The 46,354-nt window shown below is 52.4% G+C and carries 43 protein-coding genes (1 of these 43 running past the window's edge); 11 read left to right on the forward strand and 32 right to left on the reverse strand.

Features of this window, described 5'->3' with window-relative positions:
- From gltP to nrfA, 8 genes are all read right to left on the reverse strand, one after another.
- On the reverse strand, positions 1-460 hold the 5' portion of the coding sequence (gene gltP / locus HEN21_RS13520) for a glutamate/aspartate:proton symporter GltP (protein WP_000789605.1). It extends 854 nt beyond the left edge of the window; the window shows 460 of its 1,314 coding nt (coding positions 1-460); its start codon is at positions 458-460; the stop codon falls past the left edge of the window.
- A gap of 340 nt (positions 461-800) precedes the next feature.
- Positions 801-1,397, reverse strand: a complete 597-nt coding sequence (nrfG, locus tag HEN21_RS13525) for a heme lyase NrfEFG subunit NrfG (protein ID WP_105286308.1) — start codon at positions 1,395-1,397, stop codon at positions 801-803.
- Positions 1,394-1,777, reverse strand: a complete 384-nt coding sequence (nrfF, locus tag HEN21_RS13530; protein WP_176252226.1) for a heme lyase NrfEFG subunit NrfF — start codon at positions 1,775-1,777, stop codon at positions 1,394-1,396. The genes nrfG and nrfF overlap by 4 nt, the downstream gene beginning before the upstream one ends.
- Positions 1,770-3,488: a heme lyase CcmF/NrfE family subunit gene (locus HEN21_RS13535; RefSeq protein WP_176252242.1), complete on the reverse strand. Its 1,719-nt coding sequence runs from the start codon at positions 3,486-3,488 to the stop codon at positions 1,770-1,772. The genes nrfF and HEN21_RS13535 overlap by 8 nt, the downstream gene beginning before the upstream one ends.
- A gap of 19 nt (positions 3,489-3,507) precedes the next feature.
- Positions 3,508-4,464, reverse strand: coding sequence for a cytochrome c nitrite reductase subunit NrfD (nrfD, locus tag HEN21_RS13540; RefSeq protein ID WP_107164314.1), 957 nt, complete (start codon positions 4,462-4,464; stop codon positions 3,508-3,510).
- Entirely contained in the window at positions 4,461-5,132 is a 672-nt protein-coding gene (nrfC, locus tag HEN21_RS13545) for a cytochrome c nitrite reductase Fe-S protein (protein ID WP_176252225.1), read from the reverse strand. The genes nrfD and nrfC overlap by 4 nt, the downstream gene beginning before the upstream one ends.
- The gene (nrfB, locus tag HEN21_RS13550) at positions 5,129-5,695 is read right to left on the reverse strand and encodes a cytochrome c nitrite reductase pentaheme subunit (RefSeq protein ID WP_010354304.1); all 567 of its coding nucleotides are present in this window, start codon (positions 5,693-5,695) and stop codon (positions 5,129-5,131) included. The genes nrfC and nrfB overlap by 4 nt, the downstream gene beginning before the upstream one ends.
- A 45-nt stretch (positions 5,696-5,740) precedes the next feature.
- A complete protein-coding gene (gene nrfA / locus HEN21_RS13555; RefSeq protein WP_176252224.1) occupies positions 5,741-7,177 on the reverse strand; it encodes an ammonia-forming nitrite reductase cytochrome c552 subunit in 1,437 nt (478 codons plus the stop codon).
- A gap of 393 nt (positions 7,178-7,570) precedes the next feature.
- Between nrfA and acs the strand changes: the two genes are divergently transcribed.
- The 3 genes from acs to actP all read left to right on the forward strand — a co-directional run bounded on the left by acs (position 7,571) and on the right by actP (position 11,665).
- Positions 7,571-9,529, forward strand: coding sequence for an acetate--CoA ligase (acs, locus tag HEN21_RS13560; protein ID WP_105285618.1), 1,959 nt, complete (start codon positions 7,571-7,573; stop codon positions 9,527-9,529).
- A 175-nt stretch (positions 9,530-9,704) separates the two neighbouring features.
- Positions 9,705-10,019: a DUF485 domain-containing protein gene (locus tag HEN21_RS13565; protein WP_001296646.1), complete on the forward strand. Its 315-nt coding sequence runs from the start codon at positions 9,705-9,707 to the stop codon at positions 10,017-10,019.
- Entirely contained in the window at positions 10,016-11,665 is a 1,650-nt protein-coding gene (gene actP / locus HEN21_RS13570; RefSeq protein WP_000832546.1) for a cation/acetate symporter ActP, read from the forward strand. Before HEN21_RS13565 ends, actP begins: the two co-directional genes overlap by 4 nt.
- Before the next feature lie 38 nt (positions 11,666-11,703).
- On the opposite strand, the gene HEN21_RS13575 is transcribed toward actP, so the two are convergent.
- Together HEN21_RS13575 and HEN21_RS13580 are read right to left on the reverse strand one after the other, a co-directional pair.
- The gene (locus tag HEN21_RS13575) at positions 11,704-12,393 is read right to left on the reverse strand and encodes an LrgB family protein (protein ID WP_000181101.1); all 690 of its coding nucleotides are present in this window, start codon (positions 12,391-12,393) and stop codon (positions 11,704-11,706) included.
- On the reverse strand, positions 12,386-12,796 hold the full coding sequence (locus HEN21_RS13580; protein ID WP_000109438.1) for a CidA/LrgA family protein: 411 nt from the start codon (positions 12,794-12,796) through the stop codon (positions 12,386-12,388). Before HEN21_RS13580 ends, HEN21_RS13575 begins: the two co-directional genes overlap by 8 nt.
- Before the next feature lie 103 nt (positions 12,797-12,899).
- On the opposite strand from HEN21_RS13580, the gene HEN21_RS13585 reads away from it, so the two are divergent.
- Positions 12,900-13,784, forward strand: coding sequence for a LysR family transcriptional regulator (locus HEN21_RS13585; protein WP_000354951.1), 885 nt, complete (start codon positions 12,900-12,902; stop codon positions 13,782-13,784).
- Positions 13,785-13,819: 35 nt separating this feature from the next.
- On the opposite strand, the gene HEN21_RS13590 is transcribed toward HEN21_RS13585, so the two are convergent.
- The 3 genes from HEN21_RS13590 to soxR form a co-directional block, all read right to left on the reverse strand.
- On the reverse strand, positions 13,820-15,469 hold the full coding sequence (locus HEN21_RS13590; RefSeq protein WP_000402211.1) for a Na+/H+ antiporter: 1,650 nt from the start codon (positions 15,467-15,469) through the stop codon (positions 13,820-13,822).
- Between the two features lie 150 nt (positions 15,470-15,619).
- Positions 15,620-16,969 (reverse strand): guanine/hypoxanthine transporter GhxP, encoded by a 1,350-nt coding sequence (ghxP, locus tag HEN21_RS13595; RefSeq protein WP_000106865.1) that lies wholly within the window; start codon positions 16,967-16,969, stop codon positions 15,620-15,622.
- Positions 16,970-17,515: 546 nt separating this feature from the next.
- Positions 17,516-17,980, reverse strand: a complete 465-nt coding sequence (soxR, locus tag HEN21_RS13600; protein ID WP_000412428.1) for a redox-sensitive transcriptional activator SoxR — start codon at positions 17,978-17,980, stop codon at positions 17,516-17,518.
- A gap of 85 nt (positions 17,981-18,065) precedes the next feature.
- On the opposite strand from soxR, the gene soxS reads away from it, so the two are divergent.
- The gene (gene soxS, locus HEN21_RS13605; RefSeq protein WP_000019358.1) at positions 18,066-18,389 is read left to right on the forward strand and encodes a superoxide response transcriptional regulator SoxS; all 324 of its coding nucleotides are present in this window, start codon (positions 18,066-18,068) and stop codon (positions 18,387-18,389) included.
- 2 nt (positions 18,390-18,391) lie between these two features.
- Here soxS and HEN21_RS13610 read toward each other — a convergent pair whose 3' ends face one another.
- Positions 18,392-19,978 carry an EAL domain-containing protein gene (locus HEN21_RS13610; protein WP_000019885.1) on the reverse strand — a complete coding sequence of 529 codons (1,587 nt, stop codon included), beginning with the start codon at positions 19,976-19,978 and terminating at the stop codon, positions 18,392-18,394.
- Between the two features lie 449 nt (positions 19,979-20,427).
- Between HEN21_RS13610 and HEN21_RS13615 the strand changes: the two genes are divergently transcribed.
- Positions 20,428-20,709 (forward strand): YjcB family protein, encoded by a 282-nt coding sequence (locus HEN21_RS13615; RefSeq protein WP_176252223.1) that lies wholly within the window; start codon positions 20,428-20,430, stop codon positions 20,707-20,709.
- 98 nt (positions 20,710-20,807) lie between these two features.
- On the opposite strand, the gene ssb1 is transcribed toward HEN21_RS13615, so the two are convergent.
- Entirely contained in the window at positions 20,808-21,344 is a 537-nt protein-coding gene (gene ssb1, locus HEN21_RS13620; RefSeq protein ID WP_000168309.1) for a single-stranded DNA-binding protein SSB1, read from the reverse strand.
- Positions 21,345-21,594: 250 nt separating this feature from the next.
- On the opposite strand from ssb1, the gene uvrA reads away from it, so the two are divergent.
- Positions 21,595-24,417: an excinuclease ABC subunit UvrA gene (uvrA, locus tag HEN21_RS13625; RefSeq protein WP_016159880.1), complete on the forward strand. Its 2,823-nt coding sequence runs from the start codon at positions 21,595-21,597 to the stop codon at positions 24,415-24,417.
- Positions 24,418-24,652: 235 nt separating this feature from the next.
- Here the strand turns inward: uvrA and HEN21_RS13630 are convergent, their stop codons facing one another.
- From HEN21_RS13630 to dnaB, 6 genes are all read right to left on the reverse strand, one after another.
- Positions 24,653-25,009, reverse strand: a complete 357-nt coding sequence (locus tag HEN21_RS13630; protein WP_176252222.1) for an MmcQ/YjbR family DNA-binding protein — start codon at positions 25,007-25,009, stop codon at positions 24,653-24,655.
- A gap of 3 nt (positions 25,010-25,012) precedes the next feature.
- On the reverse strand, positions 25,013-25,429 hold the full coding sequence (locus HEN21_RS13635) for a secondary thiamine-phosphate synthase enzyme YjbQ (protein ID WP_000270381.1): 417 nt from the start codon (positions 25,427-25,429) through the stop codon (positions 25,013-25,015).
- Positions 25,430-25,539: 110 nt separating this feature from the next.
- Positions 25,540-26,253: an acid phosphatase AphA gene (gene aphA / locus HEN21_RS13640; protein ID WP_010344812.1), complete on the reverse strand. Its 714-nt coding sequence runs from the start codon at positions 26,251-26,253 to the stop codon at positions 25,540-25,542.
- 336 nt (positions 26,254-26,589) lie between these two features.
- Positions 26,590-27,783, reverse strand: a complete 1,194-nt coding sequence (gene tyrB, locus HEN21_RS13645) for an aromatic amino acid transaminase (RefSeq protein WP_176252221.1) — start codon at positions 27,781-27,783, stop codon at positions 26,590-26,592.
- A gap of 242 nt (positions 27,784-28,025) precedes the next feature.
- A complete protein-coding gene (alr, locus tag HEN21_RS13650) occupies positions 28,026-29,105 on the reverse strand; it encodes an alanine racemase (RefSeq protein ID WP_001147290.1) in 1,080 nt (359 codons plus the stop codon).
- A 52-nt stretch (positions 29,106-29,157) separates the two neighbouring features.
- Complete coding sequence (gene dnaB / locus HEN21_RS13655) at positions 29,158-30,573, reverse strand: replicative DNA helicase (protein ID WP_000918355.1); 1,416 nt, start codon at positions 30,571-30,573, stop codon at positions 29,158-29,160.
- Positions 30,574-30,655: 82 nt separating this feature from the next.
- Between dnaB and HEN21_RS13660 the strand changes: the two genes are divergently transcribed.
- Entirely contained in the window at positions 30,656-31,639 is a 984-nt protein-coding gene (locus tag HEN21_RS13660) for a quinone oxidoreductase (protein ID WP_105285612.1), read from the forward strand.
- A 163-nt stretch (positions 31,640-31,802) separates the two neighbouring features.
- Here the strand turns inward: HEN21_RS13660 and pspG are convergent, their stop codons facing one another.
- Together pspG and dusA are read right to left on the reverse strand one after the other, a co-directional pair.
- Positions 31,803-32,045, reverse strand: coding sequence for an envelope stress response protein PspG (pspG, locus tag HEN21_RS13665; protein WP_000891404.1), 243 nt, complete (start codon positions 32,043-32,045; stop codon positions 31,803-31,805).
- Between the two features lie 135 nt (positions 32,046-32,180).
- Complete coding sequence (dusA, locus tag HEN21_RS13670; RefSeq protein ID WP_176252220.1) at positions 32,181-33,176, reverse strand: tRNA dihydrouridine(20/20a) synthase DusA; 996 nt, start codon at positions 33,174-33,176, stop codon at positions 32,181-32,183.
- Positions 33,177-33,330: 154 nt separating this feature from the next.
- Between dusA and zur the strand changes: the two genes are divergently transcribed.
- Entirely contained in the window at positions 33,331-33,846 is a 516-nt protein-coding gene (gene zur / locus HEN21_RS13675) for a zinc uptake transcriptional repressor Zur (protein ID WP_000416266.1), read from the forward strand.
- Positions 33,847-33,887: 41 nt separating this feature from the next.
- Here zur and HEN21_RS13680 read toward each other — a convergent pair whose 3' ends face one another.
- The 4 genes from HEN21_RS13680 to dgkA form a co-directional block, all read right to left on the reverse strand.
- Positions 33,888-34,097, reverse strand: a complete 210-nt coding sequence (locus HEN21_RS13680) for a CsbD family protein (RefSeq protein WP_001030603.1) — start codon at positions 34,095-34,097, stop codon at positions 33,888-33,890.
- Positions 34,098-34,212: 115 nt separating this feature from the next.
- On the reverse strand, positions 34,213-35,538 hold the full coding sequence (gene dinF, locus HEN21_RS13685; protein ID WP_176252219.1) for an MATE family efflux transporter DinF: 1,326 nt from the start codon (positions 35,536-35,538) through the stop codon (positions 34,213-34,215).
- Positions 35,539-35,610: 72 nt separating this feature from the next.
- Complete coding sequence (gene lexA / locus HEN21_RS13690; protein ID WP_000646078.1) at positions 35,611-36,219, reverse strand: transcriptional repressor LexA; 609 nt, start codon at positions 36,217-36,219, stop codon at positions 35,611-35,613.
- Between the two features lie 109 nt (positions 36,220-36,328).
- A complete protein-coding gene (dgkA, locus tag HEN21_RS13695) occupies positions 36,329-36,697 on the reverse strand; it encodes a diacylglycerol kinase (RefSeq protein WP_000002906.1) in 369 nt (122 codons plus the stop codon).
- Positions 36,698-36,866: 169 nt separating this feature from the next.
- Here dgkA and plsB point away from each other — a divergent pair, with 169 nt between their 5' ends.
- Positions 36,867-39,290, forward strand: a complete 2,424-nt coding sequence (gene plsB / locus HEN21_RS13700) for a glycerol-3-phosphate 1-O-acyltransferase PlsB (RefSeq protein ID WP_016159874.1) — start codon at positions 36,867-36,869, stop codon at positions 39,288-39,290.
- Positions 39,291-39,441: 151 nt separating this feature from the next.
- Here plsB and ubiA read toward each other — a convergent pair whose 3' ends face one another.
- From ubiA to malK, 5 genes are all read right to left on the reverse strand, one after another.
- A complete protein-coding gene (gene ubiA / locus HEN21_RS13705; RefSeq protein ID WP_105285609.1) occupies positions 39,442-40,314 on the reverse strand; it encodes a 4-hydroxybenzoate octaprenyltransferase in 873 nt (290 codons plus the stop codon).
- Between the two features lie 12 nt (positions 40,315-40,326).
- Positions 40,327-40,824 carry a chorismate lyase gene (gene ubiC / locus HEN21_RS13710; RefSeq protein WP_000019214.1) on the reverse strand — a complete coding sequence of 166 codons (498 nt, stop codon included), beginning with the start codon at positions 40,822-40,824 and terminating at the stop codon, positions 40,327-40,329.
- A 179-nt stretch (positions 40,825-41,003) separates the two neighbouring features.
- A complete protein-coding gene (malM, locus tag HEN21_RS13715) occupies positions 41,004-41,924 on the reverse strand; it encodes a maltose operon protein MalM (RefSeq protein ID WP_105282698.1) in 921 nt (306 codons plus the stop codon).
- A 150-nt stretch (positions 41,925-42,074) separates the two neighbouring features.
- The gene (lamB, locus tag HEN21_RS13720) at positions 42,075-43,415 is read right to left on the reverse strand and encodes a maltoporin LamB (RefSeq protein WP_000973648.1); all 1,341 of its coding nucleotides are present in this window, start codon (positions 43,413-43,415) and stop codon (positions 42,075-42,077) included.
- A gap of 72 nt (positions 43,416-43,487) precedes the next feature.
- Positions 43,488-44,603 carry a maltose/maltodextrin ABC transporter ATP-binding protein MalK gene (gene malK, locus HEN21_RS13725; protein ID WP_000179159.1) on the reverse strand — a complete coding sequence of 372 codons (1,116 nt, stop codon included), beginning with the start codon at positions 44,601-44,603 and terminating at the stop codon, positions 43,488-43,490.
- A 364-nt stretch (positions 44,604-44,967) separates the two neighbouring features.
- On the opposite strand from malK, the gene malE reads away from it, so the two are divergent.
- The gene (gene malE / locus HEN21_RS13730; RefSeq protein ID WP_000695404.1) at positions 44,968-46,158 is read left to right on the forward strand and encodes a maltose/maltodextrin ABC transporter substrate-binding protein MalE; all 1,191 of its coding nucleotides are present in this window, start codon (positions 44,968-44,970) and stop codon (positions 46,156-46,158) included.
- Positions 46,159-46,354: the final 196 nt, after the last annotated feature.

A 46,354-nucleotide genomic window follows, 5' to 3' on the forward strand; every position in this document is an offset into this window, starting at 1 on the left:
ACGCCACAATGTTCGTCGGCACCAGCGACAAAATCGTGCCCATAATGCCGTGGGAACTGCTTTGTACCGCTTCCGTAGTGCTCTGATATTTCGAGATATCAACGGTCGCCAGCTGCGACATATCCACCCCGGCACCGGGCTGGAAGACGTTTGCCAGAGTGATCCCCAGAATGATGGCGACGGTGGTGATCACTTCAAAGTAGATAATGGTTTTCGCGCCGATACGCCCGAGCTGTTTAGCATCACCAACACCTGCAATCCCAACCACCAACGTGGAGATAACAATCGGCACAACAATCATTTTGATCAGGTGGATGAAGATATCACCCGCCGGAGAGAGCAAATTGACGACCAGCCATTCTCGACTGTCGCTATGGTAGTGCAGGTAACTTCCCAGGAGAATGCCCAGCACCATAGCAAACAGAATCTGCCAGGCCAGGCTGAATTTTATATTTTTCATATGAATGACTTCCTCAATGGAGCGCCGTTCCCGCTCAGAAACGCGAGAACGTGACATACTGCCAGGGCATGAATTGTGTTGCGTTGGTTTGTAGATTTTTTTAACGCTTATGATCAGTATCATTTGCGCGGTATGTTGCGCAACCCTTTAACAACAGAGCTTTTCGCTGCATTAATGCATAATAACGCGAGTTTATGACAGGTTATATGAATAACCATTTGTTATGGAAAGATTTTTATTTGTTTAATCTGCAATAATACTGATTGGTGATTATTTTTGTCATGTGTTCATTCGATTATTTTTTACGCAGCTCAATAACATAATCTGCAATACCGAATGATTAGTCCGATCGCCGTTGAAGGAGTTTTGCCATATTAATCGACTCAACCAACTGTGTCCGGTTGACCCTGGGTGAATTGAGATCCATCACTTTTTGCCATAGTTCGATGGCTCGCGCGTAATTCGCCTGCATAAACGCATCGGAAGCCAGCAGCATCAGGGCGGTGATTTCGTTTTCGTCCAGCGCGAGAGCTTTGTCGATCATCGCGCGAGTCTGGGCGGTCATATGCTGGCTGGCCTGGTAATAAAGCACCGTCGCCAGCGCCGCGTACAGTTCTGCATTTTCACCACGCAGCCGTAGCGCCTGACGGTACGCCAGCAGCGAATTACTGTAATCGTTTTGCCACAGGTAATACTCGCCCAGCAACGCCCATTGTTCGCTGTTTTGCGGGTTGGCGCGGATTTTATCCTGCAATGCCAGAAGCTGTGTCTCTGGTGTTTGCTGGCTGGCAAACTGATGCAACGGATCGCGCTGACGCTGATACTCCGCATGTACCGCCTGCCATTTTGGGGTTAACAGATAACTGCCAATACAGACAAATACCATCAAAATCGTGAGTGTTACCAGCATTTTTACCGGCATTTTAGGCTTTTTCATCGCTTCACCCTCACCCGCCAGAGGATCAGCACCATCAGTACTAACAGCACCACTGGCAGCACCCAAAGGAGCAGCGTCTGACCGGTCAGCGGTGGGTTATAGCGAACAAAATCACCGTAGCGTTCGGTCATCCAGCCAATGATTTCAGCTTCGCTTTTCCCCTCCGCCACCATGCTGTAAACCTGATGACGCATACTGACTGCCACCGGCGCATTAGATTCCAGTAAGTTCTGATTCTGGCACTGCGGACAGCGTAACTGACTGGCAATACTTAACGCCTGTTCCTGTTGTTGCGGATTGGCGAATTGCCAGGTGTCTACGACCTGAGCGTGCACAAAACAGGCGAACAGCAGCAGCAAAGTGAGAAGCCCTTTATTCATCGCGCTTCCTCCCCCGCCATCCGCTTAATAACGCGCCCGCAATCATCAACAATCCTCCCCCCCAAATCCAGCGCACACCGCTTTGTACATACAAACGAAATGCATAGCGATCCGACCCGGTTTTTTCTCCCATGACCGCATACCAGTCATGGATGCCGTTCCAGCGAATTGACGGCTCCATCATTTGCTGGCGACGAGCTTCATAAAAACGCCGCTCCGGCGTTAATTCACCAATACGTTGCTGATGGTCAAACAGCGCCACTATCGCTTTTTCGCTGGTGTAATTGCCTTTGGCTTGTAGATCGAGGCGTTCAAAACGGAAGGTGTATCCTGCCAGCGTCACCTGCTGACCCGGCTGTAAATTCAGGCTGATCTCCTGACGGCTAACGCTGGAAACCACAATCCCGGCGGCAAATAACAGCACGCCCGCATGTGCCAGCTGCGCCGGAAGCTGCGCACGTTTGCCAGAGACAAGCGTCGCCAGCACAATCACCACCAGCATCAACAGGCCAAATGGTAACGTCGCGCGGTTAAAATACGGCGCGCCAACGGAGAGGCGTCCCCAGCCCAGCAGGCCGTAAATCATCGGATAAAGCGTTCCCACCAGCACGATCAGTAGCACCGCGCAAAACAGCAGCAGCGTTGCGAGGATTAACATTTCTCGCGATAACCCCGAAAAACGCCCCGCCGGCTCACCGTCCCGCGCTCGCCAGCCATATAGCGCCAGAGACGCAAGGCTAATCAGCGCAAACAGGCTAAACAGCGGCACAGCGCGGACATTATCCAGCGCGAACGCATGAACCGAAACCAGAATGCCAGAACGGACAATCAACGTGCCCAGCAAGGACAACATCAGGGTAACTATCGCCAGCAGCAGCGACCAGTGGCGGAAAATCCCCCGCTGGCGTGTCAGGGACAAACTGTGCAGCAGCGCAGTGGCAGAAAGCCAGGGTAATAAAGAGGCGTTTTCCACCGGATCCCAGAACCACCAGCCGCCCCAGCCCAGTTCGCAATAGGCCCACCAGGAACCGAGGATGATCCCCGCCGTTAATGCGCTCCAGCCAGGTAGTGCCCAGCGCCAGCAAATTCGGGCGCTGGCCGCATCAAACTCGCCGCGCAGTAAACTCGCCAGCGCCACGCTCGCCGCCACCATCAAACCGCCATAGCCGAGATAAAGCAGCGGTGGATGAAAGATAAGGCCGGGATGTTGCAGCATCGGATTGAGATCGCGACCTTCAATTGCTGGCGGAAATATCCGTACAAAGGGATCGGACCACAGCACCACAAACAGCAACAGTGCGGCGAGCATGAGAGATAAAACGGCTAACGTCAGCGGAAATAACGGATCGGTTTGCTGCCGATAATGCCAGGCAAACAGCGCGCTCCAGGCGGAAAGTAACAACATCCAAAGTAGCAACGAACCTTCATGACCGCCCCACACCGCCGCCAGTTTGAGTTCCCACGACAGCAGGCTGTAGCTATGTTGGGCGACATAAATGACCGAGAAATCGCTGATGAGAAAACAATATGTCAGCACGCCAAAGGCGAGCAGCAGGAGCACGAACTGCGCCAGAATGCCGATGCAAGTGAGTCGCATCATGGCAGGCCAGCGCAACCGCACTCCCGCGAAGGTCGTCAACGGGGTCAACACATTGACCCCAAGACTTAACAACAACGCCAGAAAACCGACTTCAGGAAGGAATACGTCCAGAAACCACCTCTTTTCTGGTTTACGCCACCGTCAACTGTCCGGCGTAGAGAATGAAAAAGCGCAGCATCAATACACCGACCAGGCTGGCTCCACACGCCGCCAGCACGGCAGGAATGCCGGTACTGCGATTCACCCACGGTTTGAGCAGCATTGGCACAATCAGCCCCAGCCCGGCAACACCAAGCCAGAACCACCACGTCCAGAAACCGCCGCCCAACGCCGCCACCAGCGCACGCACTTTACCGTCATCGCCCAGCGCCAGACCGACGAAAAACGCCACCAGCAGGAAGATTTCACCCCATACCACGGGAATTTCCATACGGTGAACAAAGTGCGCTTCCGTAGAATGCGGATTACTGCGCTGGCGTATCGCCATGGCGATCAGCGCCACCGCCGCACCGGACGAGATACCGGAGAACAGGAACAGCACCGGCAGGATCGGGTTATTGAGGAACGGATACGATTTCAGCGCCGACAGCAGAAAGCCGGTATAAGCCCCCAACAACACCGCCAGCACCAGCATCAGCGTTTCCAGTCCGCGATGAACGGGCGTCAGCAGGTTCAGAACCTTTTGCACGATCCCCAGCTTCGGCAACCAGCGTTGTTGCAGGGCAAGCAAATCGTGTTCAAAGATTTTCGCCAGCCACAGCACCAGCACCACCATGTAGAGCTGAAACAGCATTACCCCCATCGACATCACCGAGGTAAAACTGTAGTGGAACATCAGCTTCCAGAAGGTCCACGGCCTCGTCAGGTGGAAGACGAGGATCAACAGACCGAGGATCACCGCGCCAGGCCCGACAATCAGCGTGGTTCGCAGCAACGTACTGTCTGCGCCGCCCGCCTGCGGGTAGAAGCGACGCAGCAACACCGCCAGCGTCACCAGCCCGGCAGAAATCCCCACCAAAAACAGATAGATGGCAATCGGCCAGTCCCACACCAGCGATTCAAAATGAAATGCGGAAGCCTGCGTCATTGGCTCACCTCCCCGTATTTAAACGGTACGCGGTACAGCTTCGGTTTGGTTCCCAGCGCCAGCTTGTAGCGGTAAGTGGGCTTCTGGCGCAGCAGTTGCGAAATCTCACTGTTGGGATCGTCCAGATTGCCAAACGTTAGCGCCTTCGTCGGACAAGCCTCGACGCACGCGGGCAGCTTACCGGCCTGCAAATTGGTCTTACGGCAGAAATCACATTTGTCCGCCGTCTTCGTGACCGGATGGATAAAGCGCACGCGGTACGGACAGGCGGCGATGCAGTACTGACAACCGACGCAGAGATCCGGGTTAACATCGACAATCCCGCTGGCAGCATCGCGAAAAGACGCACCTGTCGGGCAGACGTCAACGCACGGCGCATGGTCGCAGTGCTGGCAAGACTTACGGAAGAAGCGATATTTCACATCAGGAAATTCGCCCTGTGGCTCGCTACGAATAATCGTCAGGCGCGAGACACCTTCCGGCACCTTGTTCACTTCCCGACAAGCATCCATACAGGCGGTACAGCCGATGCATAACGACTCGTCATGCACCATGCCGTAACGCACGCCATTAATATTCAACGTTTTCGCCACCACGTGCCCTGCGGTGCCGCTGACGGCTGCCAGCACGCCGACGCTGGTGAGAAACTGGCGACGTGACCAGGTCATGGCTGCTCCTTAAGCAACGGAACAGACGCCGGGTTAAAGTTCGGATTGGTGCGCTGATCGCTGTGGCAATCGACGCAAATCTTAATCCGTCCTTTGTCACTTAACGTCTGCATCGTATCTTGCTGTGGATGCAGGGAATGGCAGCTGGCGCACGCCACTTTGGTTACGTGGACATCGTGCGGCCAGAACGCTTTTTGCAACTGTTCCGGCAGATGGCAGGACATACAGACACTGTTCTGCTCACCAACGTTGTACATCGGCTCGTTAAAGCGCATCACATCTTTCACCCCTTCACGGTGTTGCGGTGACGGCTGGCCGTGACAGTTGGTGCAGGTGACCGGCAGTTTATTATTTGGGTTGATAACGGAAGCATGTTTGCCATGCATACCTTCGGTGTCTGGCTTATGACAGTCCAGACAGGCGGCATCCGGGTTACGCTGCTGGGTAACTTCGTAGCGATCTTCAGATGCCTGCGCCGCAGGGGTAGCGGTAATTCCGTTCAGGCTCCACAACAGGCCCGACGCCAGCACCCCGGCAGTTAATAACGAACGTAATACGCTCATATTCACTCCATTGTGTTTTCCGCCCCTTGCGAGGCGGAACGGGGGTTATTGGCTTAACAGACCGTTTTTACGTGCCTGCTCTTCCCACTGCGGGATCACCGTTTTGATGAAGTCCTGCTTCTCGGCCTTGATTTGCTCCATGTTCAGGCCAATTGCCTGCTGGGCTTTCTCTTTGGTCGAGATATCCGGGATCTGGATTTCATGGGTGATGCCTTTGGTCGCCAGCAAACGCGCCAGTTTGGTACGCGCATCCGCCGCTTTATCCATCGCCGTGCCAAGCATCCGCAGACCTTCTTCCGGCGCGTGCATATGAATGCCGTGGGAAGCGATCGCCAGATCCCAACGCCACTGAGCATGACGGATATCGTCCTGAATCGGCTTCATTTCGGCTTCCGTCGCGCCTGCATCCAGCGCCGCTTTCGCTTCGAAGTGGGCGTGAACCAGTTGATCTTCGACCTTGATTTTCAGGTCGTTAATCGACTGTTTACGCTCCGCGACCACTTTTTGCAGCGTGGCTTTGTCCTGGGTATGGCAGTTCGCACAGGTCTGGGCAAAGTTATCAAACGGATTGCCAATTTTATGGTCGGTGTAAAGTTTGCCTTCGGCGTTCTGCACTTTCGGCATGTGACAGTCGATACAGGTCACGTTATTTTTGCCGTGAATGCCCGCACTCCAGGTTTCATATTCCGGGTGCTGCGCTTTCAGCATTGGCGTTTTGGACAGGTAGTTAGTCCAGTCAGAGAAGGCAATTTTGTCGTAATACTGCTCCATGTTTTCGACTTTCATGCCGTTATCCCACGGGAATTTAACGGCCTTATCTTTACCGTCAAAGTAATACTCCACGTGGCATTGACCGCAGACCATTGACTGCTGGTCGAAGCGTCCGCCTTTCTCAAAAGGTTTACCAATCGCTTCCATCGCACGAGCCGCATACGGACGTGAAAGGGTTAACTCCGGTTTGCCTTTGGCGAACTCTGGCGAAGCAGTGTTATGGCAGTCAGCACAACCCAAGTTGTTGACGATTTCCGGGCCGCCGCGCGCCCATTTACCGTGGAAGTAGCCATCTTCGCCGTCTTTCTGGATCAGACGCGCCACATCCGGGCTTTTACAACTCCAGCAGGCCATTGGCATCGTGCCATCTTCGGCATTTTTCGGCGCACCGGTACGCAAAGTTTCACGCACATCGGTCACAGCAAAGGCATGTCCGCGCGGCTTGTTGTAATCGCGTGAGAAGGGATATCCCGCCCACAGGATCACCAGACGTGGATCTTCCGCCAGTGCGTCAACACGCTCTGATTGTTCCGAGGTGGCTTTCCAGGAGAGATATTGATCGGGGTGCTGCGGGGCAAAGGTTTCATTCTTCGCTTCCACAGTTACAGGTTTCGCGGGAGCGGCCGTTTGTTCAGCGTGAACAGAAGTGAAAAAGAAAAAAGGAATCAATAAGCTGAAGATACGGCGTGCGTTTATTTTTATCCTTGTCATAGGGGCTTCATCCAAATTTTGCCATTGAGGAAATGGCAGTTTTTATTGTTTTTTCATAACAGTAACCGCACATACACTGTTATGACATTGCTCGCCCCTATGTGTAACAAATAACCACACTCAGAATGTTGTCTTTAATCAATTGTAAGTGCATGTAAAATACCACTTTAGAGTTAGCCGGTATCTTCCTCGTTTTCAACAGCATGCATAACTGCATGTTCCTCAAAGAATTAATCAACTTTTGTTGGTGACCTTCAAAAATTACCCTGCCGTTTATTTGCACAATTCTACTTTTGCGTGATCTGTCGCCCAAATACTAAACAAAACTGCCAATACCCCTACATTTAACGCTTATGCCACATATTATTAACATCCTACAAGGAGAACAAAAGCATGAGTCAAATTCACAAACACACCATTCCTGCCAACATCGCAGACCATTGCCTGATAAACCCTCAGCAGTACGAGGCGATGTATCAACAATCTATTAACGCACCAGATACCTTCTGGGGCGAACAGGGAAAAATTCTCGACTGGATCAAACCCTACCAGAAGGTGAAAAACACCTCCTTTGCCCCCGGTAATGTGTCAATTAAATGGTACGAGGACGGCACGCTGAATCTGGCGGCAAACTGCCTCGACCGCCATCTACAAGAAAACGGCGATCGTACCGCCATCATCTGGGAAGGCGATGATGCCAGCCAGAGCAAACATATCAGCTATAAAGAGCTGCACCGCGACGTCTGCCGCTTCGCCAATACCCTGCTCGAGCTGGGCATTAAAAAAGGTGATGTAGTGGCGATTTATATGCCGATGGTGCCAGAAGCCGCAGTCGCGATGCTGGCCTGCGCCCGCATTGGTGCGGTGCATTCGGTGATATTCGGCGGCTTCTCGCCGGAAGCCGTTGCCGGACGCATTATTGATTCTAACTCACGGTTGGTGATCACTTCCGACGAAGGTGTACGCGCCGGGCGCAGCATTCCGCTGAAGAAAAACGTCGATGACGCGCTGAAAAATCCGAACGTCACCAGCATTGAACATGTGGTTGTACTGAAGCGTACTGGCGGGAAAATTGACTGGCAGGAAGGGCGCGACCTGTGGTGGCACGACCTGGTTGAGCAAGCCAGCGATCAGCACCAGCCGGAAGAAGTAAACGCCGAAGATCCGTTGTTTATTCTCTACACCTCCGGTTCTACCGGTAAGCCGAAAGGCGTGCTGCACACTACCGGCGGTTATCTGGTGTACGCGGCGCTGACCTTTAAATATGTTTTTGATTATCATCCGGGCGATATCTACTGGTGCACCGCCGATGTGGGCTGGGTGACCGGACACAGTTACTTGCTGTACGGCCCGCTGGCCTGTGGGGCGACCACGCTGATGTTTGAAGGCGTACCGAACTGGCCGACGCCTGCCCGTATGGCGCAGGTGGTAGATAAGCATCAGGTCAATATTCTCTATACCGCGCCAACAGCCATTCGCGCACTGATGGCGGAAGGCGATAAAGCGATTGAAGGCACCGACCGTTCGTCGCTGCGTATTCTCGGCTCCGTGGGCGAGCCAATCAACCCGGAAGCGTGGGAGTGGTACTGGAAGAAGATAGGCAACGAGAAATGCCCGGTGGTTGATACCTGGTGGCAGACCGAAACCGGCGGTTTCATGATTACCCCACTGCCAGGCGCTACCGAGCTGAAAGCTGGTTCTGCTACGCGTCCGTTCTTCGGCGTGCAACCGGCGCTGGTCGATAACGAAGGTAACCCGCTGGAAGGCGCTACCGAAGGCAGCCTGGTGATCACCGACTCCTGGCCGGGTCAGGCGCGCACGCTGTTTGGCGATCACGAGCGTTTTGAGCAGACCTACTTCTCCACCTTCAAAAATATGTATTTCAGCGGCGACGGCGCGCGTCGTGATGAAGATGGCTATTACTGGATCACCGGGCGCGTGGACGACGTGCTGAACGTTTCCGGTCACCGCCTGGGGACAGCGGAGATTGAGTCGGCGCTGGTGGCGCATCCGAAGATAGCCGAAGCCGCTGTCGTCGGTATTCCGCACAATATTAAAGGTCAGGCGATTTACGCCTACGTCACGCTTAATCACGGGGAGGAACCGTCACCAGAACTGTACGCAGAAGTCCGCAATTGGGTGCGTAAAGAGATTGGCCCGCTGGCAACGCCAGACGTGCTGCACTGGACCGACTCCCTGCCTAAAACCCGCTCCGGCAAAATTATGCGCCGTATTCTGCGCAAAATTGCGGCGGGCGATACCAGCAACCTGGGCGATACCTCGACGCTTGCCGATCCTGGCGTAGTTGAGAAGCTGCTTGAAGAGAAGCAGGCTATCGCGATGCCATCGTAACCCACAATTGCCGGATGCGGCGTAAACGCCTTATCCAGCCTACATTCGGCAACGGCTGTAGGCCTGATAAGACGCGACAGCGGCGCATCAGGCGATGGGTTACCTGAGCGTTAACCTTCTCCCATAAGGGAGCAGGAATTAAAACAATCCCTACATTACCTCTGGAGAATCTGTGATGAATGGCACTATTTATCAGCGGATAGAAGACAATGCGCATTTCAGGGAGTTAGTCGAAAAACGGCAACGGTTTGCCACCATCCTGTCGATTATTATGCTGGCAGTTTATATCGGCTTTATTTTACTGATCGCCTTCGCGCCCGGCTGGCTGGGCACTCCGCTGAACCCGAACACCAGCGTCACACGCGGGATTCCAGTCGGTGTTGGAGTGATTGTGATCTCCTTTGTTCTCACTGGTATCTACATCTGGCGGGCGAACGGCGAATTTGACCGTCTTAATAATGAAGTCCTGCATGAGGTACAAGCATCATGAAAAGAGTTCTGACGGCGCTTGCCGCCACACTCCCTTTCGCAGCTAACGCGGCGGATGCTATTAGCGGGGCCGTAGAGCGCCAGCCAACGAACTGGCAAGCGATTATTATGTTCCTGATTTTCGTCGTGTTTACGCTCGGTATTACCTACTGGGCGTCAAAACGCGTACGTTCTCGTAATGACTACTACACCGCCGGCGGCAATATCACCGGTTTCCAGAACGGGCTGGCGATTGCGGGTGACTATATGTCTGCCGCCTCATTTTTGGGGATATCCGCGCTGGTGTTTACCTCCGGCTATGACGGCTTAATTTACTCGCTGGGCTTCCTGGTGGGCTGGCCGATCATTCTGTTCCTGATTGCCGAACGTCTGCGTAATCTCGGTCGCTATACCTTTGCCGATGTGGCCTCGTACCGTCTGAAGCAGGGACCAATTCGTATTCTTTCGGCCTGTGGTTCTCTGGTGGTCGTGGCACTTTACCTTATCGCCCAGATGGTAGGCGCAGGTAAACTGATCGAACTGCTGTTTGGCCTTAACTATCACATTGCGGTGGTTCTGGTCGGCGTACTGATGATGATGTACGTCCTGTTCGGCGGAATGCTGGCGACCACCTGGGTACAGATTATCAAAGCCGTACTGTTGCTGTTCGGTGCCAGCTTTATGGCCTTTATGGTGATGAAACACGTCGGCTTTAGCTTCAACAATCTGTTCAGCGAAGCGATGGCGGTACACCCGAAAGGTGTCGACATCATGAAGCCGGGCGGGCTGGTGAAAGATCCGATCTCCGCGCTGTCGCTGGGGCTGGGACTGATGTTTGGTACGGCTGGCTTGCCGCATATTCTGATGCGTTTCTTTACGGTCAGCGATGCCCGTGAAGCGCGTAAGAGCGTGTTCTACGCCACCGGATTTATGGGTTACTTCTATATCCTGACCTTTATTATCGGTTTTGGCGCGATCATGCTGGTCGGTGCGAATCCGGCCTATAAAGACGCGGCAGGGGCGCTGATTGGCGGTAACAACATGGCGGCGGTTCACCTGGCCAATGCGGTAGGCGGCAACCTGTTCCTCGGCTTTATTTCAGCGGTTGCTTTCGCCACCATCCTCGCGGTGGTTGCGGGTCTGACGCTGGCAGGTGCATCGGCGGTTTCGCATGACCTGTACGCCAACGTCTTCAAAAAAGGCGCGACCGAACGTGAAGAGCTGCGGGTATCGAAAATCACCGTGCTAATTTTGGGCGTGATTGCCATTATCCTCGGCGTCCTGTTTGAGAATCAGAACATCGCCTTCATGGTGGGTCTGGCGTTTGCCATCGCGGCGAGCTGTAACTTCCCAATCATTCTGCTTTCTATGTACTGGTCGAAACTGACCACGCGTGGTGCGATGCTGGGCGGCTGGTTAGGATTGATTACTGCGGTGGTACTGATGATCCTCGGCCCGACTATTTGGGTACAGATCCTCGGTCACGAAAAAGCCATCTTCCCGTATGAATACCCGGCGCTGTTCTCGATCACCGTGGCATTCCTCGGCATCTGGTTCTTCTCGGCAACCGATAACTCAGCGGAAGGGGCGCGTGAGCGTGAACTGTTCCGTGCGCAATTTATCCGTTCCCAGACCGGCTTTGGCGTTGAGCAAGGCCGCGCGCATTAATCTCTACCCTTCCCCGGTCGCCTGATCGGGGAATTCCTTCAGAACATCATCCAGGCCACCAGCGGCGACACCAGTACCATCAATACGCCAGAAAGCATCATGACCAGACTGGCAACCACTCCCTCTTGTTGACCCAGTTCATACGATCGCGCAGTCCCGGCGCCATGAGACGCCGCGCCAAATCCAGCACCTTTCGCCATCCCTTCGCGAATAGATAGACGTAAAAACAGCACGTCGCCAATCGCCATACCAAACACGCCGGTGACCACCACAAACAGCGCCACCAGATCGGGCTGTCCGCCGAGCGACTGGCTCGCTGCCAGAGCAAATGGCGTAGTGACCGAACGCACCGCCAGGCTCCGCTGGATCTCATCCGGCAGGGTAAATAATCGCGCCAGCCACACCGAGCTGGTCACTGCCACCACCGTTGCCGTCAGTACGCCCGCCGTCAGCGACATCCAGTGACGTTTAATGATCGCCCGATTGTCATATACCGGCACCGCAAAGGCGATGGTTGCCGGGCCTAATAGCCATAGTAGCCAGTGCGCTTCGCCAATATAGTTTTGCCAGGAAATATTGCCAAAAACCAGCAGCATAACCAGTAGCGCAGGCGTCAGCACCAGAGGCATCAACGGCAGTTTACGAAAGCGGCGATAAAGGCGTTTGTTAAGAAAATAGATAACCAGCGTAATCGCCAGGCAGAGCATACTTAGCTGAAAATTAGTCACGGTTTAACCTGCGCATTTCATAGCGATAGACTTTTTCCACTACCCAGGCGGTCGTGCCCAGAACCATCACCGTGCTCAACGCGATCACCGCAAAAATACGCCAGCCATCCACCAGTAATAGTTGTGCATAGTTCACCACCGCCACTACGGCAGGGACAAAAAACAGCAGCATTTCGGCCAGTAACCAGCGCGCCCCGGCACGTACCCATTGCAGAGGAATAATGCGGCAAACAATCAGCGCCAGCATCAGGATCATCCCCACCAGATTGGCGGGTAGCGGCAAATGCAGCCAGGAGACGAGATATTGCGCAAAAATAAATAAACCTGCATACAGCACAACCTGCACAAATACCTGCATAGATTGCACAACGGCAGGGGTAATGCGGCGAAGCGCTACGGACATGAGGGGATATCCTGAAAATAAAACAGAACGCTAAGTATAGAGAGCCTCATGCCGCTACTGAAATGAATTAAAATCATTGCAGGTATAGTCAAAGGGAATAGTTATGGATATCAGAACGCTGCGTTATTTTGTCGAAGTCGTGCGCCAGCAGAGCTTCACCCGCGCAGCGGAGAAGCTGTTTGTGACCCAGCCCACCATCAGCAAAATGCTGAAGAATCTCGAAGATGAGCTGAACTGTATATTGTTGATCCGCGATGGCCGTCGGCTGCTTCTCACTGATACTGGTCGCGTCGTGTTTGAGCGTGCACTGGCAATTCTTGCTGAGTTTCGGCAACTAGAGGCCGAGCTGGATGATATAAACCAACTCAATAAAGGCATATTGCGGCTGGGAATTCCGCCAATGGTTGGCATGTTAATGGCTGGACCTGTGGGGCTGTTCCGCCAGCGTTACCCCGGCGTGGAACTGAAGATTTCGGAGTTTGGTGGTCTGACGGTACAACAAGCGGTAATGAACGGCGAACTGGATATGGCACTGACCGCCCTGCCAGTAGAAGAAAGTGGCCTGACAACGTTATCGCTGTTTAGTCATCCGCTTTGTGTGCTGGCGCCACGTTCAGGTAAATGGCTTGAGCGTGATGCCGTCTCACCAGAGACACTGGCGGAACATCCTCTACTTATCTATAACGAAGATTTTGCCTTAAGTAAGCAATTGATGGCGTTATTCGATGAACATGGCGTTAAGCCGAGGATTGCGGTTCGCAGCGGGCAATGGGATTTTCTCGCCGCGATGGTTCAGGCCGGTGTCGGAATAGCCATTTTGCCGGAACCCATTTGCCAGCGATTAGATAAAAACACCTTAAAATGGCTGCCGCTGGAAAGCGAACTACGCTGGAAATTAGGCATGATTTGGCGTGAGGGCGTTTACCTTTCCCACTGTGCCCAGGCGTGGCTGACCTGTTGTGAAGGATACTGGTTAACCCCAGAGTAAGACAGGTTGGCGGACTCGCCCGACAACCATGCAGATTATTGATTTTCCTCAATCAACAACGCTTCCAGCAAATCGAGATCGTGCAGTAATTTTTGCAGCGTTTCGTTGCTGATCTCCCGCGTGGCGCGCAGGTGGTAGAGTTCAGCGCGTTCAGAACGCAGCGCCGCCAGACGGAAGCGACGCTCCAGGTTCTCTTCCTGAACTGAACTTTCGACGTCGTTGCGACCATCGGCGCGACGGCGCAGATTACCAATGACGCGAGAGCTGACTTCAGTGAGCAACTGGTTGTCGATATTCTCTTCGGTGTCCGCCGCCAGACGCTCCTCCATTTTCTGGATCGCCACAATCGCCACTTCAGCGGTTGCCGCACGCGCGATTCGCTCCTCTTTCAACTGTTGAGAGTGGTCCGCGACTTCAATGTGTTGCAGCAGAACAGGCAGCATCACTACGCCGACAAACAGCGAAAAGAGAATGACGCCAGCCGCCAGGAACACCAGCTCATAACGCGCCGGGAAGACATTTCCATCCGGCAACAGCAGAGGGATAGAGAGCACACCAGCAAGAGTGATTGCCCCGCGCACCCCAGCGAAAGACGCGATCAGAATTTCTCGTGTAGTCCACGAACCAAACTCCATCGGCTTCTTCTTCAGGAAACGGTTGCTGAACTTTTTCATCGTCCACAGCCAGCCAAAACGTACCAGCATTAGCGCCGCATAAATCAAGATGATGTCGGTAAACAGCATCCAGATTTCGACGTTAGGGTCAATTTCCGCCGCAACCAGCGACGTTTCCAGAATCCCTGGCAGTTGCAGGCCCAGCAGCAAGAACACCATGCCGTTAAAGACAAATTCCAGCATCGCCCAGGTGCTGTTCGCGCGCAATCGCATCGCCAGCGGCGCACGGCGCATCACGCCGGAACGGGTGATGGTCATCCCGGCGGCAACTGCTGCGAGGATGCCGGAAACGCCAATATGTTCGGCAATCAGATAAGAGGCAAACGGCAGCAGGAACAGCAATACGATCTGCGTCGCGGGTTCATCGCCGCCCCAGCGACTGAGGAAACGCAACGAGCGACCATACAGCCAGCTCACCACGAAGCCCGCCAGAATGCCGCCAATGGCCACTTTCATAAATTCGACCGTCGCACCGCCGACGGTGAAGATCATAGTCCCCATCGCAACTGCTACAGCAAACTTCAGCGACACCAGGCCGGAGGCGTCATTCATCAACGCTTCGCCCTGCAAAATGCCCATGATTTTTTTCGGAATGCGCCCTTCGCCAACAATCCCGGAGAGCGCCACGGCATCGGTCGGAGAGAGCACCGCCGCCAGCGCAAAGGCGGGTATCAGCGGGATACCCGGCACCACCCAGTAAATAAGGAAGCCAATGCCGACCACGGTGACCACCACCAGCGCCAGCGCGAGGCCGAATATTTCCCGACCATGTTCGAGAAATTCGCGGGTTGGTGTTTTCCAGCCATCAGCAAACAGCAACGGCGGGATAAACAAGACTAAAAAGAGTTCAGGATCAAACTCCACATGCAAACCAAACGTCGGCCACGCCAGTAGCGCACCGATGGCGATTTGCATAAGCGGAAGCGGGATCTGAAAGGGCATGACACGAGTGACCACCCCGGACAGCGAGACCACGAGGGTCATTATCAGTATGGTGAAGAAGATTTCCATGCGTTCCCTGTTTGCAATGTTTTTTATGATTTGAGAAAGGCGTTATGCCCGGACTCTCAGTTTTTCAGAATATCGCAAAAGCTCACACAATGTACGGAGAAAAATAAAAACGGGCAGCTATTGCCACCCGTTTTCAGAATCTTATTAAGCTTAGATGGCCCAGCCTCCGGCATAGAAGGTGACCAGCGCCACGGCGATAACGACCGTACCGATGTTCAGCTTACGCCATTCGCCAGAAACCAGACGACCAATCACCAGGGTCGCGAAGCCGATCATGATGCCAGTTACGATATTACAGGTCAGCACGATGAATACTGCCGTTACCAGACCCGCCATTGCATCGACGAAATCAGCAAAGTCGATTTTCGCCACGTTGCTCAACATCAACAGGCCAACGTACATCAGCGCCGGAGCTGTTGCGTAACCCGGAACGAGGTAAGAGAGCGGAGAGAGGAACAGAATCAGCAGGAACAGCACGCCAACCGTGATTGCCGTCAGACCGGTTTTACCGCCCGCCGCTGTACCCGCCGCAGACTCAATGTATACCGCAGCCGGAGCCGCACCGACCAGGCCAGAAAAAACACTGCTCAGGGAGTCGGTGGTCAGAGCTTTGCCGCCGTCGATAATCTGCCCGTCTTTATCCAGCAGGTTCGCCTGACCGGCTACCGCACGGATGGTTCCGGTGGCATCGAAAACAGCAGTCATCACCAACGCCAGTACGCTCGGCAGTACCACAGGGTTCAGCGCCCCCATAATATCCAGGCTACCAATTAGCGAATTACCGTTCTCATCGCTCAATGAAGGCATGGCGAAAACGCCAGAGAAGTGGACGTTAGGATCAAAAAGCAGACCCACAATCGAGATGCCGATAATGGTTAACAGGATACCGCCTGGTACTTTCAGTTTTTCCAGGCCGATAATCACCGCCAGACCTACCAGCGACATAATCACCGGGAAGGTCGCGAAATCACCCAGCGCCACTGGCAGACCATCGAGCGGGTTTTTAATCACCAGACCGACACCATTAGCGGCAATCAGCAGCAGGAACAGACCGATACCAATCCCCGTGCCGTGCGCCACGCCGTGCGGTAAGTTGCGCAAAATCCAGCTACGGATACCCGTGGCAGATATTACCGTAAACAGCACCCCCATCAGGAACACGGCACCCAGCGCGACAGGTACGCTAATATGTTGCCCCAGCACCAGGCTGAATGCGGTAAACGCCGTCAGAGAGATGGCACAGCCGATAGCCAACGGCAGATTGGCCCATAACCCCATCGCGATAGAGCCAATCCCGGCAACCAGACAAGTCGCAACAAAAACTGCCGCTGGCGGGAAGCCCGCTTTACCCAACATACCTGGAACGACGATAACCGAGTAAACCATCGCCAGAAACGTTGTTAACCCGGCAACCACTTCCTGACGGACGGTGCTTCCGCGTTGTGAAATTTTAAACCAGGCGTCGAGTGAACCGCCGGTACGCGCTGATGGCGTAGACATAAGAAAACATCCCCTGAGAGTTTATTTTTCGTCAAGATGCGTGGCGGACAATCCCCTGCCAGCGAAACGTTATCTTCCTGCTTCAGGTTTGCGACAATCTGGGGCGTCGCAAAAAAGCAAACGTTTAGCTCCGCGCATACAAAACGGGTGGTAAAAAAAAGCAAACGATTATCCGGCGATCATAGCGGCTTTTTCAACCGAAGTTTGCTGCTTTTTTCCCTTTTCTTGTGTTGACGATGAAAAACCAGGCAATTGATGCGCAAACGTTATCGTTGATGCGCAAAATTACGGCATTTGTAGGCAACTTGTGGCGAAGGTTCGCGGTAAAAAATCACGCAAGATGACAAAAATATTGCGGCTAAAAAGGATCGCTTTGCACTGGCGAAGAAACAGCGGTGACATACAATTAAAGTATCAACACTAACCGGAACCTCCACCACGTGCTCGAATGAGGTGTGTTGACGTCGGGGGAAACCCTCCCGTGTACCAGCGGGATAGAGTGAAAGACAAAGACCGGAAAACAAACTAAAGCGCCCTTGTGGCGCTTTAGTTTTGTTCATCTTCCAGCAAGCGTGCGCCGGTACCTTCTTCCCCTAAGCGGTCGCCAGGGTTACGCAACGGGCAGTCGCTACGCGAAAGGCAGCCGCAGCCAATACAACCGTCCAGTTCATCACGCAGCGCGACTAAGGTATGAATGCGCCGATCCAATTCTTCTCGCCATTGCGAAGATAGCTGTTTCCACTCTTTCGCACTTAACGTATGCCCTTCGGGCAACACACCAAACGCTTCACCAATGGTCGCCAGCGGAATGCCAATGCGTTGAGCAATTTTGATAATTGCGACATATCGCAACACATCACGCTTATATCGCCGCTGATTACCGCTATTGCGGATACTGGTAATCAATCCTTTGCTTTCATAGAAGTGCAGCGCCGATACCGCCACGCCGCTACGTTTCGCCACTTCGCCTGGAGTAAGCAAGGCTTTAATGCGGGGTAATTTCTTTTCCATAAATCGCTTTACCTCAAGTTAACTTGAGGAATTATACTCCCCAACAGATGAATTAACGAACTGAACACTGAAAAGAGGCAGATTTATGTCCCATCAGAAAATTATTCAGGATCTTATCGCATGGATTGACGAGCATATCGACCAGCCGCTGAACATTGATGTGGTGGCGAAAAAATCAGGTTATTCAAAGTGGTATTTACAGCGGATGTTCCGCACAGTGACGCATCAGACGCTTGGCGATTACATTCGTCAACGCCGCCTGCTACTGGCTGCCGTTGAACTGCGCACCACCGAGCGCCCTATTTTTGATATCGCGATGGATCTGGGTTACGTCTCACAGCAGACCTTTTCCCGCGTTTTCCGTCGGCAATTTGATCGCACTCCCAGCGATTACCGCCACCGGCTCTAGGGTTACTGCCCGCGCATGGCGTCATGCGCGGGTAATTGCTCTGCCCATGCCATAAAAACCTGCGGCGGCATCGCCTTTGCAAAGTACCAGCCCTGACAATAGCGCACGCCGCGTTTGCGCAGCCAGTTGACCTGATCCTCAGTTTCCACCCCTTCTGCAATCGTTTTTAGACCCAGACTGTGTGCCAGTTCGATGATGTGTTCCGCTATCAAATGGCTGGTTTTATGCGTGGTCAACGTCTCAACAAACGATTTATCGATTTTCAGGATATCAATATTCAATGAGTTAAGGTTATGCAGGTTGGAGTAGCCAATACCAAAGTCATCGATCGCCACTTCGTAACCAGCCTGACGGAAAGCCAGAATAATCGGCGTCATTTTGGCAACATCAAGAAATGCATGTTCAGTGACTTCAAATTTAATTTGCTGCGGACGCACCGTGAATTGCTCTATTTTTTGATTAGTTAAGGCAATCACCCTTGAAGTATGAAAATCGGAGGCAGACAAATTAATTGAAGTAGATAATTCAGGGTGTTTTTCCAGCCAGGAACCGAGATCGTCAAACACCATATTAATGACATAATCTGTCACCTGCGCAATTAGCCCCTCTTGTTCCGCCAGCGGAATAAACTCTGCTGGCGTCATTACCTGTCCCTGATTCCCCGGCCAGCGTAGCAATGCCTCAGCGCCAATACATTTATTCGTTTTAATATCAATAATCGGTTGGTAATAGAGACAAAGCTGCCGTTTTTCGAGGGCACGTTGCAATTTACGCTTAGGTGACTGGTACTTCTGGTTTATACGCAGCCAGAGTAAAAGTAGCACCAGGCTGCCCATAATGCCTGCCGGTAAGGCAAATACAAGGTGATTATAAAAATGTGACAAAATGCGCTGAGTTGAGGTTGCAACGATAGCAGCAATGGGACGTTTTGTTGAATGGACTATCGCATATAAATAACCGTTATGCTGTACGGTTATTTCCCTTTGATGAATCAATGGTGAAAATTTTTCTGCTGAGGCTTGTTTGCTTAAAGAGAAAAAGGTTTTCGTCACCGTATCATATACCCCCCATTGCAGCGTTGGATCGTCAGACATCACCTCGCTCCAGAATAAAGGGTTAATTACCGCGACATAGTTTCCTCGCTGCATATAAGTCATTTTATAACCGGCAAAAAAAGGAGTGTCGCGATAATAATAGATTGAGACATTAGGTTCACGCTTATAGTTCGCTGGCGGCATCGTATAGCCGTTAACGGGAGCCATTAATGTTGAGCATAAAAAAAGGTTATCGTGGGCATAGATCAATTCGTTGATATAAAGATAACCACGGATAATATTCAGCATTTGTTGTTGATGAGAGGGAGTACAAATTTGTCCCTGATAGCGTTCCGCATCGTCGCTTGCTAAATCTGCCTGGCGAATGACCAGCTCGGATTTCTCCAGTGCCAACAGAGCAAAAGCACGAAGTTGATTATTCGCTTCCGCTTTAGCCCAAAGAAAGGCAATCCATAGCGACAGAATGATGGGAAGGAGGACTACAAAGATAATACCCGGCAACGCCAGCAATTTGTGTCGCACACTATGGCTCATTTCTATCAATTCCCTGCCTGGTTATACCTGGTCATTGCAAGGTGAAAACCCTGACTACCGACGACGTTAGATAAATCTTACGGTATAAATAGCACTTTTGCCTGATTTGAAATTGATACCTTTATAATTGTTGTTTAAATGAAAATAACTCGCTGATATCAAAAGGGCTTTGTTGAAAAAACGCAGGTCAGGCAGGAAGTTACAATATTTCTTTATTGTGCATTGTCTCGATTTCACTAAAAAACCACATAATTAGTGCAGCAATAAAAGTAGCTGCATAATCTGGCTAACAAACGAGCAATTGTGATATAGTTCACAAAAATTTATGAAACAAACTAAGTGTTTCATTTTATGTTCTGAAAGTCCCGCGATAGCCAGAGTGTACCACGCCCCCCCCGTGAGTAATGCCGCGCTATCCAGGGCTTGGTAATTTTCAGAGGAAATGTTTGATGGCTACCCTCACCACTGGCGTGGTTCTTCTTCGCTGGCAGCTGCTTAGCGCCGTATTGATGTTTCTGGCCAGCACGCTCAACATCCGTTTTCGGCGCTCTGATTATGTCGGGCTGGCAGTGATCAGTAGCGGTCTGGGCGTGGTTTCCGCCTGTTGGTTCGCAATGGGGTTGCTTGGCATCACAATGACCGATATTACCACCATCTGGCACAACATTGAGTCGGTGATGGTGGAAGGGATGAGTCAAACTCCACCACAGTGGCCGATGATTTTGACCTGATATGTAGAAGCCTCCATAACGGAGGCTTCTTTTTTATGGCTGGCGGATGCTTTAATCATCCACCTTAAAACAATATAACCTATTGTTTTAATGACAAATCAGAACGGAATGTCGTCATCGAAATCCATCGGCGGCTCGTTAGACGGCGCTGCCGGTGCGGACTGCTGCGGGCGAGACTGAGCACCGCCGCTGAACTGATTGCCACCCTGCGGCTGCTGAGGCTGACCCCAACCGCCCTGCGGCTGGCCGCCGCCGACGTTACCGCCTGCCGGTGCGCCGCCGCCCTGGCGACCACCCAGCATCTGCATGGTGCCGCCAACGTTCACCACCACTTCTGTGGTGTAGCGATCCTGACCGGATTGGTCAGTCCATTTGCGGGTACGCAGCTGACCTTCGATATAAACCTGAGAACCTTTACGCAGATATTCGCTGGCAACTTCCGCCAGTTTGCCGAACAGCACAACACGGTGCCATTCAGTCTGCTCTTTCATCTCGCCGGTCGCTTTATCACGCCAGGATTCGGAAGTAGCCAGCGTAATGTTGGCAACTGCGCCACCATTTGGCATATAGCGTACTTCCGGGTCCTGGCCCAGATTACCAACGAGAATAACCTTATTTACGCCTCTGCTGGCCATGTCGTGTCTCCTGAAAAAAACGTTCTAATAAGTGTAAACGCGCGATTGTAGCATTACCAATAGCGGTTTTACCACGATGTGACCTCGGTTCCGGTAAACAAACATGGCCCGACATTGTTACACAGCACTCCGGGTTTTGCATTCCAATACTGTATATTCATTCAGGTCGATTTGTGTCATAATTAACCGTTTGTGATCGCCGGTAGCGCCATGCCGCCGGGCAAAAAAGTGTTTAATCCGGGAAAGGTGAATGGATAAGATCGAAGTTCGGGGCGCCCGCACCCATAATCTCAAGAATATCAACCTCGTTATCCCCCGCGACAAGTTAATTGTCGTTACCGGGCTTTCGGGTTCTGGCAAATCCTCGCTCGCTTTCGACACCTTATATGCCGAAGGGCAGCGTCGTTACGTTGAATCCCTTTCCGCGTACGCGCGGCAGTTTCTGTCACTGATGGAAAAACCAGATGTCGATCATATTGAGGGGCTTTCTCCCGCCATCTCAATTGAACAGAAATCGACGTCGCATAACCCGCGCTCCACAGTGGGGACCATCACTGAAATCCACGACTATTTGCGTCTGCTGTACGCTCGCGTCGGCGAGCCGCGCTGCCCGGATCACGACGTTCCGCTGGCGGCGCAAACCGTCAGCCAGATGGTGGATAACGTGCTTTCGCAGCCTGAAGGTAAACGTCTGATGCTACTCGCGCCCATCATCAAAGAGCGCAAAGGCGAACACACTAAAACGCTGGAGAATCTGGCGAGTCAGGGTTACATCCGCGCGCGCATTGATGGCGAAGTCTGCGATCTTTCCGATCCGCCGAAACTGGAACTGCAAAAGAAACACACCATTGAAGTGGTTATCGATCGCTTCAAGGTGCGTGACGATCTGACCCAGCGTCTGGCGGAATCGTTTGAAACCGCACTGGAGCTTTCCGGCGGTACAGCGGTTGTTGCGGATATGGACAATCCCAAAGCGGAAGAACTGCTGTTCTCCGCGAACTTCGCCTGCCCGATTTGCGGCTACAGTATGCGCGAACTGGAACCACGCCTGTTCTCGTTTAACAACCCGGCGGGTGCCTGCCCGACCTGTGACGGCCTCGGCGTACAGCAATATTTCGATCCCGATCGCGTGATCCAGAATCCGGAACTGTCGCTGGCTGGCGGTGCGATCCGTGGCTGGGATCGTCGCAATTTCTATTATTTCCAGATGCTGAAATCACTGGCAGATCACTATAAGTTCGACGTCGAAGCGCCGTGGGGCAGCCTGAGCGCAAATGTGCATAAAGTGGTGCTGTACGGTTCTGGCAAAGAAAATATCGAATTTAAATACATGAACGATCGCGGCGATACCTCTATTCGTCGTCATCCGTTCGAAGGCGTGCTGCACAATATGGAGCGCCGTTATAAAGAGACGGAATCCAGCGCGGTACGTGAAGAGTTAGCCAAATTTATCAGCAATCGCCCGTGCGCCAGTTGTGAAGGGACGCGTCTGCGCCGTGAAGCGCGCCATGTTTATGTCGAGAATACGCCGCTGCCTGCAATCTCCGACATGAGCATCGGTCATGCGATGGAGTTCTTCAACAATCTTAAACTCGCCGGACAACGGGCGAAGATTGCAGAAAAAATCCTCAAAGAGATTGGCGACCGCCTGAAATTCCTCGTTAACGTTGGGCTGAATTATCTGACACTTTCCCGCTCGGCAGAGACACTTTCCGGCGGCGAAGCCCAGCGTATCCGTCTGGCGAGCCAGATTGGCGCAGGCCTGGTTGGCGTTATGTATGTGCTGGATGAGCCGTCTATCGGCCTGCACCAGCGCGATAACGAGCGCCTGCTGGGTACGCTTATCCATCTGCGCGATCTTGGTAATACCGTGATTGTAGTGGAGCACGACGAAGATGCGATTCGCGCCGCTGACCACGTTATCGACATCGGTCCGGGCGCAGGTGTTCACGGTGGCGAAGTGGTCGCGGAAGGGCCGCTAGAAGCGATTATGGCAGTGCCAGAGTCGTTGACCGGGCAGTACATGAGTGGTAAACGCAAGATTGAAGTACCGAAGAAACGCGTTCCGGCAAATCCGGAAAAAGTGCTGAAACTGACGGGCGCACGCGGCAACAACCTGAAAGATGTGACGCTAACGCTGCCGGTGGGTCTGTTTACCTGCATTACAGGGGTTTCAGGTTCCGGTAAATCGACGCTGATTAACGACACACTGTTCCCGATTGCCCAACGCCAGTTGAACGGCGCGACTATCGCCGAACCGGCACCCTATCGCGATATTCAGGGGCTGGAGCATTTCGATAAAGTTATTGATATCGACCAAAGCCCAATTGGTCGTACTCCGCGTTCCAACCCGGCGACCTATACCGGCGTGTTTACGCCTGTGCGCGAACTGTTTGCGGGCGTACCGGAATCCCGCGCGCGCGGTTATACGCCAGGACGATTCAGCTTTAACGTCCGTGGCGGGCGCTGCGAGGCCTGTCAGGGCGATGGCGTGATCAAAGTTGAAATGCACTTCCTGCCGGATATTTACGTACCGTGCGACCAGTGCAAAGGTAAACGCTATAACCGCGAAACGCTGGAGATAAAGTACAAAGGCAAAACCATCCACGAAGTGCTGGATATGACCATCGAAGAGGCGCGTGAATTCTTTGATGCCGTACCGGCGCTGGCGCGTAAACTGCAAACGCTGATGGATGTTGGCCTGACGTACATCCGCCTCGGGCAGTCCGCCACCACGCTTTCCGGTGGTGAAGCCCAGCGCGTGAAGCTGGCGCGTGAGCTGTCAAAACGCGGCACCGGGCAGACGCTGTATATTCTCGATGAGCCGACCACCGGTCTGCACTTTGCCGATATTCAGCAACTGCTCGACGTGTTGCATAAACTGCGCGATCAGGGCAATACCATTGTGGTGATTGAGCACAATCTCGACGTGATTAAAACCGCCGACTGGATTGTCGATCTTGGCCCGGAAGGCGGTAGCGGTGGCGGCGAAATCCTCGTCTCCGGTACGCCAGAAACCGTCGCAGAGTGCGAAGCTTCGCATACAGCGCGCTTCCTCAAGCCAATGCTGTAATCACAAAGGCCGCTTTCTGAGCGGCCTCAGACTGATGACAAAGCTCGGACAGTCCCCTCGCCCCTCCGGGGAGAGGGTTAGGGTTAGGGTGAGGGGAACAGACCAGCACTGGCGTGATTATTTACCCTCACCCCGGCCCTTTCCCTAAAAGGGCGAGGGGGAAAACCGTGCCGCTTTTGACTTTTAAGCCAGTTTTTCAGCAATATCAGGCCGCTTTCTGAACGGTCTTTTCCTTTCAGGGTTGCACCAGCAATTTACGTTTTTCTTCCGGCAGCAAATTCACTGCCTGCTGATACGACGCATCGACCAGATAATAGATTTGTGAATCCGGCAACGATCCGTCGAGATATACGGTACTCCAGTGCGCTTTATTCAGATGTCGGCTGGGACGTACATCGCTGTGCTGCTGACGCAGAAGATCCGCCAGTTCCGGGCTGGTTTTCAGCGAAACTGCCGGGCGATTTTCCACTTCTTTCACCATCGCAAACAGCACATCTTCCACTTTGATTTGCGTCGCTTTCCAGTCGCTGTGAACGCTCTGTTCAGCGCCAGGTTTTGCCATGCAATATTGTAGCAACTCCGATATGGTCATTTTTTACTCCCCTTGTAGTGTCGCGATGATGCGACGCGATCCGCCGTGGACACGATGTTCCCCCAGCCAGATACCCTGCCAGGTGCCGGTCTGAATACGTCCTTTATGCACTGGCAAAACAAGCGATACTCCCAGCATGGAAGATTTGATATGTGAAGGCATATCGTCTGCCCCTTCATAATCATGCTCATAGTTTCCGTTATCGGGAACAGTGCGGAGGAAAAAACGCTCCATGTCCTGGCGTACCGTGGGGTCGCAATTCTCATTAAGTGTCAGAGAGGCGGAAGTGTGTTGCAGCAACAGGTGCAGTAAACCGACATTAACACGCGGCATATCAGCCAGTTGATTCAGAATTTCATCCGTTACCAGATGAAACCCACGAGATTTGGCGCTAAGCGTGAGCGTCTTTTGATACCACATGTGCTGCTCCTTGATAAAACTCTCTTATTCAGTTTGCAGCAAGACAGCGAAAGGATAAAGGTGTGATTAAAAAAACAGCATTTGGGAGAGTGACACACTCTCCCGCACTATCAGTATTCTGAATTAACGATCACCTCTTCACCAAAAGCACCCGCTTGTGGCAAGGGTTTGTAGGTAGAGTTGGAGGCACGCAGAATACGGATACCACGAATGCCGACATCACGCGCGGCAGTCATATCATTATCGGAATCGCCATAAAACATTCGGATATTTTTATCCTGCAACCACTGCGTTTTCGTGTTTTGTCCCGGTTTATCACCCGCAAAAATTACCGGATTCATACTGCTTGCCGGAATGTGGAAATCATCGGCTAATGTTTTCGAAACCGTTTCTGTTTTCGTTGGGCTACGGCCAGTCACAAAAAAGATGGTATCGCCACGGCGGACATGTATATCAATTAGCTGACGTGCGACCTCTTTTGGAATGCTGAATTCATCCCAACCGTTGTTCATCTTTTCCCAGAATGCTGGGTTCTTCAGATAATCTTCGCTTTCTGGTGAGAATATTTTCTTGCCGCGCCAGAATCCGGGGCTGGAAAACAAAACGGTATCATCGATATCAAATCCAACCGCCATCGGTGGGCGACCGGCAAGGCTATTTTCAATTTGTGCGACTGATACCCAATGGACAGGTGCCTGTTCAGCGAGTCTGGCAACATTAGTGCCGGGATTAAGCGGTGAAGGTGAAGAGGCCAACGCAACAGCAGAACTGTTTAGAGCGAACAATAAGCAAACGGCACTCAATGCCTGTGTGATCTTGCGCATATTTTTCCCTAAATAGTCAGTAAGTTGAAACTTTTTATTATGAAGTTTGTTGAAAAAGCCATTTGACCATAACGCCAGCAGCAAGGGAAAGGAAGGATTATCTGCGGCTTTTGTGAAGAAAGGGAGAAGGATCACATGAGACCAGCCCGTGTGTTGTGACTATTTAATAACTTAATATATTTCCAGAGTATAAAAATGTTCGGAAATAAAACGCCTATTTTATTCACTTTTATAAGAAATAAGTCTTCATCTCCTTCGTACTATTTGCCTGGATAATACATAGCCCCCCTTATTTATAATAGAGCAGGCAGCTTTTCAACCGCCTGCTGGTTAACCTTACATCACGGCAGCAAACGCCTTTGCAACGCGCTGCACGTTCGCAGAGTTAAGCCCGGCAACACACATACGACCGCTGGCGATCAGGTAAACGCCAAACTCCTCGCGCAGGCGATCGACCTGGGCGGCGCTTAAGCCGGTATAGCTGAACATGCCGCGTTGCTTAAGCAGGTAATCAAAATTGCGCTCCGGCATCTCAGTGCTCAACACCTGTACCAATTGCTGCCGCATTGCCAGAATACGGGTCCGCATTTCTTCTACTTCCGCCAGCCAACTGGCTTTCAACGCCTCATCGTTCAGCACCGTTGCCACTACCTGCGCACCAAAATTCGGCGGGCTGGAGTAAATACGGCGCACAGTAGCTTTCAGTTGCCCCAGCACGCGACCTGCGGCTTCAGCATCTTCACACACCACCGAAAGGCCGCCGACACGCTCGCCGTACAGGGAGAAAATTTTTGAGAATGAATTGCTTACCAGTGCAGGTAATCCGGCGCTGGCAATGGCACGAATGGCGTAGGCATCTTCATCCATACCGGCACCAAATCCTTGATAGGCGATATCGAGGAATGGGATAAGCTCGCGTGCTTTGAGAATTTCAATGACCGCGTCCCATTGGTCGTTGGTGAGATCGGCGCCCGTTGGGTTATGACAGCACGGATGCAGCAGCACAATACTGCGGGCAGGCAATGTTTTCAGCGTCGCCAACAGATCGTCAAAACGCACACCGTTGGTCACTTCATCATACCAGGGGTAAGTGCTCACTTCGAATCCAGCCCCGGCGAATATTGCTACGTGGTTTTCCCAGGTGGGATCGCTGACCCACACACCTGATTCCGGGAAGTAGCGTTTCAGGAAGTCAGCCCCCACTTTCAATGCCCCTGAACCGCCAAGCGTTTGAATAGTCGCCACGCGCTGTTGTTGTAACACCGGATGATTAGCGCCAAACAGCAGTGGTGCAATAGCATGACGATAGCTGTTAAGCCCTTCCATCGGCAGATAAAGTGAAGCGCCATGAGGCTGCGCATTCAGGCGCGCTTGCGCTTCTTCGACGGCTTTTAATTGTGGAATAATCCCGTCTTCGTTGTAGTACAGACCGATACTCAAATTCACTTTGTCGCTGCGAGGGTCTTCTTTAAAACGCTCCATAAGCGAAAGAATCGGGTCGCCAGCGTAGGCGTCAACTTTTTGAAACACGCGATGGTTCTCCAGGTTTACGGGCAGGTGGTTAAAACACAATAAACCGGAAGATGGGGAAGATCGAGAGGATGTTTAACAACGAGCGGCAACTAATAACACTGCGAGGCTGATAAAAAGCGCAAAACCTCTAAAGACAAGAACGACAAGAGTGTATCAATTTATTGAATTTACATAGCTTTGCAGGCCGGATAAGGTTTTCACACCGCACCCGGCACAGACAATCAACTATTGCAGAACGATTAATCCACGTACTTCATCGCCACCCTTGACGTCAGGCGCGTGATAAGTTCGTAAGCACTCACTTTCGTCATTTCTGCGATACGCTCTACGGGCAGACCTTCGCCCCATAAAATGACCTGATCCCCGGCTTTATCCTGCGCCTGTGGACCTAAATCTACGCAGATCATGTCCATCGCGACTCGCCCCACAATCGGCACTTCGCGACCGTTCACCAGCACTGGCGTACCGGACGGCGCGGCGCGCGGGTAGCCATCGCCATAGCCCATCGCCACCACGCCAAGGCGGGTATCGCGCTCGCTAATCCAGGTGCCGCCATAGCCTACCGGTTCACCTGCTTTATGCTCACGCACGGCAATCAGGCTGGAGGTCAGAGACATCACAGGCTGGCAACCGAAATCAGCACCGGTGGAGCCATCTTCCAGCGGTGACACGCCATAAAGAATGATGCCTGGGCGCACCCAATCAAAATGCGACTGCGGCCATAACAAAATTCCGCCCGATGCGGCGATTGAACGCTTGCCAGGTCTGCCTTCGCAAAAGGTATTGAATATATCGAGTTGTTTCTCAGTCGCACCACATTTTGGCTCATCGGCACGAGCAAAGTGGCTGACAATATTCACCGGCTGGCGAACATTTTTACATTGCGTAAGACGTTGATAAAACGCCTCAGCTTGTTCCGGTAACACGCCCAGCCGGTGCATACCGGTATCGAGTTTCATCCAGACGGTAACTGGCTCCTCCAGATTGGCCTCTTCCAGAGCAGCAAGCTGTTCTTCGTTATGCACGGCGGTATGCAGATGTTCAGCGGAGATCGTCGGCAGATCGTCAGCTTCAAAAAAGCCTTCCAGTAACAAAATAGGTTGCGTGATGCCCCCCGCCCTAAGCCGCAGGGCTTCTTCGAGACGGGCAACGCCAAAGGCGTCGGCATCGGGGAGCGTTCGCGCGGTCTCAATCAGACCGTGACCGTAGGCGTTCGCTTTCACCACCGCAACCAGTTTACTGGCAGGTGCCAGTTCACGCAGACGTTGCAGGTTGTGTCGCAGAGCGCGGCGGTTAATCACAACAGTTGCCGCTTGCATTTGTGTTCCTTGATAAGTGTTTGCTTTAATTACCTAATTCATAAAATAATTATTATTCGTCGTCGTACTGTGGTCCCGCGTAGTTGTCGAAACGCGACCATTGACCGTTAAAGGTCAGGCGTACCGTCCCGATTGGGCCGTTACGTTGTTTACCGATAATAATTTCCGCGATGCCTTTTAAGTCACTGTTTTCGTGATAAACCTCATCACGATAGATAAACATGATCAAGTCCGCATCCTGCTCGATGGAGCCGGATTCACGCAGGTCGGAGTTGACCGGGCGTTTGTCGGCACGTTGTTCCAGAGAACGGTTCAACTGAGACAGCGCCACCACCGGCACATTCAGTTCTTTCGCCAGGGCTTTTAGCGAGCGGGAGATTTCTGCAATTTCCAGCGTACGGTTGTCTGAAAGCGCCGGTACGCGCATCAATTGCAGGTAGTCGATCATGATGAGTCCGATGCCACCGTGTTCTCGGGCAATACGGCGTGCGCGGGAGCGCACTTCCGTTGGCGTCAGACCGGAGGAGTCATCAATGTAGATATTACGTTTTTCCAGCAAAATGCCCATCGTGCCGGAAATGCGCGCCCAGTCTTCATCATCCAGTTGCCCGGTACGGATTTTAGTCTGGTCAACGCGCGACAACGATGCCAGAGAACGCATCATAATCTGTTCCGATGGCATCTCCAGCGAGAAGATCAATACTGGTTTATCCTGCAACATCGCCGCATTTTCAACGAGGTTCATCGCAAATGTCGTTTTACCCATCGACGGACGCGCGGCGACGATGATCAAATCCGACGGCTGCAAGCCAGCGGTTTTTTTGTTGAGATCGTCATAGCCGGTATTTACCCCGGTAACGCCATCGTGTGGCTGCTGAAACAACTGCTCAATACGCGCCACCGTGGCGTCGAGCACATCGGCGATGTTCTTCGGCCCTTCGTCTTTATTGGCACGGCTTTCAGCAATTTTAAAGACACGGGATTCAGCAAGGTCGAGCAAGTCTTCGCTGGTGCGCCCTTGCGGATCAAAACCGGCTTCGGCAATCTCATTCGCAACAGAGATCATCTCGCGGACAACGGCACGCTCGCGCACGATGTCGGCATAGGCACTGATGTTCGCTGCACTTGGCGTATTTTTTGACAGCTCCGCCAGATAAGCAAAACCACCAACACTATCAAGTTGCCCCTGACGTTCCAGCGATTCCGCCAGGGTGATCAGGTCAATTGGGCTACCGCTTTCCTGCAAACGCGCCATTTCGGTAAAGATATGGCGGTGCGGACGGGTGTAGAAATCATCTGCCACCACTCGCTCGGCCACATCGTCCCAGCGTTCGTTATCCAGCATTAAACCGCCCAACACCGACTGCTCCGCTTCGATCGAGTGCGGAGGCACTTTCAGCCCGGCAACTTGTGGATCGCGATCGCGGGGTTCAGCCTGCTGTTTGTTGAAGGGTTTATTTCCTGCCATAGTGAATGGAGTTACCGAGATAAAGAATGGGTCGAAACTTTACCATATGAAGCAGACCCTGACGATACGTTCTGGAGGACACATGGCAACACGAATTGAATTTCACAAGCACGGTGGCCCGGAAGTACTTCAGACTGTGGAATTTACTCCTGCCGATCCGGCAGAGAATGAAGTCCAGGTCGAAAATAAAGCCATTGGCATCAATTTTATCGACACGTATATCCGCAGCGGCCTTTATCCGCCGCCATCGCTACCCAGCGGATTAGGCACCGAAGCGGCTGGCATTGTGAGCAAAGTCGGCAGCGGCGTGAAACATATTAAAGCAGGCGATCGTGTGGTTTATGCGCAGTCAACGTTAGGGGCTTACAGCTCTGTGCATAACGTCAATGCCGATAAAGCGGCAATTCTGCCAGCGGCGATCTCTTTTGAGCAAGCTGCCGCGTCGTTCCTGAAAGGCTTAACGGTTTATTATCTGCTGCGCAAAACGTATGAAATCAAACCTGACGAACAGTTCCTGTTCCATGCGGCTGCTGGCGGCGTGGGCTTAATTGCCTGCCAGTGGGCAAAAGCCTTAGGGGCAAAACTTATTGGCACTGTGGGCAGCGCGCAAAAAGCGCAAAGTGCATTAAAAGCGGGAGCGTGGCAGGTAATTAACTATCGCGACGAAAATCTGGTCGAGCGATTAAAAGAGATCACCGACGGCAAGAAAGTGCGCGTGGTGTACGATTCCGTAGGCAAAGATACCTGGGAACGGTCGCTGGATTGCCTGCAACGTCGCGGTTTAATGGTCAGTTTTGGTAATTCATCAGGCGCGGTGACGGGGGTGAACTTAGGCATTCTCAATCAGAAAGGCTCGCTGTATGTGACACGCCCTTCCCTGCAAGGCTATATCACCACGCGGGATGAGTTAACCGAAGCCAGTAACGAACTGTTTTCATTGATTGCCAGCGGCGTGATTAAGGTCGATGTCGCAGAGCAACAGAAATATACGCTAAAGGATGCGCGGCGTGCGCATGAGATTCTGGAAAGCCGGGCGACGCAGGGTTCCAGCTTACTGATCCCATAAAGAAATTGGGCTTCCACCTGGGAAGCCCTTTCTTTTATAGTTCGGCTGTATGTAGGGTACAGCACGATGAATCTGTTAGAGGCGCAATAGTGACAGATTTGATAATCAATTCCTATTTTGTTCTAAGGATAAAACCTTAGGTTGTGATCATCCGCACAATCCCTTAGTAACGCCAGCGGTCATAACGCTGATATTTCGGCACTTTTGGTGCTTTAATCGCCTTTATTACCCACACTACTGCAATCGCCAATAGCAGCCACGGCAGCAACTTGATCATCAACGCCAGCATACCACCGAGGAACATAATGGCCGTCGCCACAACCAGCGCGGCGATAATGCCCAGCAACGAAACGCCGGTGACCATCAACATGACAAAAAAGCCAATCACAAAAAGTAGTTCCAGCATGATGTACTCCCAAATATGAAATCTCTTGCAGCCATTACAAGAATCATGCCAAAACCTAACATTATGATTTATCAAAAAATATGCCCCGCGACGGTGCGCAGGGCATAGTGAATTTGACTACTTTGTGGTGAAAAATTAACGCTTATCCGCCACCAGTTTGAGCGCATGTTCCAGCACGTTAATGTCAGCACCCGCTTTATGAGCATTTTCACTTAAATAACGACGCCACTGCCGCGCACCTGGAATACCCTGGAACAGACCCAGCATATGCCGGGTAATATGACCGAGATATGTCCCCTGGCTAAGCTCACACTCAATGTATGGGTACATAGCGCGCACCACCGCCACCGGATCGGCATCGGTATCCGAGGAACCAAAGATCTCTCGATCTACCGCCGCCAGAATCCCCGGATTCTGGTACGCCTCGCGCCCAACCATCACACCGTCCATATGTTGCAAATGCGCTTTAGCCTCTTCCAGCGACTTGATGCCACCGTTAATCGACATCGTCAGATGCGGAAAGTCACGCTTCAGTTGATAGACGCGCGGGTAATCGAGCGGCGGGATTTCGCGGTTTTCTTTCGGGCTTAAACCAGAAAGCCAGGCTTTACGCGCGTGGATGATAAACATCTCACACTCACCTTTACCGGAAACGGTGTTGATGAAATCACAAAGAAATTCATAGCTGTCCTGGTCGTCAATACCAATACGCGTTTTCACCGTGACTGGAATCGACACCACATCGCGCATCGCTTTCACGCAGTCGGCTACCAGTTGCGCATTACCCATCAGGCACGCGCCAAACATCCCGTTCTGTACCCGGTCAGACGGGCAGCCGACATTCAGGTTGATTTCATCGTACCCGCGCGCTTCCGCCAGCTTCGCACACTGCGCCAGCGCCGCTGGATCGCTACCGCCCAACTGCAACGCCACCGGATGCTCTTCTTCACTGTACGCCAGGTAATCACCTTTACCGTGAATAATTGCCCCCGTGGTCACCATTTCGGTATAGAGAAGCGTATTACGGGAAAGCAGACGCAGGAAATAACGGCAGTGTCTGTCCGTCCAGTCGAGCATCGGGGCAATGGAGAAACGGTATGCGGGATAAGCGGTTTGTGATTCTGCTGACATGGCGTTTTTTTAAGCACCTGGTGAATTGGGGGCGCTACTATAGCATAACGAATATGCGATCAGGCAATGCGGCAGCTATGACGCCCTGTTCTCGGCGTTTAAGTGAGAACTATGGTAAAGTAAGGACATTCTTAACCCCACTTTGAGGTGCCCAATGGAAAAGACCACAACGCAGGAGTTATTAGCGCAGGCTGAAAAACTCTGTGCGCAGCGTAATGTGCGCCTGACCCCGCAGCGCCTTGAAGTGTTGCGCCTGATGAGTCTGCAGGAAGGAGCAATCAGCGCCTACGATCTGCTTGATTTACTGCGTGAAGCAGAGCCGCAGGCCAAGCCGCCAACGGTTTATCGCGCGCTCGATTTTCTGCTTGAGCAAGGGTTTGTGCATAAAGTTGAGTCCACCAACAGCTATGTGCTCTGTCACCTGTTCGATCAACCAACGCATACTTCAGCTATGTTTATTTGCGATCGCTGCGGCGCAGTGAAAGAAGAATGTGCGGAAGGTGTGGAGGACATCATGCATACGCTGGCGGCAAAAATGGGTTTTGCCCTGCGGCATAATGTGATTGAAGCACATGGATTATGTTCAGCATGTGTAGAAGTAGAAGCGTGTCGTCATCCTGAACAGTGCCATCATGACCACTCTATTCAGGTGAAAAAGAAACCTCGTTAAGAGGGCGTACATCCTTGTACACGTCGGGCAGGAGGGATTAATTACCAGCGGTATTCATTGCGGGTTTCCCAGTCCACGACCTCTTTCTCTGCCTGATCTTTCTGGTAACCGTAACGTTCCTGGATTTTACCCACTAACTGATCACGTTTACCTTCAATGACCGTCATATCATCATCGGTCAGTTTGCCCCATTGCTCTTTCACTTTACCTTTGAACTGTTTCCAGTTACCGCCGACTTCGTCTTTATTCATATTCAAGTCCTCATCGTTAGGTGGTGAATGAGAGTACGCTCGCTTTTCTTCTGAACGTGGGATTAAGTGTAGTCAGGAATTTGGCTTAGGATTATTTATTCAGAATATTTAACCGTCACGCTCCGGCAAACCAGGTTCCGTTGCGCCAGTGACGACGCCAGATAGCCGCCAGAGAAAGCCCGCGCAGCGCCAGAAAGACGGTTAACGCCAGCCACAAACCATGATTACCCAACCACGGCAGCGTGAGGAGCGTAAGAGCAAACCCTGCTGCTGCCACCGCCATACTGTTTCGCATTTCGGCGGCGCGCGTTGCACCTATAAACATGCCGTCCAGTAGATAACACCAGACACCAACCAGCGGTAAAATGACCTGCCAGATAAGATAGCCATCGGCCAGCTGCTGAATCTGGGTTAATGACGTCAGCAACGCAATAATGTGTTCCCCTGCCAGCAAATAACTCACAGAAAACAGCAACGCTACGATCCCCGACTGGCGGCACGCTGCGCGCCAGACATCCAGTAACTGGCTCCCGTCGCGCGCACCGTACGCCTGACCTGAATGCGCTTCAACCGCGTAGGCAAAACCATCCAGCGCATAGGCGGTAAAGGTGAGTAGCGTCATCAGAACCGCGTTAACGGCGATTATGTCACTCCCCAGTCGCGCGCCAAGTACCGTTATTGCACCAAAACAGAGTTGCAACAGCAGTGAGCGCAGCATGATGTCGCGGTTAAGCGCCAGCAAGCGACGGAAGTTCCCCCGCCAGGCTGTTTTCAGCATTTCGCCGGAAATACCGCGTAGTTTGAGGATTTTACGCACCATTAGCAGACCGATCAGCAACGTCGCATATTCTGCGATGACCGTTGCCAGCGCCGCGCCCTGCACGTTCATATGCAGCCCCATCACCAGCCAGACATCCAGCACAATGTTGAGGATATTACCCACCACTAACAGGACAACCGGCGCACGGGCATATTGCACGCCGAGCAACCAGCCAAGTAATACCAGGTTTGCCAGTGACGCCGGTGCGCTTAGCCAGCGAATTTCAAGAAAGCGCCGCGCCTGTTCCAGCACGGCTTCGCTGCCACCAACAATATGCAGCGCCAGATCGATAATCGGTGTACGCAATAGCGCAATTAACGCCCCAGCCCCCAGCGCCAGCAGCAACGGCTGCACCAGCGCACGGACTAATGCCTGAGGATTTTTGGCACCATACGCCTGCGCAGTCAGCCCGGTGGTGCTCATGCGCAAAAATAGCAACAGCATAAAGAGAAAGCTGGTCGCCGTTGCGCCAACCGCCACGCCGCCCAGATAAACCGGACTGTCAAGATGACCAATGACCGCCGTATCAACCAGCCCCAGCAACGGAACGGTGATATTGGAGAAAATCATAGGTAAGGCGAGATGCCAGAGAGCTTTATCAGATGAAGTGAGGAATGCCATGCAGACAAGCCTGATGAAGAGAGATGAAAAACAAACCGCGACGCCAGGCGGCATCGCGGTATCAGAGATATGTTACAGCCAGTCGCCGTTGCGAATAACCCCAACCGCCAGCCCTTCAATGGTGAAGCTCTGCTGACGAAGGTCAACGACAATCGGTTTAAACTCGCTGTTTTCTGGCAATAATTCGACTTTATTGCCCTGTTTTTTCAGACGTTTAACGGTAACTTCGTCATCAATACGTGCGACAACGACCTGACCATTACGTACATCCTGAGTTTTATGCACTGCCAGCAAGTCGCCATCCATAATGCCGATATCTTTCATCGACATTCCGCTGACGCGCAGCAGGAAATCGGCATTCGGCTTGAACAAGGAAGGATCGACCTGATAATGACCTTCAATATGCTGCTGCGCCAGAAGCGGTTCACCGGCAGCCACACGACCTACTAATGGCAACCCTTCTTCCTCTTCCTGCAACAGACGAATCCCACGCGATGCGCCGGAAACAATTTCAATCACGCCTTTGCGTGCCAACGCCTTCAGATGTTCTTCAGCCGCGTTTGGGGAACGGAACCCCAAACGCTGCGCGATTTCCGCACGCGTCGGCGGCATACCTGTCTGGCTGATGTGATCACGAATGAGATCAAACACCTCTTGTTGCCTGGCCGTTAACGCTTTCATTCCGCCCCCTGGGTGTATATACAGTTATGCTGTGAGTATATACAGCAAAAGGCGATTTTGGAACCATAAACTACACAATAAACCAGAGATTTATCGAATTCTGGAAGGGTTATCCAAAATGTGACCATAACAGAATGACCCAGGTTGCCACAGCGACGATAATCGCGATCAGCACCGCTGCGGAACCCATATCTTTTGCCCGCCCGGAAAGCTCGTGGTATTCAGAGCCAATACGATCAACCACCGCTTCGATGGCGCTATTGAGAATTTCCACAATCATCACCAGCATCACGGAGCTGATAAGCAGCACGCGGGTAATCGCGTCCACATCCAGCCAGCAAGCGATGACCACCGCCAACAATACCGCCACGCCTTCCTGACGGAATGCCGCTTCGTTGATCCATGCAGCGCGTAAACCTTTCCAGGAATAGCCAGCGGCTTTGATAATTCGAGTGAATCCAGTGGTATTATTGGCCATTGAAAGAACCTTTTTACATTATGAGCGTCAATATCAGTGTACCGTTGAATCCGATGATTCCGGTAGCGTAGCGCCGCGCGAAACATAAGCGGATACCACAGAATTTCCCATGACTTTCTGCTATCCTTCCCGCGCATTTGCATTATTAACCAGAGGCTTTACATCGTTTATGTCCGGCTGGCCACGAATTTACTACAAATTACTGAATTTACCATTAAGCATCCTGGTAAAAAGCAAGTCTATTCCGGCAGATCCTGCCCCGGAATTGGGGCTCGATACCTCTCGTCCAATTATGTACGTTTTACCGTACAACTCAAAAGCGGATTTGCTGACGTTGCGCGCCCAGTGTCTGGCGCATGACCTGCCTGATCCATTAGAGCCGCTGGAGGTAGACGGCACGCTACTGCCGCGCTATGTGTTTATTCATGGCGGGCCGCGTGTTTTCACCTATTACACGCCGAAAGAAGAGTCTATCAAGCTGTTCCACGACTATCTCGATCTGCACCGTAGCAACCCAAATCTGGATGTGCAGATGGTGCCGGTATCGGTGATGTTTGGTCGTGCGCCAGGACGTGAAAAAGGCGAAGTAAACCCGCCACTACGTATGCTCAACGGCGTACAGAAATTTTTCGCCGTACTGTGGCTTGGTCGCGATAGCTTTGTGCGTTTCTCGCCGTCAGTTTCGCTACGCCGCATGGCTGATGAACACGGCACAGATAAAACTATCGCCCAAAAACTGGCGCGTGTGGCGCGTATGCACTTTGCCCGTCAGCGTCTTGCTGCCGTGGGTCCACGCTTGCCTGCTCGTCAGGATTTGTTCAATAAGCTACTCGCCTCACGTGCAATTGCCAAAGCGGTAGAAGATGAAGCACGCAGCAAAAAAATCTCCCATGAAAAAGCGCAGCAGAACGCGATTGCGCTGATGGAAGAGATTGCGGCGAATTTCTCTTACGAGATGATCCGCCTGACTGACCGTATTCTGGGCTTCACCTGGAACCGGCTCTATCAGGGCATCAACGTCCATAATGCCGAACGCGTTCGCCAGCTGGCTCATGACGGTCATGAGCTGGTGTATGTGCCATGCCACCGTAGCCACATGGACTACCTGCTGCTCTCCTACGTGTTGTATCACCAGGGGCTGGTGCCACCGCATATCGCCGCCGGGATCAACCTGAACTTCTGGCCTGCCGGGCCGATTTTCCGCCGTCTGGGTGCGTTCTTTATTCGCCGTACTTTTAAAGGCAATAAACTCTACTCTACTGTCTTCCGTGAATATCTCGGCGAACTGTTCAGCCGTGGTTATTCCGTTGAGTACTTTGTGGAAGGCGGTCGTTCGCGTACAGGGCGTTTGCTTGATCCGAAAACCGGCACGCTGTCGATGACCATTCAGGCGATGCTGCGTGGCGGTACACGTCCGATTACGTTGATTCCGATCTACATCGGTTATGAGCACGTCATGGAAGTGGGTACTTACGCCAAAGAGCTGCGCGGCGCGACGAAAGAGAAAGAGAGCCTGCCGCAGATGCTGCGCGGTTTAAGCAAGCTGCGTAATCTCGGTCAGGGGTATGTCAACTTCGGTGAACCAATGCCGTTGATGACCTATCTCAACCAGCACGTGCCAGACTGGCGTGAATCTATTGATCCCATCGAAGCTGTACGCCCGGCCTGGTTAACGCCGACAGTCAATAACATTGCTGCCGATCTGATGGTGCGCATTAACAACGCAGGCGCGGCTAACGCCATGAACCTGTGCTGTACTGCGCTGCTGGCGTCACGTCAGCGTTCACTCACTCGCGAGCAATTGACTGAGCAGCTTAATTGTTATCTCGATTTGATGCGCAACGTGCCTTACTCCACGGACTCTACCGTTCCTTCAGCCAGCGCCGGTGAGCTGATTGATCACGCGCTGCAAATGAACAAGTTTGAAGTCGAGAAAGACACCATCGGCGACATTATTATCCTGCCGCGCGAGCAAGCGGTGCTGATGACCTACTATCGCAACAACATTGCGCATATGTTGGTTCTGCCTTCGCTGATGGCAGCAATTGTCACCCAGCATCGGCACATCTCCCGCGAAGTGTTGATGGAGCACGTCAATGTGCTTTACCCAATGCTAAAAGCGGAGCTGTTCCTGCGCTGGGAGCGTGACGAGTTGCCGGGCGTTATTGATGCGCTGGCGAATGAAATGCAACGCCAGGGGCTGATTACGCTGCAAGATGATGAGTTGCATATCAATCCAGCGCACTCCCGCACGCTTCAGTTGCTTGCCGCAGGTGCGCGCGAAACGCTGCAACGTTATGCGATTACTTTCTGGCTGTTGAGCGCCAACCCGTCGATCAATCGCGGTACGCTGGAGAAAGAGAGCCGCACTGTGGCCCAACGTCTTTCCGTACTGCACGGCATCAACGCGCCGGAGTTCTTCGACAAAGCGGTGTTCAGTTCTCTGGTGCTGACGCTGCGTGATGAAGGGTATATCAGCGACAGCGGCGATGCAGAACCGGCAGAAACGATGAAGGTTTATCAGTTGCTGGCGGAGTTGATTACGTCCGATGTGCGCTTAACGATTGAGAGTGCGACGCAGGGCGAAGGGTAACTGGTGAGCGTTGCCGGATGTATCCGGCCTACCATGACCTGCAAATTCAATAAATTGCGATGTGTTATGTAGGCCTGACAAGCGCAGCGCATCAGGCAGCTTTTCCCAGAAAAAAGCCGGATGACCACGACCATCCGGCTTTTTTACATCATCAGAAATGCCAGTAACTCATTGCCAGCCCTAAAAACAGTACCAGGCCAACATAGTTATTATTCATAAACGCTTTAAAACAGGCTTCACGCTCGCGATTGGCAATCAGTTTTTGTTGATAAACAAACAGCGCGCCCGCGACCAGAATTGACCAGTAATATCCCCAGCCTAATCCATTTAACTCACCAATAATCGCCATCAGCGCCAGTACGCCAACCTGCAAAATGCCAATAATCAATTTATCGTATTGACCAAACAGAATCGCAGTGGATTTAATGCCAATCTTCACGTCGTCGTCACGGTCAACCATCGCATACTGCGTGTCGTAAGCCACCGCCCACAGAATATTGGCGAGGAACATTAACCAGCAGCTTAACGGCACCGATTCACTCACAGCGGCAAAAGCCATTGGAATCGACCAACCAAACGCCGCCCCCAGCACTACTTGCGGTAGATGGGTGTAACGCTTCATAAACGGGTAAACCCACGCCAGTACCAGCGCGGCAATCGACAACAAAATAGTCATCGTATTCAGCGTCAGCACCAGTAAGAACGAAATTAGCACCAGCACGACAAACAGCGCGCGCGCCTCTTTCTCCGTCACCGCGCCACTGGGAAGCGGTCGGTTTGCCGTGCGCTTAACATGACCATCAAACTTACGGTCAGCATAGTCATTCACTACACAACCGGCGGCACGCATCAGCCAGACGCCAGCGACAAACACCGCCAGGATCCAGAGTTGAGGAACACCGGGTGTCGCCACCCATAGCGCCCATAAAGTTGGCCAGAGCAGCAGTAACGCACCAATTGGCTTATCCGTACGCATTAAGCGGTGAAACGCCAGCAGCTTATTTTGCGTCAGACTCCACTCCATATTTTTTTCCTCTTAGTACAACGGTGATGCCGGTAAAAACAGTTCGGTCAGCAGCAGCGGCTTACCGCTTAATCGCAGGCGGGAACGTCGCCCCCACAGTCCGGCATCACGGCCTATCTCAATAAAGTCCCGGGTTAATGTCGATGATGTGAACAGATAGCGACCTAACGGCGTTTTACCCAATTTTTGTAACGCCAGCTCAGGGCCGCTTAACGTTGACACAGGAACGACGGTACGCCCGGCGAGCCAGGGTTCTCCATCAGCGCATAACAAAATCTCACGTAACCAGTAACGGGATTCTTTCGGCAACAGCGGTAATTCTTCGGGGATTTCATTCTGCTCGACAAACCCTTCGCGGATCATCGTCACGCTCACCGTTTTTCCCTGCTGTTCAAAACGTTTGGTCATGGAATCTTCCAGCAACAACCAGTCGAGCAGTTGCGGTTCCAGCGCAGGGATCTCTGCAAAATAGCGCAGCGCACGCAGTTGCGTTAACGCGGGGTGTGACATGCCGAACTCTCCGTTACATAACGTAAAGGCATTGTATCGCAGAAAAGCGTTAACGGGAGATGTAAAGCATATTAAGTGATCTAATACGCAACAATAACGCAACAATCACAGGAAGGAGAGAAAAAAAGGTGCGCCCGAAGACGCACCAGTTGTTGCAAAATCAGCACTGTGGGGCGTAATTACCCCTTGCCTTTTACACTGCTGATAAAGGTGGAACGGGCAGATGTCGAGCCCAGGCGTTCAGCTTCATCAAGCAGTTTTAACGCCTTATCAACATCACCTTTCGCGACAGCGTTTTTAATCGCGGTATTAAAATAACTTTCCGTGTCGTTGAGCATAGGTTCACTTTTCTTCGCCGGTGCCGGAGCAGGTACGGCTGCGGCTGGTGCCGCCGTGTTGCCTACCGTAACCGGAGCCGGAGCGGAAGAACCAAATAGAGGCCCCACCAACACGCTGGAGCTGGAGTTGGTTTTCACTTTCAGTTTCAGCAGACCATCAGTGGTATGACGGGCAACCGGGTCTGGAATATCCGGCACCGAGTTACCGACGCCTTTGGCATAGGCTTTTGCCGGATCGAGCAGTTGCGTCGTCTGCTGGAGATCTTTTTCAGTGGTAAAGACCAGTACATAAAGTTTCTGCTGCCCCAACGCCGGTGTCAGGCGCATAACGCCTTCCAGACGATCTGCACTCATCACACCAGGTTCCTGGTAGGTGAAATAACTGCTGGGAAAGAAGGCCGATGGTGTCATGTTCTGATCAAGAATCAGCACGTTCGGTGCAAATACGCTGGTTTGTTTGTTCACTTCACTGGTCAGAGTCAGGGTCAGCTCGCCAATGTTTGCCGGGACGCTGTATGCGGCGACTGGACCGCTGATGCCAGGGACGTTCAGTTGTTGCCCGCCAGTCGCCAATTGGGTGGTCTGGGTTTTAGATTGATCGACTGGCGTCCAGGTTAATTGTTGCAGCGCGGCAGATGGAATGGCTGGCGCATCGCTGGTGTTTTGCGGCACGTAGTTAACATCGGCAAGGCTGATTCCAGGCGCGCTTGCCAGCAACCCTGCTGATAAACAGAGGGCGATGAGACTTTTATTCATTTTCATTGTTTTTACCTCAAAATCTGGAGTTCAGCGGTAGCCAGGCAATAGCGCGCTTAACCCGATAATCAGAGGGGCTTACGCCCCTTATAGATAATGACAACCTGTTTTATGCCGGATGCGGCGTAAACGCCTTATCCGGCCTACACATTGCTATTACCACCAGATTTCCATCTGGGCACCGAAGGTCCACTCATCGCTATCACCGCGACCGAAGCTACCGCCTTCGAAATTCGCCGGAACAGCTTTGCCGTAGTTCGGGTTGGAAGAGGAGCTACCGTTGTAGTCATAACCCCATTTCTCATCCCACTTGGCGTAGGTTGCGAAGACACGAATAGCCGGGCGTGACCAGATGCTGTCGCCAGCCTGCCATTGTTGTGCGAGGGTGATTTTGTACTGATTGTTCTTGTCGCCAGTACGCTGGGATTCGACGTTGTCGTAGCCCACTTCCAGCAAGGTACTCATGATAGGCGTCCACTTGTACATTGGACGAATACCGACGGTCCACCATTTGGTGCCGTTGTCGTTATCCCAGTTGATATCCTGGTACATACCCACGTACATCATGTCCCAGTTGTCGCCCATGGAGATCGCACCGTGATCGAGGATACGCAGCAGGTGACCGTTATTGTTGATATTGTAGGCAAATTTTTCGTTATCAAACGCAACGCCAGAACCCTGCGACAGACCTTTACCCTGCGAGGTCATCGAGTCAGTAGCGTACTGAACAACAAACTTGTTGAAGCCTTTCAGGATGCTCTGGGTATGCTCGGCAGTGAACATCCAGCCATCTTTCGATGCGCCATCAACCAGACGATAGTTATCACGCAGGTTAGCGCGACCGTAGTCAACACCCAGCTCCAGGGTGCCGCCGGGGTTAATTTCCATCTGCGCTAAACGCACGTCGAAGACGTCGTTCGCAGTCTCATTGGTATAGTCATAGATATTGTTGCTGGCGAAAGAAGAAGAACCGCCCGCTTCAGAAGAACGCGTTGCTGCCAGAGAAAGTTTACCGAAGCCAACGTCGATGTTTTCCAGACCGGCACCAGGACCAGAAATATCCCAGTAGTAGAAGTCGATCATATGAACGTCATGACGCTGATAGAAACGCTTACCGGCCCAAATGGTGGCACCAGGCAGCCATTCAATCAGGTTTTTCCCCTGCACGTTCGCTTCACGGAAGGCCGGATCGGTGGCTTCCCAGTCATTCTGTTGTGCTACGGAATAGGCCACGTTAGTGTCGAAATAGAAGCTCTTATCGCCCTCTTTCCACACTTCCTGACCCAATTTTAATTCAGCATAAGTTTCACATTCGTTGCCAAGACGGTATTTACTTTGAGCGCCAGTGGTCTGGAAACACTGTTGTTCACCGCCGCTCCCTGTCCAGCCGATCCCGGAACGAGCGTAACCGTGGAAATCCACGGCCATTGCCTGAGCAGACATTACGCCTGCTGCGACGGCAACCGCCAGAGGAAGTTTGCGCAGAGTAATCATCATTCTATCTCCTGAGTCATTGCTTTTCTTTTTTCACATCGCCTGTTACAGGCTTTGTGTCTTTTGTAGGGGTGCTTAAACGCCCGGCTCCTGATGCAGTCGACGACATGCAGTGCCATCCTCACGGAACAGATGGCAACGCTCTGGCGGCAGGCCGATAGCGAATGTGGCACCTTCTTCTACCAACACCACGTCAGACTGGCGGTACACCAGGTTTTGACGAATGGAAGGGATCTGGATATGAATTTGCGTTTCGTTGCCGAGCTGCTCGACCACCTGAACTTCACCCTCAAGGATGACGTCGGCGATATCGCTTGGCAGTAAATGTTCTGGGCGAATGCCCAGCGACATGTTGGCGCCGACCTGAACGTTATGGCTTTCAACCGGCAGCCAGACCTGCTGGAGGTTTGGCATCGGCAGCTCAACCTGGACTTGATCGATTGCAACGGCAGTTACTTTCACCGGCAAAAAGTTCATCTTCGGTGAACCGATAAAACCGGCGACAAAGCGGTCGGCCGGATAGTGATACAACTCAAGCGGCTTCCCGACCTGCGCCACGCGACCGGCGTCCAGCACCACGATTTTGTCGGCCAACGTCATCGCTTCGACCTGATCGTGGGTGACGTAAATCATCGTGCGCCCCAGGCGTTTATGCAGACGGGAAATTTCGATACGCATCTGTACACGCAGCGCAGCATCGAGGTTGGAAAGCGGTTCATCGAGTAAAAACACGCTTGGCTCGGCCACCAGCGTACGACCAATCGCCACACGTTGACGCTGTCCGCCGGAGAGCGCCTTCGGTTTGCGATCCAGCAAATGCGCCAGTTGCAGCACTTCCGCTACCTGGTTAACACGCTGGTTGATGACCTCTTTCTTCGCGCCTGCCAGTTTCAGGCCAAACGACATATTTTCTGCCACAGACAGATGGGGATAGAGCGCATAGGACTGGAACACCATGCCGACGCCGCGTTCTGCTGGCGGGGTGTCATTCATTCGTTTTTCATCGATGAACAGGTCGCCGCTGGTGATCGTCTCAAGACCGGCAATCATGCGCAGTAAAGTAGATTTACCGCAGCCAGATGGTCCGACAAACACCACGAACTCACCTTCGTGGATGTCGAGGTTGATATCTTTCGATACCACCACATCCCCCCAGGCCTTCGTTACATTTTGTAGCTGTACGCTCGCCATGCCCTTCTCCCTTCGTTACAACCTGTCATCGACAGCAACATTCATGATGCAGTGACTATGCGTCATCGGAAGATGGCTTAAATCCTCCACCCCCTGGCTTTTTTATGGGGGAGGAGGCGGGAGGATGAGAAGATGGGCTCTGCATACTAATCCGAGGGAAAGTAAGGAAATTCGTGATATTGCTTGCAAAAAACATGGCAATTTTGTGTGCGCCTTCCCGCAATACTGCTGTTTCTGCGATGCAGATCACATAAAACGAAGGTGGGGCGTAGGGGCAAGGAGGATGGAAAGAGGTTGCCGTATAAAGAAACTAGAGTCCGTTCAGGCGTTTTCACAAGCACTTCACCAACAAGGACCAGAGATTATGAAAATAAAAACAGGTGCACGCATCCTCGCATTATCTGTTTTGACGACGATGATGTTTTCCGCCTCGGCTCTCGCCAAAATCGAAGAAGGTAAACTGGTAATCTGGATCAACGGCGATAAAGGCTACAACGGCCTCGCAGAAGTGGGTAAGAAATTCGAGAAAGATACCGGAATTAAAGTCACCGTTGAGCACCCAGATAAGCTGGAAGAGAAATTCCCTCAGGTTGCGGCCACTGGCGATGGTCCGGACATTATTTTCTGGGCGCACGACCGCTTTGGCGGCTATGCCCAATCTGGCCTGTTGGCTGAAATATCCCCAGACAAAGCGTTACAGGACAAGCTGTATCCGTTTACCTGGGACGCTGTACGTTATAACGGCAAACTGATTGCTTATCCGATTGCCGTTGAAGCATTATCGCTGATTTATAACAAAGACCTGCTGCCGAACCCGCCAAAAACCTGGGAAGAAATCCCGGCGCTGGATAAAGAACTGAAAGCGAAAGGTAAGAGCGCGCTGATGTTCAACCTGCAAGAACCGTACTTCACCTGGCCGCTGATTGCTGCCGACGGTGGTTATGCGTTCAAGTATGAAAACGACAAATACAATGTGAAAGACGTTGGTGTGGATAATGCTGGCGCGAAAGCGGGTCTGACCTTCTTGGTTGATCTGGTTAAAAACAAACACATGAATGCGGATACTGATTACTCCATCGCAGAGGCGGCCTTTAACAAAGGTGAAACGGCGATGACCATCAACGGTCCGTGGGCATGGTCCAACATTGACACCAGCAAAGTGAACTACGGTGTGACGCTGCTGCCGACCTTCAAGGGACAACCTTCCAAACCGTTCGTTGGCGTTCTGAGTGCAGGCATCAACGCTGCCAGCCCGAACAAAGAACTGGCAAAAGAGTTCCTCGAAAACTACCTGCTGACTGACGAAGGGCTGGAAGCGGTAAATAAAGATAAACCGCTGGGTGCCGTGGCGCTGAAGTCTTACCAGGATCAGCTGGCGAAAGATCAACGCATTGCCGCCACTATGGATAACGCCAAGAACGGTGAAATCATGCCGAACATCCCGCAGATGTCCGCCTTCTGGTATGCCGTGCGTACCGCAGTGATCAACGCCGCCAGCGGTCGTCAGACTGTTGATGCCGCGCTGAAAGATGCACAGGGTCGTATCACCAAGTAATGCTGCTAAATGCCGGATGCGGCGTGAACGCCTTATCCGGCCTACGAAACCGAAACATATGTAGACCTGATAAGACGCCTCAGCGTCGCATCAGGCGGTTATTGTCGGGTACGGCGTAAATGCTTCATCCGACATACAAAACTAAATGCCGGATGCGGCGTGAACGCCTTATCCGGCCTACGAAACCGAAACATAT

Source organism: Escherichia sp. 93.1518, from assembly GCF_013368915.2.
GTDB classification, from domain to species: domain Bacteria; phylum Pseudomonadota; class Gammaproteobacteria; order Enterobacterales; family Enterobacteriaceae; genus Escherichia; species Escherichia ruysiae.

Bases quoted from the DNA above. Each gene is read 5' to 3' on its own strand.
- dgkA (WP_000002906.1), bottom strand. From the start codon at position 36,697: ATGGCCAATAATACCACTGGATTCACTCGAATTATCAAAGCCGCTGGC.
- HEN21_RS13590 (WP_000402211.1), bottom strand. From the start codon at position 15,469: ATGGAAATCTTCTTCACCATACTGATAATGACCCTCGTGGTCTCGCTG.
- dusA (WP_176252220.1), bottom strand. From the start codon at position 33,176: ATGTCAGCAGAATCACAAACCGCTTATCCCGCATACCGTTTCTCCATT.
- HEN21_RS13610 (WP_000019885.1), bottom strand. From the start codon at position 19,978: ATGAGCCATAGTGTGCGACACAAATTGCTGGCGTTGCCGGGTATTATC.
- ssb1 (WP_000168309.1), bottom strand. From the start codon at position 21,344: ATGGCCAGCAGAGGCGTAAATAAGGTTATTCTCGTTGGTAATCTGGGC.
- zur (WP_000416266.1), top strand. From the start codon at position 33,331: ATGGAAAAGACCACAACGCAGGAGTTATTAGCGCAGGCTGAAAAACTC.
- actP (WP_000832546.1), top strand. From the start codon at position 10,016: ATGAAAAGAGTTCTGACGGCGCTTGCCGCCACACTCCCTTTCGCAGCT.
- nrfB (WP_010354304.1), bottom strand. From the start codon at position 5,695: ATGAGCGTATTACGTTCGTTATTAACTGCCGGGGTGCTGGCGTCGGGC.
- ghxP (WP_000106865.1), bottom strand. From the start codon at position 16,969: ATGTCTACGCCATCAGCGCGTACCGGCGGTTCACTCGACGCCTGGTTT.
- HEN21_RS13565 (WP_001296646.1), top strand. From the start codon at position 9,705: ATGAATGGCACTATTTATCAGCGGATAGAAGACAATGCGCATTTCAGG.
- acs (WP_105285618.1), top strand. From the start codon at position 7,571: ATGAGTCAAATTCACAAACACACCATTCCTGCCAACATCGCAGACCAT.
- pspG (WP_000891404.1), bottom strand. From the start codon at position 32,045: ATGCTGGAACTACTTTTTGTGATTGGCTTTTTTGTCATGTTGATGGTC.
- HEN21_RS13580 (WP_000109438.1), bottom strand. From the start codon at position 12,796: ATGTCCGTAGCGCTTCGCCGCATTACCCCTGCCGTTGTGCAATCTATG.
- nrfG (WP_105286308.1), bottom strand. From the start codon at position 1,397: ATGAAAAAGCCTAAAATGCCGGTAAAAATGCTGGTAACACTCACGATT.
- HEN21_RS13680 (WP_001030603.1), bottom strand. From the start codon at position 34,097: ATGAATAAAGACGAAGTCGGCGGTAACTGGAAACAGTTCAAAGGTAAA.
- HEN21_RS13660 (WP_105285612.1), top strand. From the start codon at position 30,656: ATGGCAACACGAATTGAATTTCACAAGCACGGTGGCCCGGAAGTACTT.
- dinF (WP_176252219.1), bottom strand. From the start codon at position 35,538: ATGGCATTCCTCACTTCATCTGATAAAGCTCTCTGGCATCTCGCCTTA.
- HEN21_RS13615 (WP_176252223.1), top strand. From the start codon at position 20,428: ATGGCTACCCTCACCACTGGCGTGGTTCTTCTTCGCTGGCAGCTGCTT.
- HEN21_RS13635 (WP_000270381.1), bottom strand. From the start codon at position 25,429: ATGTGGTATCAAAAGACGCTCACGCTTAGCGCCAAATCTCGTGGGTTT.
- lexA (WP_000646078.1), bottom strand. From the start codon at position 36,219: ATGAAAGCGTTAACGGCCAGGCAACAAGAGGTGTTTGATCTCATTCGT.
- HEN21_RS13630 (WP_176252222.1), bottom strand. From the start codon at position 25,009: ATGACCATATCGGAGTTGCTACAATATTGCATGGCAAAACCTGGCGCT.
- aphA (WP_010344812.1), bottom strand. From the start codon at position 26,253: ATGCGCAAGATCACACAGGCATTGAGTGCCGTTTGCTTATTGTTCGCT.
- alr (WP_001147290.1), bottom strand. From the start codon at position 29,105: ATGCAAGCGGCAACTGTTGTGATTAACCGCCGCGCTCTGCGACACAAC.
- uvrA (WP_016159880.1), top strand. From the start codon at position 21,595: ATGGATAAGATCGAAGTTCGGGGCGCCCGCACCCATAATCTCAAGAAT.
- soxR (WP_000412428.1), bottom strand. From the start codon at position 17,980: ATGGAAAAGAAATTACCCCGCATTAAAGCCTTGCTTACTCCAGGCGAA.
- lamB (WP_000973648.1), bottom strand. From the start codon at position 43,415: ATGATGATTACTCTGCGCAAACTTCCTCTGGCGGTTGCCGTCGCAGCA.
- ubiC (WP_000019214.1), bottom strand. From the start codon at position 40,824: ATGTCACACCCCGCGTTAACGCAACTGCGTGCGCTGCGCTATTTTGCA.
- soxS (WP_000019358.1), top strand. From the start codon at position 18,066: ATGTCCCATCAGAAAATTATTCAGGATCTTATCGCATGGATTGACGAG.
- ubiA (WP_105285609.1), bottom strand. From the start codon at position 40,314: ATGGAGTGGAGTCTGACGCAAAATAAGCTGCTGGCGTTTCACCGCTTA.
- malM (WP_105282698.1), bottom strand. From the start codon at position 41,924: ATGAAAATGAATAAAAGTCTCATCGCCCTCTGTTTATCAGCAGGGTTG.
- nrfC (WP_176252225.1), bottom strand. From the start codon at position 5,132: ATGACCTGGTCACGTCGCCAGTTTCTCACCAGCGTCGGCGTGCTGGCA.
- malE (WP_000695404.1), top strand. From the start codon at position 44,968: ATGAAAATAAAAACAGGTGCACGCATCCTCGCATTATCTGTTTTGACG.
- nrfF (WP_176252226.1), bottom strand. From the start codon at position 1,777: ATGAATAAAGGGCTTCTCACTTTGCTGCTGCTGTTCGCCTGTTTTGTG.
- dnaB (WP_000918355.1), bottom strand. From the start codon at position 30,573: ATGGCAGGAAATAAACCCTTCAACAAACAGCAGGCTGAACCCCGCGAT.
- malK (WP_000179159.1), bottom strand. From the start codon at position 44,603: ATGGCGAGCGTACAGCTACAAAATGTAACGAAGGCCTGGGGGGATGTG.
- nrfD (WP_107164314.1), bottom strand. From the start codon at position 4,464: ATGACGCAGGCTTCCGCATTTCATTTTGAATCGCTGGTGTGGGACTGG.
- nrfA (WP_176252224.1), bottom strand. From the start codon at position 7,177: ATGACAAGGATAAAAATAAACGCACGCCGTATCTTCAGCTTATTGATT.
- HEN21_RS13585 (WP_000354951.1), top strand. From the start codon at position 12,900: ATGGATATCAGAACGCTGCGTTATTTTGTCGAAGTCGTGCGCCAGCAG.
- plsB (WP_016159874.1), top strand. From the start codon at position 36,867: ATGTCCGGCTGGCCACGAATTTACTACAAATTACTGAATTTACCATTA.